General features: G+C 68.1%; 19 protein-coding genes and 1 pseudogene (1 of these 20 running past the window's edge). 14 read left to right on the forward strand and 6 right to left on the reverse strand.

The window, feature by feature from the left end:
* Nucleotides 1-392: 392 nt before the first annotated feature.
* From ACIBBH_RS37650 to ACIBBH_RS37660, 3 genes are all read right to left on the reverse strand, one after another.
* On the reverse strand, nt 393-929 hold the full coding sequence (locus ACIBBH_RS37650; protein ID WP_399412666.1) for a CAP domain-containing protein: 537 nt from the start codon (nt 927-929) through the stop codon (nt 393-395).
* Nucleotides 930-1,412: 483 nt separating this feature from the next.
* A complete protein-coding gene (locus ACIBBH_RS37655; protein ID WP_399412668.1) occupies nt 1,413-2,174 on the reverse strand; it encodes a DeoR/GlpR family DNA-binding transcription regulator in 762 nt (253 codons plus the stop codon).
* Between the two features lie 1,169 nt (nt 2,175-3,343).
* On the reverse strand, nt 3,344-6,679 hold the full coding sequence (locus ACIBBH_RS37660) for a right-handed parallel beta-helix repeat-containing protein (RefSeq protein WP_399412670.1): 3,336 nt from the start codon (nt 6,677-6,679) through the stop codon (nt 3,344-3,346).
* Nucleotides 6,680-7,115: 436 nt separating this feature from the next.
* Here ACIBBH_RS37660 and ACIBBH_RS37665 point away from each other — a divergent pair, with 436 nt between their 5' ends.
* The gene (locus ACIBBH_RS37665) at nt 7,116-8,177 is read left to right on the forward strand and encodes a S8 family serine peptidase (RefSeq protein WP_399412673.1); all 1,062 of its coding nucleotides are present in this window, start codon (nt 7,116-7,118) and stop codon (nt 8,175-8,177) included.
* 77 nt (nt 8,178-8,254) lie between these two features.
* Here ACIBBH_RS37665 and eccCa read toward each other — a convergent pair whose 3' ends face one another.
* Entirely contained in the window at nt 8,255-12,205 is a 3,951-nt protein-coding gene (gene eccCa, locus ACIBBH_RS37670; protein ID WP_399412711.1) for a type VII secretion protein EccCa, read from the reverse strand.
* Nucleotides 12,206-12,556: 351 nt separating this feature from the next.
* Here eccCa and eccD point away from each other — a divergent pair, with 351 nt between their 5' ends.
* From eccD to ACIBBH_RS37730, 12 genes are all read left to right on the forward strand, one after another.
* Entirely contained in the window at nt 12,557-13,954 is a 1,398-nt protein-coding gene (eccD, locus tag ACIBBH_RS37675) for a type VII secretion integral membrane protein EccD (protein ID WP_399412675.1), read from the forward strand.
* 17 nt (nt 13,955-13,971) lie between these two features.
* The gene (gene eccB, locus ACIBBH_RS37680; protein WP_399412677.1) at nt 13,972-15,492 is read left to right on the forward strand and encodes a type VII secretion protein EccB; all 1,521 of its coding nucleotides are present in this window, start codon (nt 13,972-13,974) and stop codon (nt 15,490-15,492) included.
* Nucleotides 15,493-15,826: 334 nt separating this feature from the next.
* Complete coding sequence (locus ACIBBH_RS37685; protein ID WP_399412679.1) at nt 15,827-16,171, forward strand: hypothetical protein; 345 nt, start codon at nt 15,827-15,829, stop codon at nt 16,169-16,171.
* Nucleotides 16,172-16,280: 109 nt separating this feature from the next.
* Nucleotides 16,281-16,601, forward strand: a complete 321-nt coding sequence (locus tag ACIBBH_RS37690; RefSeq protein ID WP_399412681.1) for a WXG100 family type VII secretion target — start codon at nt 16,281-16,283, stop codon at nt 16,599-16,601.
* 211 nt (nt 16,602-16,812) lie between these two features.
* Nucleotides 16,813-17,397 (forward strand): type VII secretion system-associated protein, encoded by a 585-nt coding sequence (locus ACIBBH_RS37695; protein ID WP_399412683.1) that lies wholly within the window; start codon nt 16,813-16,815, stop codon nt 17,395-17,397.
* Nucleotides 17,398-17,456: 59 nt separating this feature from the next.
* Nucleotides 17,457-20,834, forward strand: a complete 3,378-nt coding sequence (locus ACIBBH_RS37700) for an AAWKG family protein (protein ID WP_399412685.1) — start codon at nt 17,457-17,459, stop codon at nt 20,832-20,834.
* Between the two features lie 78 nt (nt 20,835-20,912).
* Nucleotides 20,913-21,413 (forward strand): YbaB/EbfC family nucleoid-associated protein, encoded by a 501-nt coding sequence (locus ACIBBH_RS37705; RefSeq protein ID WP_399412687.1) that lies wholly within the window; start codon nt 20,913-20,915, stop codon nt 21,411-21,413.
* A gap of 2 nt (nt 21,414-21,415) precedes the next feature.
* Nucleotides 21,416-21,769, forward strand: coding sequence for a hypothetical protein (locus tag ACIBBH_RS37710; protein ID WP_399412689.1), 354 nt, complete (start codon nt 21,416-21,418; stop codon nt 21,767-21,769).
* Between the two features lies 1 nt (nt 21,770).
* Nucleotides 21,771-49,301 carry a lonely Cys domain-containing protein gene (locus ACIBBH_RS37715; RefSeq protein WP_399412691.1) on the forward strand — a complete coding sequence of 9,177 codons (27,531 nt, stop codon included), beginning with the start codon at nt 21,771-21,773 and terminating at the stop codon, nt 49,299-49,301.
* Nucleotides 49,302-50,093: 792 nt separating this feature from the next.
* Nucleotides 50,094-51,167, forward strand: a complete 1,074-nt coding sequence (locus ACIBBH_RS37720; protein ID WP_399412693.1) for a type VII secretion system-associated protein — start codon at nt 50,094-50,096, stop codon at nt 51,165-51,167.
* Between the two features lie 161 nt (nt 51,168-51,328).
* Complete coding sequence (locus tag ACIBBH_RS37725) at nt 51,329-54,127, forward strand: hypothetical protein (RefSeq protein ID WP_399412695.1); 2,799 nt, start codon at nt 51,329-51,331, stop codon at nt 54,125-54,127.
* A gap of 230 nt (nt 54,128-54,357) precedes the next feature.
* Nucleotides 54,358-55,560: a hypothetical protein gene (locus ACIBBH_RS37730; protein WP_399412698.1), complete on the forward strand. Its 1,203-nt coding sequence runs from the start codon at nt 54,358-54,360 to the stop codon at nt 55,558-55,560.
* Nucleotides 55,561-55,912: 352 nt separating this feature from the next.
* On the opposite strand, the pseudogene ACIBBH_RS37735 reads toward ACIBBH_RS37730, so the two are convergent.
* Nucleotides 55,913-56,312, reverse strand: a pseudogene (locus ACIBBH_RS37735) (transposase); the annotation flags it as partial.
* Nucleotides 56,313-56,387: 75 nt separating this feature from the next.
* Between ACIBBH_RS37735 and ACIBBH_RS37740 the strand changes: the two are divergent.
* Nucleotides 56,388-56,684: a GNAT family N-acetyltransferase gene (locus ACIBBH_RS37740; protein ID WP_399412700.1), complete on the forward strand. Its 297-nt coding sequence runs from the start codon at nt 56,388-56,390 to the stop codon at nt 56,682-56,684.
* Nucleotides 56,685-56,745: 61 nt separating this feature from the next.
* On the opposite strand, the gene ACIBBH_RS37745 is transcribed toward ACIBBH_RS37740, so the two are convergent.
* Nucleotides 56,746-57,671, reverse strand: the 3' portion of a protein-coding gene (locus ACIBBH_RS37745; protein WP_399412702.1) for a sugar-binding transcriptional regulator. Its footprint extends 52 nt past the window's final position; only the last 926 of its 978 coding nucleotides appear in the window; its start codon lies beyond the right edge, outside the window; its stop codon occupies nt 56,746-56,748.

Raw genomic sequence — 57,671 nt, forward strand, 5'->3', positions numbered from 1 at the left:
ACCGCGACTGGTGAGGCTAGTGAGGCTGATGTGACGCCCCGCCTCCACCTCCACCCGCCCACCGGCCGTCAGCCGCTAAGCCCACCCCACGTGCCCCCCCCCCCCCCCCCCCCCCCCCCCCCCCCCCCCCCCCCGCGGGGCGCCCCCCCCCCCCCCGCCCCGGGGGGGGGGCCCGGGGGGGGCCCCCCCCCCCCCCCCCCCCCCCCGTCCGGGCCGGAGGGCGGTCAGATCATGGCTCCGTTGGCGCGGGTGACCTGGTGCCGAGCCCCTTGCTGGCGCTGTAGGCGCCCTAGCCGGGGAGGGCCAGGGAACTACTCGTCCAGTGGCCCGGTGGCCCTCAGGCCTCCCCGGGCACGCGATCCGCAACACGGCGGCGTACGGCGAGGGCAGCCTCACGCGTAGCCGAAGTTCTGCGTCCACACGGGTCCGTCCTGGGCGAGGTACACACCTACGCCGATGACCCGGACGTCCTCGTTCAGGATGTTGACCCGGTGACCCGGGCTGTTCATCCACCCGGCCATCACTATCAGGGGGTGGGGCTGGCCGGCGGCTATGTTCTCCGCGGCAGGGAGCGGAAATCCGTATGCCAGCATGCGGTCGGCCGGCGACAGCCCTTCGGGCGTGAAGTGGTCGAAGAACTGCCGCCGTGCCATGTCCTCGCTGTGGCTCCGCGCGGCATCCCGCAGGCGCTCATCGGTGACCAAGCAGACCAGTCCACGCTGGTCACGCTCGCGGTTGACCAGTGCTGCGACGGCGTCCTCGAGCAGTCGCTGCAGAGACTGGGCGCTCTTGGTGGTGGAATCTTCCGTCCTTGCCCGGGAGACTTCCGCACTCCGGGCGCCCGGCTTGCGGAATCGAAGGCTCCCCCCGGCAGTTGGGTCCCACTGCGGGTCCCAACCTTCTTCTTCGAGCCAGTTCTGGCCCAACATTCCTCGCCTCTCGCAGCAGCCGGTGCGATCACGCCCGCGGGCCCGTCAGCCGGCGCACGGCAGCGACCAGTAGGGCTCCCTTGGGTCTCGCACCATTGGAAAGCCGCCAGACTCAGCCGTTGCCGGGCGCAGAACGATGCCAGCGGCGCACAGGGCGAGGGTCGGTGCGGCTGCAGGAGCCTTCATTTGCATCACACTCACATTCCCGCAGTCCCGCCATCAGAAGGGCGAGACGACCGGCGTCAAGTTGTCGATCAGTTGCGCGGGCAGGACCATGGACGGCAGCCATGGAGACGCCTGTACCGGCACAGGCGGTACAGGCGTGCCCCGCCAGTCGCGCGCAATTTCGATGGTGGCCGCCTCCCGACTGGAATGGAGGTTCCCGATCGGCTCGGTGGGGGAGGGGTTGGTAGTGGGCTCAGGAGGTTCAGAACGAGCCCGCTCACGTACAGACAAGGTGGGAGCCCAGGGTGGCCAGCCGGGCTACACCCGGATGACCTGGGGTCCCAGGAGCGAGTAGCGATGCGCTTCGGTGGCCGGCAGCCTGGTGTCGGTGATGATGGCCTCGAGGTCGGGCACATCGGCGAACCGGCAGAAGCTCACCGCTCCGAACTTGGTGTGCACCCCGACGAACACCCTCCGCCGGGACACCCGCATCACTTGTGCCTTGACCTGGCTGACCGCGGGGTCGGGAGTGGTCAGGCCGTGCTTGCGGGCGATGCCGTTGCCGCCTATGAACGCCAGGTCGATGACGAAGCCCGACAGCATGCGGGTCGCCCAGTGGTCGACAGTGGCCAGCGTGCCCCCGCGCACCCGGCCGCCCAGCAGCAGTACGGTGATCCACTCGCGGGTGGCCAACATCCCGGCCGTCACCAGCGAGGCGGTGATCACCGTCAGCCTCCGGTCCTGGGGCAGCGCCTGAGCTATCAGTTGAGGGGTGAACCCCTCGTCGATGTACAGCGTCTCGGCGGCACCGACCAGTTTGACGGCCGCTTCGGCGATCCGTGACTTCTCCGGTACGTGCATGGTGGAGCGGAGGGCCAGATTGGTCTCGAAACCGGCACTCTCTACCGGGTGCGCCCCGCCGTGGGTGCGCCGCACCCGGCCATGTTCCTCGAGGACGCGCAGATCACGGCGCGCGGTCTCCTTGGACACCCCGAAGTCCGCGGCGAGCTTGCCGACATCGACCGCCCCGGTCCGCCGCGCCAGCTCGAGTATGGCCTGGCGTCTCCGTTCGCCATCCATGGCAGGTGCCTCCTCTTTCGTGATCCATGACCGAAGCCGCGCCCCTTCGCGCGTCGCGTGAAATTTCCATGAGCGCTGAACTGCGGTGACCGGCTCCGTTGGCAGGGGTCGTGACCGGGCGTGTCCGCCTTCGGCCCCTCGAACCCGTTGCGTGCTTGGCCGTCGCGCTTCCGAAGACCGCTGGGATGCCCGAATCGGGCGCTCTGTCGCCCCGCTTTCTGCCCGCGCGTCTCGGCACTTCCGGCTCTCGGACACCTCCAGACGATGCGCAGCTGGTGTGCGCCATCCGCGGGGCCGGTCGGCCAGTAGAGTGCGGCGTGGGACATCGTGGCCTTTCCGGGACAGCAGGACACGGTGGGCGGGGTGATCACACGGCAACGGCGAGGTAGCGCTCTCCGCGGGAGTGGTACGGCTGGCTGTTCGGTCAGGTTGACGCGTTGGGGACCGCCGGCTGGAGGCTTTCCCGCACCGGCCGCATCAACGGATCGCTGAGGCAGTGGTAGAAGTCCCTTCCTGGCGACGCCGCGGGGAGAGGGCGCGGCGGTATGCCAGGCGCCTTCACCGTCAGCGACTTCTCCCACGCCAGGTCCCGTTGAAGGTGGAACGTCGCATACTCGGAGCTCCGGTGGGGCGATAGGGCCCACGCCCATATGAGGTGGCCGGGGGAGGGGAATAGCGTCGAATTGCGGAGAGATTATTGCATGACGCGACCGGGCAGTTCAATGCAACGCCGTGAACAACTGGTAGCGGGCGGAGCGAATGCGCTCATCTGGGCAGCCGCGTCCTATACAGGTCGCTCAAGTGAGCATTTTGTTGCCATATCTTCGGTGACGGACCATGCAAATTGACGATTCGCTGGAATCGGATGAGGAACGCCTGCGGGCGCAAGCCGGTCAGCCGCCATGTCGGTACGCGACGGCCGGAGCACCAAATCCTGAGCGGGCGTAGAAATGGTAGGACCCCGCCAAGTCCGCCCTTCACATTCCAGCGCACGCCACCCTCGGTGGGGCATCCGGACCTGTGCGACATTTGGCTTGACGGCCTGCCTGTGCCCCAGGGCCTTGCGGCGGATGCAAGTTATCCTCCGGCGGCGGGGGGTGTGAAGGGGCAATGAGCCGGCTGCCAGACGCTGGAGAGCCGATAAACGCGCGGGCGGCGACGCCGCGCGGTCACGACGCGGGTGGGCTCGATACGGCGCGACCAGGGTCGTCCAGGTCCTGAGCGAGCAGGGACTTCAAATCGGCGACCGTGGGCGCCTTCAGACCCCCCAGCCGCCTGGCTTGACGCGTCATCATGTTCTCCAGCAGCTGGCGGGCGAGCCGTGCGTTGCCGAACGAGCGGTCCCGGGGGATCGCGTCGACACGGGCGCGCAGCGCGGCCAGAGTCTCTGGGGAGCACTCGTAGCCCATTTCCGCCGCCTGCCGTTCGATAATGGAGACCAGTTCTGGTGTGCTGTAGTCCTCGAAGTGCACGTACCGGGAGAAGCGGGAGGACAGCCCGGGGTTGGAGGCCAGGAAGCGCTCCATCTCCTCGGTGTAGCCGGCGACGATGACCACGACGTCGTCGCGGTGGTCCTCCATCAGCTTCAGGAGAGTGTCGACGGCCTCGCGTCCGAAGTCGTTGGAGGAGCCCTCGGGAGTGAGGGTGTAGGCCTCGTCGATGAACAGCACACCGCCCAAAGCGCTGGAAAAGACCTCCTTGGTGAGCTGGGCGGTGTGTCCGACGTACTGTCCCACCAGGTCGGCGCGGGCGACTTCCACCAGGTGCGCGCGAGGCAGCACTCCCAGGGAGTGCAGTAGTTCGGCGTACAGCCGGGCGACAGTGGTCTTCCCTGTTCCGGGTGAGCCGGTGAACACCAGGTGGTTGCTGATCTTGGGGGTGGGCAGCCCTGCCGCGGCGCGCTGCCGGGCATTGGCCAGCAGGTTGACCAGGTCGGTCACCTCGCGCTTGACCGCGGACAGACCGATCATGGCCTCCAGTCGGACCATCGGGGTGGCCTGGTCGTCGGTGTCCTGCTGCGTGCCATCCAAAGCCGCTGCCTCGGCCTCCCCCACGTCCTGCGGCAGAAGCAGTGACAAGTCCTTCTCGCTCGGGTCGGATATCATGGCGAGCCGGACCGCCTGCCGGTCCACCATCTCCTCGAACACCCCCCGGGCGGCACGGCCGTTGCCGAAGGTCGCGTCGCGGGTCATCTGCTCGAAGTGCAGCGCCAGTGCCTCGGCGGTCATCGGCCCCAGCTCGTAGCCGTGGCCGACGCACATGTTCTCGGTAATGGTCACCAGCTCCTCCACCGAGTAGTTGTCGAACTCGATGGTGCGGGTGAACCGTGACGCCAAACCCGGGTTGGCGGTCAAAAATGACTCCATTTGCTGGGAGTATCCGGCCGCGACCACCACGACGTCGTCGCGGTGGTCCTCCATCAGCTTCAGTAGGGTGTCCACCGCCTCGCGTCCGAAGTCGTTGGACGAGGCACCCTCCGGGGTGAGGGTGTAGGCCTCGTCGATGAACAGCACACCGCCCAAAGCGCTGTTGAACGCCTCGGTGGTCTTGATGGCCGTACCGCCGATGACCTGGGCGACCAGATCGGCGCGGGCGACCTCCACGAGGTGGCCGGTGCGCAGGACGCCCAGGGACGCCAGGATGCTGCCGTACAGACGGGCGACTGTGGTCTTGCCGGTGCCCGGAGGGCCGGCGAAGACCAGGTGCCGGCTCATCGGGGGGACGGGCATCCCGAGCCGGCGGCGGCGTTCGGCGAGCTGATTGAGGTTGACAAGGGTGCGGACCTGGTGCTTGACGTTCTCCAGGCCGACGAGCGTTTCCAGTTCGGCCAGTGGGCCTTCCCGGCCCCCCTCGCCACCGGACGCCCCGCCCGGTCCGCCGGCGCCGGTGTCCGCCACGTCCTCGCCCCAGTGGTCGGCGGCCCCGTTGTCCGCGCTGGCCAGTGCTTCCACCGACAGCCGGTCGCTGCTGCGGCTCTGCTTCAGGCCCGCTCCGCGGTTGTCGCGCACCACGCACCGGTTGACCGACACCGTCTCCGCGCTGTCGACGCGTACGCCGTCGCCCGTGCTACCAGTAATCTCACAGCCCATCAGATCGGCCCGTCCGCCGTGGGATATGAGTACCCCGTGGGCCTTGGCCCCCTCGATGCGGATGCGTTCCAAGGCGATCTCGCCCGTGGTGTGGACGCTCACGCCCGCTTCGCCGCTACCCTCAATACGGCAGTCGCGCAGCGTACCCCGGCCGCGTTCGCCCACCGTGACACCCGATCCGGCGGGGGAGATCATCACGGTGTCGGTGATCTCGGGTTTCGCGTCATCGCTCAGGTACAGCGCCGAGCCGCCCGCCGAATCGATCTCGCAGTGCTCCAGGCGGCCGCGTCCGTCGTCGGTGACCTCGATGCCGTGCCCGCCCGAGCCCACAACTCTGGCCCGGCGCAGCAGCGGATCGGCGGCCGACCGCACGCAGATGCCCACACCTGCAGCGTCGACCACCTGAAGACGGTCGAACTCCGCGGCGGAGCTGTCCGTCAGCAGCACCGCCCCGCCTTCGTGGGTGCAGTCCCGCACGACCGTGTCGGTCAGCGTCGGCGTACTGTGCTCGGCGATCCGGATGGCCGGTTCCGCCGCGGCGATGAACTCGCACGCCTCCACGGTGCCCCGAGAGCGGTCGAGGACGACCAGACCGTTGCCCTTGGTGCGCCGGCTGACACAGCGGCGCAGCAGCGGGTCGGCGCCTGCGGAGACGACGATCGCGCTCTGCGTGATCGACTCGAAGGTGGTCTCCTCGATCTCCGGCCGGGAGACGCTGGTGACCAGCAGACCCACTGAGGTGTCGTGGACGGCGGTGCCGAGGATCCGGGTGGAACTGTGGCCCTCCAGGGCGATACCGGGCTTGTCGGTACCGGAGATGTCGCAACCCTGGACCGTGCCCCTGGCATCGCCGTTGGCCAGCACGCCGTTGCCCCGGGCGCCGCGCATCCGGCAGCCGCGGATCGTGGGGTCACCCCCCTCAGCGATGACCACCGCGGAGGTGCCGAAGTTCTCGAACCGGCAGTCCTCGATGACACTTCCGGCCGGCGAGGTGTCGACGATGCCAGCGCCACCGGGATTGCTGATCCGGCAGTTGCGGGCGGCCAGCGAGCCGGTGCCGCGCACCAGCAGCGCGCTCCAGCCCGCGCCGGTGACGGTGCAGCCGTCCAGGGCGGCCTGCCCGGCCGGTACGTCCACCACCGCCGCTTCCTTGTCATGTCCGCGCAGGGTGAGGCCGCTGAGCATGACCGCGTCCGCCATGAGGCTGATCGCGCTGCCACGGCGCGGGCAGATCTCCACGGCCCCGTCCTCGCCCTCGGCGACGATGGTCACCCGGGTCCTGATGACCAGGTTCTCCGCGTAGCGCCCCGGCCCGACCCGGATCACCGCGCCGGTACGCGCCTGGGCCAGTGCGTCGACGATCGTCTGGAAACCGCCCGACCGTTCCGTGCCGACTGTGAGCAACTGCCGTGACACGCGCTTCGAACCTCCTGGGATGGGTGTTGCCTCCCTGCCCCTGCGCGATGAGGCGCAGGCATGCAGGGCACGAACCTGTGTGCTGCCCGGTGGGCCGTGCGGCCCGCCAGGCCAAAGACGGGCAGACCACCATGCCGCCCATGCGGCGACAGGGGGACAAGCTGGCCTGACTGCGCATCAGGAAGAAAACCGCCGTGACCGGATCGTCGGACGCCCGGCAGCCGGTCCGGCCGCGCCGCCGCGGGCGGGCTGTGCTCATCATGCGCGCCATACGACGTCCCGCGACACAGCTGCTCGTGCCCCTCATGGCCGCGGCGGCACTCGCCCTGCGGGTCACCGCGTCGCCCGTCGCCGTGCCGGCAGCGCCATCGCCATCCCCGGGCGATGGCCTCACCCTGCTGCCACCGCTGTCGGTCCGGCTCGGCCAGGCCAAACCATGCGCCACGGCATCCGGCCGGACAGCGGCCGGAAGACCTGGGCGCAGTCGACGCTCGCGCTGCCCAGGATTCATCAGCTGTCCAAAGGCGCCGGCGTGAAGATGGTGGTGGTCGACGCCGGCGTCGCCCTCCAAGCCCCCGCCTTGCCTGGCCGGGTGAGCGCCGCTGGCGCGGCGGGCAGCGACGGCGTCGGGCACGGCACCTTCGCGGCGGGCCTGCTTGCCGCGGTCCGGACCCAGGGCAGTGATGGGGTGGGCATGGCCGCCCAGGCGCGGGTTACCGCCTTCAAGAGCACCGACGACCGGAGTGCGCCCAGCCCGCAGCAGGCCGCCGGTGGCATCCGGGAGGCAGCCGACCGCCGCGCGGATGTCATCTACGTCGGCTACGCGCTGCGGACCGGAGCGGCGGAGCTGACCCAGGCCGCCACCTGTGCCGCGCGGGGTGGCGCGCGCGTCGTGGCCCCCGTCGCCCCGGACGCCGTTCCCCCGGGGGAGCCCGGCCCCGAAGCGCAGCGGCCGACCGGTCCGTACTGGCCCGCCGCCGCGCCCGGAGTGCTGTCCGTGGTGGACTTCGCGCCCAGCGGGCCGGGGCAGAAGGACGCTCCGCCCGCCCACGCACTTCACCTGTCCGCACCGGGCGGCGCGATGGTCGGCATCGGGCCTCGCGGCTGGGGCCACTACATCGGCTCCGGCGCCTCGCTGACAGCGGGCTGCACCGCCGGGGCCGCGGCGCTGGTCAGAGCGCATCACCCCCACGGGACCGCCAAGGAAGTCTCTTGGCACCTGCTCGAGGCCGCCTACCCCGCGGACACTCCCCGGCTCGACCGGTATGCCGCCATGACCATGACCCTGCCGCACGGCACGGCCGCCCGGGCGGCCGCCCCGCCAGCACACATGCCGGCGCTGGCTGAGCCCGCCCCCGGCGTGCGTGCTTGGGCAGTCGCCGGTGGCAGCCTTGCGCTGGTGCTGCCGGCGGCCGCGGCCGCGGTGATCCCGCGCGGCCGGGCACGGGTCCGGCCGCCGCCTGGCCGGCCGCCGGATGCCGCTGCCCCCGGCCAGTAGGCGCACCGCGGACCCAGCCCGTGCCCGGCTCCGGAGCCGGTTGGCCCCGGAGCCGGGCACACCTAGCTGACGTTTCGTCACCGCTCGTCGTCCTCCAGCAGCGGGGTCTGCACTTGTACGGCCCTGCGCCGGGCGATGCGCAGCGCCCGGCCGGGGATGAGCTCGCGTCCCTTGACGTTGCCGAACAGATAGCCCTCGCTGGGCGGGCACGACATGAGCAGGGCAGGGCTGTTGACTTCCTGCAGCTTGCGCAGCAGCGCCTCGTTCAGTCCGCGCCCGGCGCCGGCGGCCGCACGGGCCACCACCAGGTGCAGGCCGACCTCGTGGCCGAGCGCCAGGTAGTCCAGCAGCGGGGCGAACGGTTGCACCATCGGGTTGCCGCCGACCATGTCATAGTCGTCGACCAGGATGAACAGCCTCGGCCCGGTCCACCAGTCGCACAGTTTCATCCGCGCCGGAGCGATGTCCTCCCCGGGTACCCGCTGCCGGACTGCCTTGGCGGCACCGTCGAGGAGCTCCTTGAGGACGTCCAGGGACACGGCGTGCCCGAGCCGGTATTCCTCGGGGACGGCCTCCACCAGCTGCCGCCGGTAGTCCACAGTCATGATGCGGGCCTCGGCCGGTGAGAACCGGCCGGTGATGCCCTTGGCGATCACCCGCAGCATGTTGGTCTTGCCGCACTCGTTGTCCCCCACCACGACCAGGTGCGGGTTCTCGGAGAAGTCGTGCCAGACCGGGGAGAGTTCGTTCTCCTCCAGGCCGACGCAGATCCGCAGACCGCCCTCCGGCTGGGGCGCGGGCAGTTCGTCGAGCAGCAGCCGGGTCGGCAGCATCCGTACCGGCGGCGCGGGCGGCCCCGACCAGCTCTCGCTGATCGCCGAGACCAGACCGGTGACGCCGTCAGCAAGGTCGTCGGCGTCCTCCACCCCGTCGATACGCGGCAGCGCCGCCAGGTAGTGCAGCTTGTCCGCGGTCAGACCCCGGCCGGGGCTGCGCGGCACCGAGGCCGCCTTGCGGGAGTCGATGTGGGAGTCCATCGGGTCGCCCATCCGCAGTTCCAGCCGGGTGCCGGCCTGGTCGCGTACGGCAGCCGACAGCTCCACCCACCGGGCGGTAGTGACGATCAGGTGGACGCCGTAGTTGAGCCCGCGCGCGGCCAGTGCGTTGAAGGTGGGGATGTGCTGGTCGAAGTCCTGGCGCACCGTGGACCAGCCGTCGATGACCAAGAAGACGTCCCCGTGCGGCTCGTCCGAGAACTCCCCGGCGGCGCGGCGCTTGCGGTAGGTCGGCATGGAGTCGATGCCGTGCTCGACGAAGAACCGCTCCCGCCTGCTGAGCAGGGAATTGACCTCGGCGATCGTGCGTCCCACCCGCTCGGTGTCCACCCGTGTCGCCACACCGCTCATGTGCGGCAGGCCGCTCAGGCCCACCAGGGTGCCACCGCCGAAGTCCAGGCAGTAGAACTGGACTTCACGCGGGGTGTGCGTCAAAGCCAGTGCGGTGATCAGCGTCCTGACCAGCGTGCTCTTGCCGCTCTGCGGACCGCCTGCAACCGCCACGTGTCCGCCGGCCGACGACAGATCCACCGTCATCAAGTCGCGACGCTGCTCGAAAGGCCGGTCGATGATGCCCACCGGCACGGTGAGCCTGCCCCGCAGCGCCCACCCGGCGGTGGTGAGCCCGTAGCGCGCATCGGGCGCGAGCGGGGGCAGGATCTGGTCGAGCGTGGAGGGCTGATCCAGCGGGGGCAGCCACACCTGGTGGGCCGGCGGGCCCGAGGCACGCAGCCGGTCCAGGGCCACCGACAACAATGTGTCGCCGCCCTCTTCCTCGGCGCCGTCGGTCTCCGGCTCATCCTGATTCCCTGACACCTCCGTCTCCGCGGAGGTGCGCGGCACCACCCAGTCGGAGGTCCACGGCACCACCTGGCTGGCCACCTGGGCCTGGACCACCGTGCTGCGGCGCTGCCGGTAGGGCCCGGAGACGTACGCGGCGCGGAACCGGGTCAGCGCGTCCACGCCGCTTTTGAGGAAGCCGCTGCCGGGCTGCGCCGGCAGCTCATAGGCGTCCTGCACGCCCAGCACACCACGGCTCTCCATGGCCGAGAACGTGCGCAGGCCGATGCGGTAGGACAGATGGCTCTCCAGGCTGTGCATCCGGCCCTCGTCCAGGCGCTGCGAGGCCAGCAGCAGGTGCACCCCCAGACTGCGGCCGAGGCGGCCGATCATCACGAACAGCTCCATGAAATCGCGGTGCGCAGCCAGCAGCTCGCTGAACTCGTCCACCACCACGAACAGGCTCGGCAGAGGCTGCAGCGGCGCACCGGAGGCGCGGGCCTTCTCGTACTCCAAGGCTGAGGTGTAGTTCCCAGCGGCCCGGAGCAACTCCTGACGCCTGATCAGTTCGCCCTGCAGGGCGTCCTGCATCCGGGCAACCAACGCCACCTCGTCAGCCAGGTTGGTGATGACCGCGGAGGTGTGCGGCAGTTCGTCCAGCCCCAGGAACGTGGCACCGCCCTTGAAGTCCACCAGGACGAAGTTGAGCGTTTCGGAGGAGTTGGTCAGCGCCAGCGCGAGCACCAGCGTCCGCAACAGCTCGCTCTTACCGGATCCGGTCGCACCGATGAGCATGCCGTGCGGCCCGGTACCCCCCTGCGCGGACTCCTTGATATCCAGCTCGACAGGCCTGCCGTCGACGCTGACCGCGATCGGCACCCGCAGCCGCGCACTGCCCGTGTAGCGCTGCCACAGCGTCGGCGGATCGTGCCGGTACAGGTCGGGGATGTTCAGCAGCGTGGTCAGCTCCACATCACTGGAGAACGGTTCGGACACCTCCCCGCCCATGCCCATCCGATACGGCGCCAGCAGCCGGGCCAGGGCCTGTGCGCCCACCGGCCCGAACCGGTCGGGTACGCCAAGCCGCGTCGTCTGCTCCTTGCGTTCGCGGTCGGTGCGCACGAGCGCGACGCTGTCCTCCTCGACCTGAAGGCGCAGCGTGGTGCGTCCGGGCTTCCAGGTCAGCTCGCCGGTAAGGTCCAGCACCACGGCGTTGCGGAAGCCGAGTCCGTCGAAGCGGTGGCCCGCGGGCACGGGGCAGCCGTCGACCACGACTACCGTGAAGGGCTCCTCCAGGCCCGGTGGCACGTCCGGATCCGCCGCGGGGCGCTCCTGGAACTCCGCCCCCAGCAGGTTCTCCAGCTCGTTGAACGCCGAAGCGATCATCCGTGCCGGCCCGGCGCCGTCGTGCTCGTACCGGTGCAGCAGGTGCGGCAGCCACTTGACCCACTCCCACTGCGCCCGGTGCTCATCGGAGACGCACAGGGCGATCCACACATCGTCGGGGGAGTGGAAGACCGCAAGCTGAGCGAGCAGGGCGCGCACCACACCGCGGATATGGTCCTGATCACCGCGGAAGAGCACTTTGGACCAAGCGCGCAGATAGATGGCGATGGGCTGGTCGGACACGGTGGTGTAGGCACGGGTGAAGCTGCGCAGGGCGTGCGCGGACAGCGGTTCCAGGTCCTCCACCGGTTTCGTCGACAGCGGGGTCAGCTTCACCGCGACGCGCTGATCACCGACACCGATCCGCACCTCCGCGAAGTCCTCGTCCGATGCCCGGCGCTCCCACAGCCGCGTGCTGCGGGCGAACGACGACAGCGCCTCCGGCTCCGGATGCCGCCAGGCCAGAGCCCGCTGCTGATCGGCGATGGACGCCCGTACCTTGCGCCTGGTCTGGCCCAGGTAGCGCAGATAGTCACGGCGCTCGCCCTTCAGACGCTGTTTGCGCTCGGAATTCCGGCGCATCACCTGACCCACCATCATCGCAGCTGAGCCAACCAGCATCAGCCCCAGCGCGATGTACATGAACCCGCCGCCACCCTGCATACCTCCCATACCGGGCCGCATGAACATCAGCATCATGGAGACCGACATCAGCGCCATCGGCAGGTACGTCCACACCGCGGAACTGTCGGGGACGACTTCCGGAAGCGTCGGCGGCTCCTGCAGGGTAATTTCTCCCGACGGCATTTCCGGACCCCGGCGGCGTGCCGGCCTGCGGAACAAGATCACGCTCAATGAATGGCCTCCTCGAATGATTTACACGCCGATTCTGTTCGTCCGGTCACGCTGAAATGGATACAAGTCGATGCTGATGCCGAAATGACAACGACTAATCGCCGGGTGGCGAACCCGGAATTTCTCCGCCGCGATAGAAGTGATTTCCTTCTGGCCGTTGCAAAAAGGACCGCCGGGACGCCAGACTCATCGGCACGTGCCACGCCCCCGACCCGACCTTCGGCCGGTGTCCGATTCGCGTGCGCGTTCACCGTTCCCAACACCGCGAATCTCCGCGGCCCGTCAGGAAGCGCGAACAGACCTATGACCGACGCTCAGGTGGCAAACCTGTGCCGCCTCACCGTACGTGCCCCCGCCAGGACCATTGACCTGGCCGTACCCGCCGACGTCCCCGTCGCCGACCTGTTGCCCACAGTGATCAGCTACGGAGGTGACAACCTGGAAGAATCAGGGCTGGAACACGGAGGTTGGGTGCTCCAACGCGTCGGCGAACCACCGCTCGACGCAGAGCGTACCTTGGACTCCCTCGGCCTGCGCGACGGCGAGGCCCTCTGCCTTCGGCCGCGGACAGAAGCCTTGCCCGAAGTGCACCTTGACGACCTCGTGGACGGCATCTCCACCACCTTGCTGCAGAGCCCGCACGGGTGGAGCCCGGACGCCAGCAGGCGCCTGCTGCACGCCCTGGCCGTGGGCACCCTCGCCGTCGGCCTGGTTGTCCTGGCCGCGCCGGGAGTGGCCGGCTGGCTCAGGGCGCTGGCAGCAGCCATCGCCGGGTTGCTGCTCATCGGCGGGGCAGGCGCGGCCACTCGGGCCGTCGGCGACTCCGGAGCGGGCGCCGTACTCGGCTTCATGGCGACCTTCTACTTCGCGCTGGCCGGATGGCTTCTGCCCGGAGGGACGCTGACCGGAGCCGAGGGCAATGCCGTACTCGGCGCCCGGCTGCTGGCCGCCTCCGCCGCCGCCGGCGGTGCGGCGGTACTCGCTCTGGCCGCGGTGGGGATGTACCCCGCCCTCTTCCTCGGCGCGGCCGTCGTGGCGGTATCCGGCGCGCTCGGCGCCGTGCTGTTGCTGGTGGACCGCACCCCCGAAGAGGCGGCCAGCGTCATCGCCGTGGTCGTCGTACTGTTCGGCGGCTTCGTCCCCTCGCTGTCCTTCCGGCTCTCCGGGATGCGGATGCCGCCCCTGCCCACCAACGCCCAGCAGCTTCAGGAGGGCATCGACCCCTACCCCAACGCCGAGGTCGAGTCCCGCTCCATTCTGGCCGACAGCTGGATGACCGCCTTCCACAGCGCCATCGGCCTAATCTGCCTGCCCTGCATGGCCGCACTCATGGCCCGCCCCCACCTCGCCGGATTCTTCACCGTGGTGGCGCTGTCCCTCCTGCTGCTGCTGCACAGCCGGGGACTGGGCAACCGCTGGCAGCGCATCGCGCTCACCGCTGCAGGAGCCTGGGGCGCCGCCCTCCTGCTGCTGGTGGCCGCGCGTGCCGTGGACCCCGGACACCGGCTGACCCTCACCGCCGGGCTGCTCGGCCTGACCACCGCCATCACCATCGCCTCCTGGACCGTACCCGGACGGCGCCTGGTGCCCTACTGGGGGCGCGCGGCGGAACTGTTGCACTCCCTCGCGGCGATGAGCCTGCTGCCGCTCATGCTGTGGTCCGTCGGCGTCTACGGCCTCGTGCGCGGCATCAACGGCTGAGCCGGGAGGACCAGACCATGCAGAACAAGCGAGACCAGGTACAGGCCCACCTGTTCGTCATGGGCAGGCTCGCCTCGGCCATGCTGCGCAGCGACCCCGACGCCCCCGAAAGCCCCTCCGGCAGGACCAACCGCGGCGCGGCGGCAGGAGTGATCATCGCCGTGCTGGTGTGCGCCGGCGCATTCGTCTTCGGACTCATCAAACCCGGAGGAAATGACTCCTGGCGCACCGCGGGCAACCTGGTCGTCAACAAAGACACCGGCGCGCGCTACCTCTACCTGGACGGCAGGCTGCGCCCCGTACGCAACTACACCTCGGCCCGGCTGATCGCGGGAGAGAACGTCAAAACCACCACGGTTTCCACCTCCTCGTTGGCCGGGACACCGCATGGTGCGCCCGTCGGTATCCCGGGTGCTCCCGAGGAGTTGCCGAGCACCGCGGACCTGGACGACGCGCCATGGCTGGTGTGTTCGGGCACCCGGCCCAAGGCGGGCGGTGACATGGCGGTGACCACCACTCTGGGAATCGGCCTGGACAACAGCGGGGACGGTACCCAGGGGCGCAAGCTAGGCGGTGATGAGGGACTGCTGATCGCGGCCCCCGACGGCACCACCTACCTGCTATGGCAAGGCAGCAGGCTGCGCCTGGACAGCGTGGCCCAGGCCGCTAAGGCCCTGGGGTACGGGGCCCTCACGCCGCGTCCGGCCTCGACGGCGTTCGTCGACGCCTTCCCGCAGGGCCCCGACCTCGCACCCCCCGACATCGCGGGCCGGGGCGAGCAGGGACCGGTCCTGGGCGGCCGGCCCACGCGGGTGGGGCAGATCTTCCGCGTGGACGTCCCCGGCTCCGCCGCCCGGTACCACCTGCTCACCAAGAACGGGCTCGTCCCGCTCACGGCGACCGAGGCAGCTCTCGTCCTCGGCGACCCCAAGACCCGCCAGGCATACGGGGGAGCAGGCCCCTCCCCGCAGACCCTCGGAGCCGACGCGCTGACCGGACACCTTGCTCCGCCCTCCGCGACCGGGGCGGGCGCTGGAAGACAGCTGCCCCTCACACCACCGAAGGCGGTCGACGTCGAAGCCGGGTCCGTCGTGTGCGCCAACATCGACTCCACCGGTGGCAGTTCGCGTGTGGCTACTGCTGTATTGCCCGCCGGTGTCCTGCCGGAGGCCGTGCAGGCTCCGGGTCCGGAGATCGAACCGGCCTGTCTGAAGGTCGACGCCATCGCGGTGCGGCCTGGCAGGGGCGTGCTGGTGCGGGCGCTGAGCGCCGGCGGCAGCGCGCTGGGCGACACCACGTTCCTGGTGACGGACCAGGGCGTGAAGTACCGACTGCTGTCCCAAGAGGCCATTAAGACACTGGGGTTCGATGGTGTGAAGGCGCGGACCCTGCCGACGCAGCTGCTGTCGATGCTGCCGACGGGACCGGACCTCACCGCCGAGTCCGCGTCCTCCGGTGAGCGGCTGGTGACACTGCGGTGCGAGACCGCTGGTCGGGCAAACAGGACCAAGCGCCCTCCGGGCGTGTCTGCCGAGTAAATTTTTTCGTTTCCACCGTATGACTCTCGGTGACGTCGTCGTTCTGGAGCGCGGTGACGGGAGTGCGCAATGTCCAGAATATGCTTGACGGCAATGGATCGTTGCTCGCTTGAGCATTGAATTCTCTGCGCTATTTATCATGTGAGCAAAATTCGGCAGTTATGGAGTCGCGGACTCCGCTCTCGTTGATTGCCAAGCGGCTTGGTGCGTCCCTAAAATCGGCGATCACCCGTGGCTTGAGGACTCTCGCTCCGGGCCGCAGTACCCCCTGTCTGGCAGCGGGCTGCGTCACGCTTCCCGCGTGCCTGCGAATTCTGCGAAAGGAAGTCTGCCGATGGCCATGCAGCAGTCTGAAGAAGGTGCAACACGGAACGGGATCAAGGCCCTCGAACAGGCCTACACCGGCGTCCAACACTGTAAGCAGGACGTCCAGTCCACCCGGCACAACCTCGCCTCCGGCTACCAGGGTGCGGACGGCGGCAGTTACGGCAAGCTGCTGGACCAGTGGGACGGGCACGTGGACACCATTCTGGTGAACCTGAACCGGATGATCGAGGAGCTCAATCAGACGCTCCGGGAGCACGGTGAGGCCCAGGGCTCCTCCAACGAGTCGATCGACGCCGCCTTCTCGCGGTCCGCCAGCGTGTTCGACCAGCTCAGCTCCGGAGCCGCCGCCTGACCGCACCGCCCCCGCCGCAGACCCGTCCCCGCGCCACGCTCCACCGGACGCCGCCCCGCCCGCAGGCAGCGCCCGCACCGCACCGTACTCGCAGCGAATCGAGGACTCCATGGATTTCAGCGATGGCTTTATCTACGTCGACTACAAGCACGCCGATAACGCGGCGAATGACATGGTCTCCCAGTCAGGGGCGATCATGAGCATCATCGAGAACATGGAGATGGAGCTCACCCAGCTCAAGAGCACCTGGGTCGGTGACGACCGCGACGTCTACACCAAGGTGCAGGCGAACTGGAATCAGGCCATCGAGAACATCAAGACGCTGCTCGCCAGCCATTCCGCACTGCTCACCGATATCTCCGGCAACTACCGGTTCACCGAGAACAACCTGGCGCAGAGGTGGGGGGACATCAAGATCGGAAGCCGCTGACCGTAGGCAGAAGGCGCTGCCTCCCGCTCGGCACCCCCATGCACGATGACCCGGGTGCCCCAGGAGGGAACGGCAGCGTGACACGGACCGGACGCCGTCGGTCCTCGCCGTGCCGGGCGAGGACCGACGGTGCCGGCCCACGTTACTGATCCCGCACGGGGTTTTCGTTTCTGGGGCGCGTCAAGCGCAGTACGCGTTGGAGGGCAACGAGATGGCCAATAAAACCGTTCTCAGCACCGAATGGCTGAAGCAGTTCATCGATGTCGACTTCGACGATTTCCGTACCGTGCTACGCAAGATGCTGCACGACGACCCCAGCGGTCGCTCGCTCGAGTTCATCGCGGACGGAGATATCACCGTCACCACGCTGGTGGCCCAAAAGCCGCTTGGCCTGGGCTACATGGCCAGCACGCCCGCGTCCACGGGAGGTGGCCAGGGCGATACCAGTGATGCGAAGAGTGACAAGAAGCCGGTGATCTACACCGGCGGGACGAAAATTCCTCAGGTGGGTGGCGACAAACTGAACAAGAGCATCCAGAATTCGGCGTCTGAGATTTACCAGCTGTTCAGGAACCACGACAAGCTCTTCGAGGACGTTGAGCATGCCTTGCGGGAAACCATCCAGAAGATGAAGGAGACGCAGGCCAAAAGTCTGGACAAGATTTCGATCGATACCTTCATGGATATATTCGAAGACGTCGACAGTGACCTGACTTCCGCCAATAATGCTGGCACTGGCGGCAGCGGCACGGGAGATGACGGCGGCAACGGGTCGGATTCTCATGCAGAGTCATAGAGGAGATTGACCCGAGAGACATCCCCCTTTATTCCTTACCACCGCTCCGGAGCATTTTGATGGCTGAAAACGATGCCGCCGGCGTCAACAATGACGATAACTGGAAAAACGCGGTCGCAATGCTCACCGGTTATCTTCTGCCGGACCAGGCGAATGTCCTCGGGAGCCTTGTGGGGAACGAGGGGATCCCTCTGATGCATGTGCGGCTCGAGAGGATCCAGAATTCCAAGTACTACCCGGGATTCGCCAGTATGGGTGGTTGGCGGAAGAGCAACACGGACTTTGTCTTTCCTTATTTTCGGTATGACACGGATGGTACACGTAACCCCGCCGAGAAGCAGGACTGGGTCAGTCACTACATCGCAAACATCACTTTTACCAGGTTCGCGTCGGATGCGATTCCCAGCGGTGAGGATTCGTATGCGCAAGAGAAACACACCTCCAAGTACCTGAGCGACCGGGGGATGTTTAACAAGGGGCACGACGACGCGCTATACATCAGTTATGACACCACGGCTCTGGAGCAGTATGTCAATGGTTCGTATTGGGCTTTGCATAAGCTCGTCTTCGATCCCTACAGCACTCAGGGTTATGAGGACCGAGGCATTTCGGTGCCCGACGACGGTTATGTCGACCTTCGCTCCTTCACGGAGGTAGCCAAGGCGTTCGATCGCGCCGTGAAGTTCTTGGTCGACGCTGCGGACACCATGCGAACCTGGGACTCGAAGGACATCGGGAAGGGTAGTGAATCCTGGGACGGCACCGGGGCGAATATATTCAAAGAATTCGTCCATAAACTGGCCAAAAATTACGAGGAGTACGCCGACCAAGTCTCCGGCGGTGAGGAGCTGTATGTGCCGACTCCTTCTATCGACGGCGACATAGTCGGCTCCGCACCCGCCCGCGCCATCATCGAACTCCAAAACGTGCTCTACACGGAGGCCGTAAACCTTCACAACGCATGGGCCTCCTGGAGGGTGGAGAGCAATCCGTTTCGCTGGCTGTACGACATGCTCTGGGACGGATTTAACACTTCGCTTGACATCCAGCACCTTCAGGTCGATTACCAGGCCGAAGGCGGAACCACGTACGTCTATGCAACACCCGGCTTCCAGAACACCATCAAGATCTATGGCAAAGATTACGGCCCGCCCAATGAAGCGAGCACATGGAAGCTAATCGGCGAGGACGCCGTACGTAAATGGCAGGACTCCATAAGCAGCAAACTCGGCACGCCGGCTGCACAATCCATCGCGGCTATCTCGAAGGCGATGAAGAATGCGGCAGATGCGTTTGATCAAATGAACTTGAAGGCTGACAACGAGTCGCTCACAACCATTGCGGAGAATGAGGCAGCCAAGAAGGAAAAGAAGGACGCGAAGGATGCACAGAATAAGCTGAACAATGAGAACAAAGACTTGCTGAACGATCAGAGGAGGGCTCAGGAAGCGGCTGATGCGGATCGTAGGCGGGCTCAGGAACAGGCTGATGCGGATCGTAGACGCGCGCAGGAGGAGGCCGACAAGGACCGGGCCCAGGCTGAGGCGGATCGGAAGAAGGCTGAGGCGCAGAACGAGGCGGACCGCGCGCGGGCCGAGGCGGATCGGAAGCAGCAGCAGGCCGACCAGAAGAAGGCGGAGGCCGAGGCCAGGGCGAACCAGGACAAGGCTGCGGCGGATGCCGAGGCGGATCGGAAGAAGGCTGAGGCGCAGAACGAGGCGGACCGCGCGCGGGCTGAAGCGGATCGGAAGCAGCAGCAGGCCGACCAGAAGAAGGCGGAGGCCGAGGCCAAGGCGAACCAGGACAAGGCTGCGGCGGATGCCGAGGCGGATCGGAAGAAGGCTGAGGCGCAGAACGAGGCGGACCGCGCGCAGGCCAAGAACGATGCGGCCGGCCAGGCTGCTGCGGGCGCCAGGCTCGCCGAGCAGCAACGAGCCGAGGCCAAGAAGGACCGCGCAGAGCAGAAGGCGCAGGAGAAGAAGGCTGCGGCGGATGCCGAGGCTGCGCGGAAGAAGGCTGAGGCGCAGAACGAGGCGGACCGCGCGCGGGCCGAGGCGGATCGGAAGCAGCAGCAGGCCGACCAGAAGAAGGCGGAGGCCGAGGCCAGGGCGAACCAGGACAAGGCTGCGGCGGATGCCGAGGCGGATCGGAAGAAGGCTGAGGCGCAGAACGAGGCGGACCGCGCGCGGGCCGAGGCGGATCGGAAGCAGCAGCAGGCCGACCAGAAGAAGGCGGAGGCCGAGGCCAGGGCGAACCAGGACAAGGCTGCGGCGCATGCCGAGGCTGCCCGGAAGAAGGCTGAGGCCGAGGCAAAGGCAGAGCAGAATAGGGCTCAGGCACAGGTCGATCAGGCCCGGCAGGAAGCTTCGCAGAGCAACTCGCATGCGTCGGCCGATGCGGAGCAGGCCAAGGCCGACGCGAAGGCCGATCTCCAGCATCAACTCGACGATGCCCGGTCGCACCGTGACTCGGCCGAGCAGGCCGCTGACCGCAAGGAGGCTGAGGCCAAGCGGGAGTTCGAGCACCGGAAGGCAGAGGCCGAAGCCCAGCGGGACCAGGCAGAGCAACAGGCCGCCAGTGACCGGGCGGAGGCCAGGCGCGACATCGAGAACCAGGTCGCTTCCGGTCAGCTCAGCCCCCAAGAGGGGCAACAGGAACTCCACCACCGGCTCGACCAGATCAACGCAACTGAGCACGACGCCAAGGCCCACGCTGACGCTGCGGAAGCCGACGCGAAGAAGGACTACGACCACCAGAGGGCGCAAGCCCAGGCCGACCGGGATCACGCCCGCGCCGACGCGGAGCAGGCGCGCCGAGACGCCCGGGCGACATTCGACCGGCGGATGGGTGACATCCAGGCCGACCAGGACCGCGCCCATGGTGGAGGCAAGAACATCGAAGACCTGATCCGCCAGCGCATCGCTGACCTTCCGCGGCCTCCTGATGTCTCGTTGCCGCACGCCGCCGCCAACTCGCCGTACGCGGCCAGCTTCAGTGACAACCTTTACAACCAGGACGACATGGCGGCCGCGTTGGGGCGGGGCGGGACCGGTGACGCCTCCGACATCGGCGGACCGTCCAGTTCACATGGAGGGTCACCCGGGATGTTCCCGCCACAGATGCGGGGGATGGGCGGTGGTGAGTCCGGTGCCGCTTCGGGCGAGCGGACCCGAAACGTCCTGGAGACCGGTGTCACCCGGCCGGGCCGAGGGATCAACCCGAAGCCGACCGTGGAGGAAGAAGAACACCAGATCGTGCCAGGGGGCGTGCAGACCGCCAGCAGCAACGCCCCCTTCATGCCCCCGATGGGCGGCGGTATGCCCGGAGGAGGGGAGCAGAAGACCCAAAGCGACCGGGTGCGCAATGCCTGGCTGGCAGAGGACGACGACGTCTGGGGAGCCGAAGAGGGCGGAGCGCCCCAGGCGTTGGGCCGGTAAGCGCACAGGGCCACGCGCCCATCCAGAAGTTGCGGCCCATTGGACGGACCGGAACCAAGAGTCTGTGAGGAGATGGCGTTGGACGGATCGCTCGAAGACCGGGTGGCGCAGGCGATGGCTCACCTCAAGGCGACCGAGGAAGCCGTGGCCAAGGTGGAAGGGGAGCTGAGCCAGGCATCGGAAACGGCCCGCTCGGCGGACAGGTCGGTTCAGGTGACGGTCGGCGCGAAGGGCGAGCTCGCCGGTCTGGAGTTCCTCGGCGGCATGTACAAGAACATGACTGCCGCGCAGTTGTCCGCCGCGGTGCTCGAGGCCACGAACAAGGCCCGCGCCGAAATGGCGCGTCGGGTGGTCGGCATGCTGGATCCGATCGCCAGGAAGGTACCCGGCGGGGGCATGTCGGAGCGCAGGAATGTCGACTGGGACAAGATCTTCGGGTCGATGCTCAGTGACCCCTCCGACGCCCCGAAGCCCACAGCCATGAGTCGGCTCCGTGACGAAATCCACGATGACGACGAAGAATCGGGTACCGCGTCCGCCGAACACGGGGCGGTTGCCAGGAAGCGGGCGGGGGCCTAGCGATGCCAGATGCATATTCCGCTGACGTCGATCAGCTCACGCACAACTCCAAGGACCTCCTCGCGCTCTTGTCTTTCGCCCAAGAGCTCCCCGGTCAGTACCTGGACCTTAGGGCGCCCTACGTGGGCTGGGCGGGGACAGAGGGGGGGAACAATGATTTCGCTAACTCTGTGGGGCCGCAGGAGAAAATGGACACCGATCGGATGCTTGCCGCCGTGAAGGGCCTCGCTCAGGCGGTCACTGCGGCTCACGCCGCCCTCGTTGAGCAGATCTCCGACATCCAGAAGCCGCAGTTCGACGCCTTGGACAATATTAATCAGCAGGCCTCCGTGAATCCTGGGAACGTAAGGCGATAACGTGCTCCACATTCCGGATGGCATGCGCGAGTTCATGGAGGTGATGGTAGGTACCGATATTAGTGACGGTAACGAGGACAAAGGCTTCGCCAGTAAGGGCGCCGAAGATGGACTGGCGAACCTCCTCAACCATTTCCAAGAGTTGATGAACGGGGCGGTAGCTGTAGTCGGCGCCGCACTCCCGCCGGAGATCGGCAATCAGTTCATCAGCACAGTCCAACAGATCGCTGACTCCGCCAGCGAGTTGGCCGCACAAGCCCGTGCAAAGGGACGAGGGCAGATCAAGAAGGCTCTTTCCTTGCTCGAGGCCAAGGTCGAAGCCATCATCGAGTACACGACGATGATGACGATTATCGCTGTCATCCTGTCCATGTCCGCTTTCACCGGCGGGTTCCTGGCATCAGAGATCGCGTTGGAAGAAGCCCGCACTGCCCTGGCCATGATTCTCATCATGGAGCGGTTGGCTCACGCCGGGGGCACTCCCCTCTCCGCGGTCATCGAAATGATCGAGGAATTCCTCACCTCGGTGGCCGCACAACTGTTGTCGAAAGCCTCTGCGTCGGATCCCGATGCGCGGCATATTCCTTTCGATTGGAAGGATGCGGGGAGAGCTGCGTTCATCGGGCTTGTCGCCGGATTCTTGGGTCATAGTGCTGGCGACCTGGTCTGGAAGGGTGCTCGCAATTTCTTCAAGGACCGGCCGGAGGGGTACAAGCATGCGTTCGGCGTTCTTAACTCAGGTTTTAATGAAGGCTTTGCTGAAGGTGGCGCGGAATTCCTCGTCGGTGGCATGCTTGATGGCAAGTGGAAGTTTGATCCCAAGAACCTCTATCAGGCTGGAATCAGCGGTGCGATAACCCACAGTTTTGAAGACGTAGCCGGCGGCTTCGGTAAATTCCTGAACATACACATTTTCGGCGGCACCAACCTCCTCGTCCACAACACCGGTCCTCTTGGCGGCGGCAGTGGGGGAGGTGCCCGGCACGACAGCCCGCCTCCCCCGGTCACCACGAACCCCGATCCTGGGCAGGGCGTTGGTTTCAACAACAACGTCACCCCGCCGGCGCCCCTGCCCCATCAGGTCTCCACGACCACGCCGCCGCCGCTGCCTGTGCACGAGACCCCACCGCCCTCCACGCCGCTCCCGGCTCGTGCGCCGGAGCCCGTGCCCGCTCCTGCGCCCGAGTCCCCGCCTGACCTGGTGGCCCAGCCGCCGTACGACATCAGTGACAGCGAAGGCATCGCTCCCGCAGCGGAGTTCGCATCCGGTCACGGTGCCGCACCGGACCTCTTTCCCGAGAGCGACACCGCATCGTTCGTCAGCGATGTCTCGATCCTCAGTGATCCGGGACCGGTCGATGACTTCAGTGATGTCTCCAGTCTCAGCGATGTGGGACCGGTCGATGATCTCAGTGACGTGTCCGACTACACCGATCTCGGGTCGGTCGTCACGGACTTCAGCGTTCCCAGCGGCATCTCATTTGTATCGGACATCCCGGATCTCGGTGACGACGGTGTACGCACACCGCTCCTGGAGAAAGAGAGTTTCGACCTCTACGACGACCTCGCACCGACTGTGGGAAGCGACGGCCTGGACGGTTCGGCCACACCGACTCCTGGCGTCGGCCTGTCCCAGAGCCCAGCCCCGGGCCTCGGTCCGGGGACGGGAGCCGTCACGGCTTCCGTTTCGGAATTCACTGGCCCTGAGACCACCGACACCGAAGAGGGGCCTGCCGCCGTCCATCCGCTGGCCGACGCCGTCCACTCCTCACTCACCCCGCCGGTATCTGAATCCCCCGCACCCGTCCGCACTGACGGCCTTCCCCTCACGCATGACAGCGGCCTGCCGGACGACCCCGTCACCGCGGGAGGGACATCCACGCAGGCCCCGGCCTCTTCCCACCTCGGCAGCTCCACCACAGGTATCAGACCTGCGGTTCAGCAGGATTCGGGCACCGACGAATCGAGGTTGTCCCCCCATCAGTCGATCATCGACGATGCCGGCGAGGAGTCCGTTCACCGGCTGCCGGACAGCTCATCGACTGCGGATCGGGCTGCACCGACAGGCCGACCGGTTCCGAGTGCTACCGCGCCCTCCACAAGCGAGTCCACGTCTCCCTACCCGGACGAGACCGCCGCGCACCCGGATACAGAATGGGCAGCCGAGAACGAGACCGCGGACCAGACGCTGACCCATCCCATCACGGGGGAGGGCGACGGGACCACGGTCCAGCCAGGTGCCAGGCAGGCCGACCAGGCCGTGGCCCCTGCCCCGTCCGCCGACGGCGTCCACGTACCCGGGCAGCCGGTCCCGCACCAGCAGACGGTGGATCAGGACGAATTCCGTCCGGCAACCGAGAGCTCCGATCTCACCGACGTCTCCGGGACCGTGGGCTCGGTCGTGGCACAGCTGGTCCTCGATGGCCCCTCCCTTCCGGCCGGTCAGCCCTCGTCCCGGGGACCCGAGCCGGTCGCGGGTCAGCCGTCGGCGCAGGGCACCGGCGTGCAGGGTACGACGCAGACCGAGCCAGCCGACCGGCAGGCGGATTCCACAGCGGCTCGGCAGCCGGACGCCACGGACACCACCTCGGCTTCGACGCCGCATGCCAACCAAGGCGAGAAAAACGAGACCCAGGAAACCCCGGAAACCCTGGAAGTCCCGGAAACCGCGGAGAGCCCCCAGCACCCGGCACCGCTGCCAACGCTGTCTGCGGACGTGCCGGCCGACAGTCGGTCGGCACAGCAACCCTCCAGCGCACCGCTCCCGCCGCCCGCTCCCCACAACGGCCAGAAGCCCGGCATCACTTCGCGCGCGGTGACTTCCCACGAGGCCGGCGCCGACTTGGTCCCGGACGCACCGGCCGCTCCGGACGTACCTGCGGACCCTCTTCAGAACCTCCAGGACATAACCGACTCCGTTCCGCTCGTACCGGGCCAGGTGCCGGCTTCCGTCGGGGGCGCGGCTGGCGAGCCCGACTCCCGGAGTGCTGAGCAGGCGACGGACGACCAGGGCAGGTCGTATGCCAGGGTGTATCCGGAGCCTCATGGGGAGGGAGATGGCGAGGGCTCGACCGGCGCCCACCCACCCGCGGGCAATCCACCCACTGAAACTGAGTCGTCGCCGTATGGGGGACATGTCGCGGCGCCGTCCGTTCTGCCCTCGCCCGACCAGACGAAGCTGGATGTCGGCCAGCAGTTCAGCGAAGTCATGCGGAGCCTCGGCCATACTGTCGTCCTGTCGGGCGCCGCCCGGCGCAAGGTGCAGTTCCAGAGCCCCGTTGCCCTCCATACGGTGGATTTCCAGCTGGCGAGTGAGCGGGGGCCGACCGTTGACAGTATCAACCAGGCTGTTGCCCAGCGGCTCCCGGGAGCGCCATCCAATGCGCTGAGCATTTCGGCGGACGGCAGCACCCTGACGGGTGTGATCCAAGGTGTGGAGATCACCGTCGCTACCGCTGCCGCCTCCTATGCCGAGACCACCGTCATTGATGGCTTCACGGTGCCTTCGGACGTCCTCTCGCTGGCCGACATCGCCTACGAGATGGCACTGCATACAGACCCCAGGCAGCGTGAGGAGGACCTGTACGACCTGCTCTGTGGCACGGCCGATCCCCTCTTGAGGAACCACCTGTCGGTCGATGAGATCGAGACTTTGCGCGGAGAGGCGTACCGGCGCGCGGCCCCGCCCGGTGCCGCACCGACGCTGACTGCCCGGCTCTTCGACGTGGTGGAGGGCCTGGCCGGTCATGGCCAAGCACGTGCGGCACTGCAGGCGAGGTGGCAGGAGCTCGGCGCCGCACCGTTCGACCTCAGGTGGCTCAACCGGGGGCTGGAGCAACTGCGCAACGATGTGAATGCCGCCCGAGGGGAGTCGTCCGAAAAGATTCCGGAGCTGGCGCGGCGGCTGCCAGGGATGTCGTCGGCTGACCGGGCGTGGCAGCTGTCGCTGCTGACACCTGCCGAACGTGAACGGCTGGCGACCAACCGGGCGTTGGTGGATACGTTGCGAGGCGCTCTGCCCGCCTCGGAGTTCGCTGCCACGGCGGCTCAGCTCATGGTACAGATTCCGGACGGGGTGGAGCAGCCTTGGTCGGCGCGTCAGGAGGTGCAGGGGCAGATCGCACGCATGCTGCGGGATCCCGACGTGGCGGTGAAGCTACTGAAGGGTGGCTCGCGCGTCATCGTCGTGCCCCGGAGCCAGGCGTTGACGTCGCTGGACCCGTTCCGGCACCTGGCAGGGCACGACAATCTGGATCGTCTGCGCGGCCTGATGGAAAAAGGCCGAGTGGCGGCGGCCGAGGAGAATCTGCTGGGCGAGGTCAACAGCATTCCCGGGGCGCGCCCGGCACATCCGGACGGATACTCCTCGACCACCCATGAGTTTGCGCACGCGATCCATGACCATGCGCTGAGTCCCGCAGAGCGAAGACTCATCCGGGAGGCGTACGAGGCGAAGCTGGCCCAGGGGGATGCCGGAGTGTGGCCGGACGGCCCGTTGTACGGCACCGATACGCAGGGGGATCCCACAACCAACTACTCGTCGTCGAACCACTACGAGTTCTTCGCCCAGCTCACCAACGTCTACCTGGGCACGAACGCCGGGACGGACCCGCGTACCGGTAACCCGCGGAACAACGGGGGAGTGGAATGGGTGCGGCAGCACGAGCCGACACTGCTGCCACTCCTGCAGCGGTTGTATGGCGACGATCCGGCCGCCCTTCATTCCCGGGCGTCCAACCCGGTCGCGTCCGCCCGGGAGGAGAACGAGCTCTACGAAGGGTTCCGAGCCCTTTGGGACCAAGCCGAGGGCACATATGTGCCGCAGCCCCACGACTTCGTCTCCGCTCCCTCTCACCCCATGCCTGCGCCCGCCTTCGCAGTCGGTGCGGCGACGGACGCCCTCCCCGAGCCGCATGCTCGCCCCGCCGAGGAGTCGCGCTTGCTGCCTGTTCGGCAGGGCCGGGCCGCGTACAGCGGCTCCGGCAACCAGGGGGGAACTGCCGGCAGCGAGTGGAATCACCCGCCGGTACCCTCCGTCGAGGTCGCGAGCACCACAGGCAGTCGGGTCGGCGACCTCCTGGTGAACAGTTGGGAACCGACCGGCCGATCCTCCCAAGGCCCCAAGGCATCCACCCAGACGGCATTCGTCCGGCGGAGCCCGGACACGCCCGGCCAAGCGGTCGACTCCTGGACCGGTCTCCCGGAAAACCTGAGGAACGGGTTCACGCTGGGAGTCCACAGTGCGGAAGCCGCACGTCCCGCCGCCTCCCAACCCGTGCCGCCCACCGAGTCACCGGGGAGCGGTGAGCACGAGCCGTCGCGCACGACCAGCGGCCCCGTGGACCCCGAGGCGGTCCTCACCGCAGCTTTCCAACCACAGCCCAAGGTCCCGTGGTACGAGCAGCTCGCGGACACGGCGACAACCACCCTCGCCACGGTGCTCGGGGTAAGGACCACCAATCCGCGTCGGCGGCTGGCGAGGGCGGTCACCGTCCTTGACGCCGCCCGCTCCAGCGATCGTGACCTGCGGCAGCAACCGTTCGACCTGGACAAGCTCGCTCACCGGGTGCTCCATCTCTCCCCCGGGCAGCGGGTGACCCCCTCCCAACGCTGGGAACTGCTCGACATGGTCGCCGAGGCCGCGGCCGCAGGACGCGCGGGCAGCGTGCCGGCACTCATGGCCTACCACCTCCAGCATCGCCTGGGTGTGCTGTCGGACCCCGTGGCGCTCCACGCCGCCGCACACGGCGTCCAAGGAGTCAACTGGAGCCGCCGCCCGATCAAAAGCCTCAAGGCGGACAAGGTCATTACCTACGGGACGGCCACGCACCACAGGAGAGTCAGCGATGCTCCGTGGGGTCCGGGTCCGGTGTGGGCGGTGATCGGCAACGGCAGCCCTGAGTACATCCTGATACCGATGCACGACGGGTCCACGTACCCGGCGGGCAAGGAGGAGCTGGCCGAGCTGATGGCGCACGCGCCCAGTCGGGAGAAAGGCATGCCCATCGTGCTCCTGGTGGGCGAGGCCGGAGCCGGGCATCTGGAGCTTCCCCGGCTCATCGCCGACCGGGCCAGCGCCATCGACGGGACCGACGTGGACGTCTGGGCCACTGACAGGGAGCTGGAACGGCCAGTTCTGGGACTTGGCCACGTAGCCGGTGACCACTCGATTACCGCGCTGGATCATTACCACACCCATCGCTATTCACTCATCCCGCGGTGGATCGTCAGCAAGCGGGGGTATGTGCTGCGCGCTTGGAACCCGTCCGTTGCCGTCATACGCGCGACGAACGGCCGGAAGATCCCGGACAGCATGGTGCGCACCTACACCCTGCTGGAAGACAACCAGTCGGTCGGGCGGGCCAACTTCTCGGACAGGGACCGTCAGAGCAAATTCCACGGCAGCTTCGAACGTCGCTTCGGCCGGACGCGCTACGTGCAATGGGACAAGAAAGGGCGCGGCCGTGAGCCGAGGGATATTCCGCTGCCGATGAACGACGTTGGTGACAACTACCTGATCTCAGCACACGGAGACAAAGAAGGCACCGTCCACCTGAGCTTGACCGACGGTAGCTCTGTCCGTGTGAGCTATCCGGAGTACGCCCGCTACGTCAAGCGCCGACCCAGCTTCAACAAGTTCACCGAAGCCTCGGTCACCCTCTTGAGCTGCCACGCCGCTTGGGAATTCGGGGACGATGCCCTGGTAACACCCTCCGGGGCCCAGCAGTTCACCGACGCGCTGGCGGAGCCGACCGCCAAGAGGCGAATCCAGACCACAAAGGCGTCTTGGGGACCCGAAGACCTCAAAAGCCGCCCAGAAGTCGGCTTCTTCCTCGAAGATGACCCGGACGGTTCTACATACGACATCGACGTTTTCGGTCCTGCTCCGAGCGAGACAGAGCTGGCCGAACTGGCGGACCGTGTGGGTTTGAGTCCTCAGGCCGATCAGCGGACCACGCGGGTGCTGCGGTGGATCCGCGCGATGCAGTACTTCAAGTTCCCGGCCGCCGTTGACCCCAGTCGGCGAGAAGAGCTGCAGGCGGAGCTCAAGGGGTGGGCCGCCCTGGAGAACCTGCGGCTGGAAGACCCGGACGTACCCCTGACAGGCCCCGTGACGCTGCGCATGCTGGGGGAGTGGCTGGCTGACGACCCGTCGGCGCCGCCGCCATCTGGCCCCCGGGTGACCGCCGACTTCGTCAACTCGCTGGTGCAGGCGGGCAAGCAACTTTCCGGTTTGCAGGGCATCACCTTCGCCGAATTCATCCAGTCTGTAAGGGCTGAGCAGACAGAGTCGGCCGGCCCAGCCGGGAGCATGCCCGTCACGGGCGCCATGCCTGGGGACGCGATGCCCTACCCGGATCCGGCAAGCAATTTGGGGGATTCGGACACCGAGTCCGCTACGGCTCTCGCCATGCTCCCTGGGAGGGACTCCGATGGCTGGGAGCCGGTGCGGTCCATGGCCGGCGTAGGGCCGAAGGGCGGCGTAGGGCCGAAGGGCGGCGGCACGGCCGACTCGCAGGACACGCACACCACCGCAAGCGCTGACATCCCGGATACAGCTGTAAACGGCTCCACGTCGCAGATTCCGCAGATCTTTGTGACGGAACCTGACTCCTCCGAAATGAAGCCGCTGCCGGAACCGCATGCTGCCGACGAGGGACAGCCGTCTGTGCTGCCGTCCGCCGTGCGGCGCTCCGGCCGGTGGCGGCTGCCTCGGCATCTGGAGACGCTGAAGTCCTCGGGCTCGGCGACCATGCATGACCTGAAGGGGATTGAGTGGGTTGACGAGCAGATCCGTGCCCTGACCTCTGGGGGTTCTCCCGAGGAGATCGTGGAGGCGCTGCGGGGGAATCCGGAGAGTTTCCTTCGCCACGGCCGTCCCTTCCAGGTCAACGGCGGTGACGGCTGGTACGACGTCACGGTCGCGATCGGTCGTCACGCGGACGAGCGGCGGCCGCGGATTGATCTGCTGGGTGACCCCGAGGGCGCGGCATCGCAGACGTCGGTGACGCGTTCGGCAACCAAGGGGACTTCTGCAGTGTCGTCCGAGCAGCGCGGCTTTGCGATCAATCACGCGGGCCAGGTGCTCGTCCCGACACCTAACCCGGGCATTTTGGCGGGCGTCGCATATTCGGTCAACGTAGGTGTGCGTCAACGGGTTCTGACGGCGAGCAGTGAACAGAGCGGCACGCAGATCAAACAGGTGATCGGCGACAGGGGGACTGTTGATGTCCCCCGTAAGCTCGCTATCACCCTGCGGGTGAGCAAAAGCGGCGTGCGGGCCTCGCGGACCTTGAGCGGTGACAGTAGCGCCGTGCAACGGGTTCCGGTGCACGAGCTTGTGCCGGATGGGGCCACTGCGCCTGGTAAGTATGAGTACGAGCGCGTGGATGAGGAGTTGGGGCGCCGTATCGCCCATGCCCAGTCGTTTACGCCTCTCGGTGCCGATCTGGGGCCGCCGTATCGAGGCGGTGGCCTGTTCGAAGCCATCCGGAAACAGGTCCATCCCTCACTGGTCGCCCCTGAGGCACCGGGTCGGTCGGTGCTTTTCGATGCGGTGACCGAAGCCAACTTCGTCCGGGAGCTGCCCGGGATGCTGGCGGGCTGGGTGCCCTCGGAAACCATGGCCAGCGCTCATGGCCAGTCGATCGGTGGATACCGCCAGCGCGCGACGATCACCGCTCTGGCTCCGATGCCCCGTACCGGCAGTGCCGCCGGAGTACGGGCCGCGGATGTGACCGGGCAGGAGAGCGAGGGCGGCCGACGAGGTGAGAAGCCTGCGCCGGTGACAGTGGCCGACGTCTGGGACGCCGGTAACAGCCGTGCCTCGAAGGCGGAACGGCGGCACGGCGGGTCCGTGGCGCTGGGACCCGGCGCCGGGTTCGGGGCCATGAAGGGCGGGCCACGGGGGCGTGTGTTCCTTACGCCCGCCGTGGAATCCGGGTGGAAGAACGCGACCTCGGTGTCCACCTCGTTCTCGACGCAGACCGGGACGGAGATCGAGGGCCACCACGTGCACTACCAGGCTCGGGTACGGGTTGAGGTGCAGGGCACTGGCCCGAAGGCGGCCGGGGTGGACAGCAGTCGTCAGGCGCCGTCTCACACGACGGTGACGGTCAGGTTCTCGTTGTGGGAGGAGGAGGCTGCCGAGCTGGGGCTGCTGCCGGAGGGCGCACGGCCGGGTCCGATGTTCACGAAGGACCCTGGTGTTGAGCGGATGATGTCGCCCTGGGACGTGAAGGCTCGGGAGACCAAGATGGTGGGGCTGGACACGGCGCCGTTGCTGTCCTCACTGACGGAGTTGTTCGGATCGGATTCCCGGCTGGCCGGGTTCCTGCCGTCTTTCGCCGAGGGCAAGAGGAAGCCGACGTGGCGGACCTCCTTGTCTGACGAGGCCACGCAGCAGGCGAACTACCGGGAATTGACGACCAAGTTGTCGCCGGGGAATCTGCAGACCCGTAAGAGGAAGCTGCTGACCGCGGGTGTCAAGGTCTCGCTGCGGCAGAAGCATTTCTTCACCAAGGAGACGGTGACGATCCGGGTCAAGGCAAGGCCGGCACCCGGGAATCTTGATTACCGGGGTGACATCAATGGCTGGGCGCTGCTCCATGGCTCCGGGGCGGAGGCCGGTGCCCAGGACGGGGTAGGCAGCAGCCAGGGTGGTGGCCTGCGGGGGCGGTTCAGCGCGAAGCCGATTCCCGGCAAGTTCTACGTCATCGGAACCGCGAGTGGTGGTGGTTCCAGTGTCCGCGAGGCGCAGGGCGGGCCGAGCGCCGGCAACGTGACCGGTATTCTGCATCAGGGGGACTCCTCGACCAGTGCCTTCGCCGGGGACCTGGTGTGGGACGTTGAGATCACCTCCGTCAAGCGGACCCGGAACTGGATGCGTGCGGGGCTCCCCAGTCTCCGCCCGGGCCGGCATACGCCCACGGTTTCCCCGATCGCCGGCACCGACGCAGAACCGGACGCCGAGGTCACCACGATCGCGAGCACTGATCGGCGCTTGGGCAAGGGCGTTGCTCCGCTGACCGTGCCGGACGCACCGGTGATGTTCATGGCGCCGGCTTCCCTCACGCTGACGCCGGAGCAGCACGCTCGGCTGGAGCCGGTCGGCGAGCCGGTGCCGATCGACGTCCCTGCTGTTACGGGGATCACCTCGCTGTATGACGAGGACTGGGCGGCACCACCGGAGGAGCAGCGCAAGGTCACCGACTGCCTTCTGCCGAAGTTGATGGTCGACGAGGTGGCGGTGGACTTGGCGCTCGAGCTGCTCAAGAACGCTGCGGGCCAGGGCGACGCCGCGTTGGCCACCCCTGGCCTGGGCCCCCGAAAGCGGGTGGAGGACGCGTTCGACGAGGACGAGGTCGAGGGTGGTTTCGAGGTCGCCACCAGGGGCGTGTTGCTGGCGGACCACCTGCGGTTCGACCGTCGCTGGAACGGGCTCGATGGCCGCGTGGGTGCCAGATTCCACGTGGTGAACCCCACGGTCGTCCTTGTCACGCCGGGCCCGGCGGTGGATAGGGTTTTCACCGGAGGGCATCAGGCGGCGAGCACCCGCGGTGGCGGCGTGTCAGTGTCGACGTCCTTGATGCTCGCGGGTGCCGGTGATGCCGCTGCGTATTTGTGGCTGCTCGGCGGGCCGAGCATTGGGCGCGACCGGAGTTGGGTCAAGGGGTCCTCTCTGGCGCTCTCGGGAACGGTGGAGCGCACGTCGGTCTCCGCGCTGAAGGACCGGATGGTGCTGGTCCAGTGTGACCTTGACGTGCTGGTGGTGGCGGAGGTCTCCGTCGGCGGTAAGACACCGGGTATCGCGGCTGGCGGTAGGCACATACCGGGAGGGGGTCATCTCTGGCTGAGTGTGGAGCAGGTGCGGGCGCTGGGTCTCGGCCGGGAGCTGGACGCCCAGCTGTCCCTCTCCACCGTGTCGACGGCCGCACCCTCCCTGCCCCCGGGCGTGCCCCGGATCGAGGAACTGCCGGACACGGCGGAGGACACGGACCAGGCCACGGACTCGGCCGCGGGCCAGGTCACAGAGGTGGTCGCGGACACGGACACAGGCGCGGTCGTGCGGGGCCAGGTATCCGCGCTCGCGCCCGTACCGGCTGTTTCGGACCTGGCCGCCGGACTGAGCCTGGAGGTCACGGGTCCGCCGGGGCTCGGATCGATTGAGCACGCACCTGGTTTCGCGCGGTTGCTGGGCGCGCTGCGGTCGCGGCTGCGGGAGCTGCACGATGAGAAGCGGGCTGCGGAGGTGTTGCCGGAGCAGTTGGTCATGGACCGCTACCACAACAACCAGCGGCTCATGACATTGCTCGGTCCGGTGGCCAGCAAGGGGCTGATCGGCAGTGCGATGGACGGCGGCTCCCCGGTCGTGCTCTATGACGGCAACGGCAAACCCGTGTATGTGGTGCGCTTCGTCGTGACGGACGACGGTGCGGGTACCTTGGACGGCCGTCCCTCTGAGCGGCGCCACATGAGGTACGCCACCAGTACGTCGTACACCCGTCAGAAGTCCAAGGGCTCCGCTGTCGCCCACTCGACCGGTGTGGCGTTCCTGCCGGTCTACAGCTTCACCGCTGATAAGAAGGGTTCGCTGGCTCCAGCGCCCGCGTCAACGGCTGAATCAGCGGACTCGGTGTCGCATGTGCGTGCCTGGGAGCACAAGTTCAAGGTGGAGGTCGCCGCGCCGGCCGATGCCCTCGCTGTGAAGACGCGTTTCCCGGTGGCAGCGCGGCTGGACCTGTACCGTCCGGGCGAGCCGGTGGACGGTGCTCCGTTCGCCACGGTGCCGCTTGAGCCTCGCCAGGGCAAGCCGGACGACCGGTTCTTCGTGATCCGGATGCTGGAGTCGGATCTGCGGGCCCTGGCGCGTCTGGGCCCGGGACGTGGTCAGCCGCCCGCCGGCTGGCGTTCCATGGCGCAGGCGCAGCCGTCGCCGCAGTGGCGTGCGCAGGGCACGCCACTGCCGCCGGAGGCACAGGTCAACAACTTCCAGGGGACGCCGGCGGTGCTGGCGGCGCTGCAGCGGCTGGCGGAGGATCTGGGCGCGTCGCCGAAATTCCACACCACAGAGCAGTCGGCGCGGGTACGCGAGCAGGGGCTGTCCCACGAGTGGCTGGTCTCCGCGCTGCCGATGCTGGCCGCGGTGGGCGGGCAGTTGCCGAACGAGTTCGTCTCGGAGCTGCTGGGTGGTCAGGATCTGGACATCGAGGTCAGTGCCCGGTTCGCCGGTGGGCAGGTCCTGGGCGTCGGTGACCGGATGGACTTCCAGTCGACCGCTGGGAACACTGCGGGGGCTCCCCGGCTGACCCAGACCTCGGCGTCCACCTCCGTCGCTTCCAGCGAGGCGGGAGGCACGCCGGCAGCAGGTGGCGGCTGGCTGCGGTACCGGCAGCAAGACCTCGGCGATCTGCCGGTCACCGGCGAGTGGAAGATCGGTCACGGAGCCGGGGCGGACTCCTCGACGGCTTCGGCGTACTCGCCGGCCGGCAAGATGCGCGATGCGTCGGTCCTGGTGAGCTTCGATGTGGATCTGCGGCTGGAGGCAAGCCTGCGCGACCGCATCAGGTACGCGCTGGGAGCCCAGAAACCGGCCGTGGGCACGGCGGAGGTGCCGCTGGCCAAGCCGGTGGTGGTCCGTATGGGTCTGCGGTCGGCCCGCCGTCTGGCGATGGCGGGCCTGATCAGCGACCCGCAGTCCCGTCTGGGGCTGCCCGTGCCGCCGGACAAGCCCGTGGACCGTGGGTGGTATCAGCGGATTCTGGCGCAGGAGATTGTGGGCGGTGGCAATCAGGTCGGGGAGGCGTCGTACTCTCCCGACGAGTTCGCGCGCCGGAGTGCCGATCTGCGCAAGGTGAGCCAGGCGGCGGTCTACCGGGAGTGGAGTGGGCCCGAGGGGGCCCGGGTCAGCACGGTGCGGAAGATTCCGTTCGAGGACCGGCCCCGGCACACTATGGCCGGGCATGGTGTCACCGCCCATATCAAGGTGCCGTTGGCCGGCGGTGAGGTACGCAGGATCAGCGGTCCCGAGGTCACGGACTGGGCTCTGTCGCGGCAGAGTCTGGCACGGCTGGCTCCTGGCACGGTCATCGTGATGCTGTTCTGCGGCGACGGGCTGAACGACGAGATGGCCGCAAGCCGTGTTGCTGCCGCCACGGGCCTGACGGTCATCCATCCCCTCTATGAAGCCAGCCTGGAGGGTGGGCAGATCCACCTGCGGACCGGCCCCAACGGTGAACCAGGCCGCTGGGTCATCACCTACCCCGATGGCAGGACCGAGATCTACGACCCGGAGACCGGGCCTTCAGCCGACACCACACCCGACGACAGCACGCCCTACCCCGACCCGGCGGGGGACCTCCTTGATTCCGGGACTGGGCCGGCGGGTGTACTCACCCGGGTGTTCGGGGATGAAATCGTCAACGCCCTGCAGTACGGGCGGCTGTCGAACGCCGTGGCTGTGCTCGAGGCGGTCCGATCCAGCGAGCGTATTTTGGGTCGGGGGCCGTTGAACGTGGACGCCCTTGCCCGCCGGGTGCTCCACATTCCCGCTGCCCGGGGCGTCACCCCCGCCGAGCGCCATGCACTGTTCCACGTGGTCGCCGACGCCGTGGACGCGGGGCGCGCGGGCAGCATGGCGGCTCTGGGGGCGTTCTACCTCCAGAGTAAGGGTGCACTGGTGGGCACCTGCCGGTTCAAATCCGAAGGGCGTGGTGTCAAGGGGGTCGACTGGATTGGAGGGAACATCAGGTTCCGCGCGGACAAAGTCCGTGTTACCGATGGTTACCGGGATGAATGGTCATCCCCGGATATCAGCGCTCCTGTCCCATGGGGCCAAGGGCCTGTCTACATGGTGCGCGCGCGGACCCACGAGTACTTTCGCGGCGGATCAGACGGACCCGTCGCTGTGTACGTCACCGTACGGATTGGGGAGGCCGAATTCACGGTGGGCGTGGAAGAGGCGACCGAGCTGATCGTGCACGATCCCGCCCGGCCGCGGGGTGCGCCCATCGTGCTCCTGGAGCGCACGCACTATTCCGAACACCGGTCCCCGCATTGGCCCGCGTTGATCGCCGTCCGGGCCAGTGCGGTTGACAGGGCCGCGGTGGAGGTCTGGTCCACCGACCTGCGTCTGCTAGATCCTCCGGAGGAACGAAGCAGGCTCCTTCGTTCGTTCCAGAGGTCGCACACGATCACCATGCGGGGCTTCGGCGGCCGCAACGACGGGATCATCAGGCAACCCCCTCTCATGGGGCGTTGGGTGGTCACCAAGCTGGCAAGTGCGCCGCCCGCCTCCGGCCCGTCCGGCCAGAGCACCAGCGGTCCGGAGGACCGGATCTCCGTGTCGAGCACGGTCGGCGAAATCACCGAGCGTGGGTTCACCTTCACCCGGACGATCGAAGACGCGCCCCCGGCCTACAGGGGACACGGCGAGATCGCGGAGGACCCGCTCCCGCCCTACACGCCCGCTCCGGAAGAGGATGACAATCCGCCGGCCTACCCCGACCCCCAGGACAACCTCGGGGAAACCGAGTCGACGGCACCGGCCGGGTCCACGCCTGCGGCGGGTACCACTCCGGAGGAGGTGGAGCTGCGCCGGACGGTGCGCGATGGGCTTGCCTCGCTGTCCGGGGTGACGGTGGTCGTGGACGACGCCGCGAACTTCGGTCACCAGGCCGCGGCCACCATGTTGATGGATTCGCTGCAGGAGCTGGGCTACGCGGGACGCATCACCGTCATTGCTCCGGAGAGTGTGCGCGACCGGCTCCGGTTGCTGGTGCCGGATGCGATGAACGAGAGGATCGACTGGCGGACGGGCACGTTCGGTATGGATGCGCCGCCGTCCGGTTCCCGTGGCAGTAGTGATGGCGTGCGCGACAGGGACTCGCTGGTTCTGGTGGCCGCGAATGACCGCCTTGACTCCGACCCGGATACGGCCAAGCACTTCCTGGACTTTGTCGGGGCGGATCGAGCGGTTGTACTGAAGCCGTACGCCTGGGGAGAGTCCCGTCGTCTGCTGTACACCCGGTCCGGGCCGGACTCTCCGGTCACGGTCGACGATCTGGAGAACGACGGGACGGACACCCCGCCGATCCCCAGTAGTGCTCTGTACCGGTTCCACGTCCCGACGTTGGCCAATCCTGAGCTGGACGCCCTGATCACCGCGCAGGTCGGTGGCGCGCGCGGCGAGGGGCTGCGGGCTTTGGTGGGCGCGGTCCGCGGGGGCCGGACGGATCTGATGCCGGTCTACGGTCTGCATAATGTGGCGGCGCCCGGCCGCGCCTCCGCCGTGGGCACGCTGGCCGGCGGGGTGCATTTGGCCGGGCTCGGAAGGCCTTCGGTGGTGATGGTCTTCGGCGATGCCACGGTGCCGTTCGCTCCGCGCCACACCGCGGACTGGCTGGTCCACGCCGACCTGGGAGATCCGGACCTGCCCGAGCGGATCGCAGGACTCGGCCCGGACCAGGTACTGGTTGTGAACGGCGGGCGGTTGCCGCAGGACGTGTTCCGGCAGGTGTATCAGCTCGGTACCCTGCCAGCCGTGCTGGAGGGCGCCAACACCAGTAACCTGGTGCAACTCCTCGGCCGACCCTACTTTTCCGTACTGACGAACCATACGCCGTACGACCGACTCGACCCCGACGCCGCCGACCGGCTCGAGGGCGTCACCGACGCCATCGTCGCTGAGAGCGAGTGGGGCGCCCGGCTGGAGGACGCTCCGGGGTGGGAGGAACTCCAGAGGGCCGAGACCGCTCAGTCGGTGCTGCACTCGCTCCCCGCTCAGGACGGCGGCCGGCTCCTGACGCAGGACGAGATGCAGCGGCTCACCGACGTCCTGCCGACGGAACGGATCACGGACATCCTCGGGGACGACGACACCGTCCGGCGGATGGTGGACTACGACCCGAGCGACCTGCGGCAGTTCAAGCGGCAGATGCGGGAACCCGCCGAAGTCGTCATCAATGCTTCCCAGGTGGCGTTGCTGCACGATGCGGTCCACGCCTTCCGCGCCGGACAGGAGGCGGTCGTACGGGACGCGACGGCCGGGTACTCGGTGGCTCCGCGGCCGGAGCAGACGCAGCGCGTCGCAGCCGCGATCACGGAGTCGCTGACCGAAGGGACGGCGCTCCACACCTACTTCCAAGGGCTCGCCGCACAAGCCCGGGACCCTCGTAACGACCAGGTGCTCCAGGCCCTGCATCTCGTCTTCACCGGTGCCCATGCCGATCCAGGCACGCCTGCGGACACGGCCGACACCACCCCCGAGGCGCCGCGCGGTGTTGTCGGGACCGGGACTGTGCGAACCCTCGGCTCGGCTGGTGCGCCGGAACTGGCCCGCCGGGACGGCCCGCTGAATGAGACGGAGACCGAGGCTGTTCTCGTCGATGTCCATTCCCGGTTGAACAGCGGGCGGTTCAGCGAGGCAGGCTACGGGAGCGAGGACAGCGGGGACACGTCGGAACGGTCGGCCACATCCGGGGACACAACTGATGGCGAGGACCTGTTCGCCGTACCGCCGCACCGGGGTGGCGCAGGGCCGGAGGCCCCGGGCGGCATCCCCGCGGCCCAGCCGCCCCATCCCCGGCCCGAAGACTGGAACGCGCCGTCGAGCCCGGCGCAGTCGCAGGCGGGCGGGGTCGCCCCCGCCGGCACCGGGCCGCGGTTCGGCGCGTTCTACGGGGAGCAGCACCGTAAACGCTGGGACGAGCTGAGCACCCTTTATGAGCACGCCCTCGGCCAGGCGCTGGCAGCCCACCCGGCGGTGGTCGACACGGCACGCCGCGCCGTCGGGCAGCTGTACGACTACCTGACCGTGCACTTCGGCGAGCAGAATGCGCGGCAGGCGTTCTTCAAGCCCGGACAGGACGCGAGTACCGAGGCGATGACAGGACTGCTGGATGCCGGATCGGGCTCCCGGCCCGGGGCGGGGTTGCACCCCTTGATGGCTGCGTTCGTCCTTGCCGCGTACGCCAACACCAACAACAAGGTCCCTTACACCCTGAATCAGCTGTGGAGCAAACGGCGCGAGCTGCTGCCGAACACCGTGGAGGGGCTGTCGGCCAACCCCCGCAGTGTGCGCAAACACGACCGGGACGGCGAGTGGTACCGCGAGATGCACGACCGGCGCGGCTTCCGCACCGCCCGTGGCCCGGCCGCCCGCGCGGAGTGGCTGCTCCGGGTCTACCGGGCTGTGGACCCCCACGGCGATGTCCTGGTCTTCCGGGAAGCGCTGATGGGCTTCCTGCTGCCCACCGACCAGCACTCGCTGGTGGAGCTCCTGGAGGCGTCGCACAGGGCGGGCGTCCGCGGTGAGATGGACCCCGACCCGTCGGCGATCGACGCCTCCCTGCTGTACGGCTGGGCAGACGCCTACCTCGATCCGCACCGCCGTATCAACGAGGACATGCTCCTAGAACTGCGGGATGATCTGACACAGCCCCACCGGCGGATGTACGACGAGTTCTACGTGCGCGGGTCAGTGGACGGCCCCATGGCCGATGTGATCGCGGAGTTCACCGGGCTCAAGAACGAGGATGCTGGGATCGACGGTGTCGGCGACCACAGCGACATGCCGGGTGTTTCCGTCGAAGCCTGGCGGGAGAGGCGCGAGGCGCTGGGAAAGTGGCTGTGGCGGCACGGCACTCAGGACTTCCTGCGGAACGTGCACAGCGAGCACGTCGCCGCGCTGTATCTCGCCGACGGCCCGGACGCCCGGCTGCTGGGCGCTACTGACGACACCGGCGAACGAGCGACGGCGGAGCGGCTGCAGGAAGAAGCGAGCGCCATGGTCCGATCGGCCGCCGAAACCGTCAACCCGCTCGCTTGGTTGCCCCGCATCTTCCAGCGCGACCCCCGGTTCGGCAGCCTCGCCCGGGTGATGGCGCGCGGTAGCAGGTCGGGTATCCCGTCAAACACGGGCGTTGAGCAGTTCGCGCGAGAGGCAGATGAGCTCGCCGACCGCCTGCGGGAGGAGTTTCAGACGCATGCGGAGATGGCAGCCGAAATGGTGGAGCTCGCCGACCGCCTGCGGGAGGAACTCCAAGGGCGAGGGGAGGAGAGCCCCATGGTCCGATCGGCCGCCGAAACCGTCGCCCCCCTTGGGCCGTCGACCCGCGACTTGCAGGCCGGCAGCCTTGCCCGGATGACGGAGCGCGGTAGGAGGTCGGCTGCCCCATCGGAGACGCGCGTTGAGCAGCTTGTGCGCCGGGCGCAGGAGCTCGTCGGCCGCCTGGGGGAGGAGCTCCAGGCGCACGCAGAGATGGCAGCCGAGGCGGTGGAGCTGCTGCCGCCGATGAACGGCACGGTCTACTGGGGCACCTGGGAGTACGGACCGCTGGATGCACGGGATGCCGTGACGGCCCCGGGGCGTGACTTCGCCCTGCCGCGCCTTCACCGCGCGATGGCGAGCCGCCAGGCTGCACTCTCCGAGTCCCTCGGCCTGCGGTCACGGAGCCAGAACGGGTACCCGGTGGTGTGGAAGGTCGAGAAGTCCACCGCCCGGGACATTGCGCCGTTCGCCCGAGTGCCGCGCGAGGGCCCCGTGTTCTATCCGTCTCGGACGTATGTCCGGAGCACAGGCCGGAGGGTCGTCCTCGACACGGCAACCGGCCAGCCGTATGTCGAGGTCACCCTCACTGAGGCGCGGGCGCCACTCCCACGCACGGCACGGGACCGGGCGATCACCACTTACCGGCCACGGAACCGGGGCGTGGGGGCCCGTTCGGGCGTCAGCCGGACGTTCGCGGACCATGCGGCGCGGTTCAGCGCTTACTACGCCGACGCGCGGTGGGACCAGTTGACCGAGGTGTACGAACGGGCCCTGGGCCGGGCGCTTGCGGAGGATCCGGCCGTCATCGACGCGGCCCGCGCGGCTGTGAAGGCGCGATATGGGCAGCTTCGCGCGCTGCACGGTCGCGCCGCGGGCGGGCGGAGACTCCTCGCACCGGGGACCCGCCCTATGACCGACTCCGAGGTTGCTGCCTTCGCGGGGCGCCTGCTGGACGAGCACTCTGGCGTCGGCCTGCAGGAACTGATGACCGCGCTCGCGGCCTCCCAGGGACTGCTGGCAGTAAGGCTCACCCAGCGCTCTTACGAATACCAAAGAATCCGTGCGGACCGCGGCTTCCGCACAACGGGACGTGGGTCTGCGCGGCTCACCGCTCTCTTCGCGGCATACCGGGAGTGGGGGACCCCTGGAGGAGACGAACTGCTTTTCCGGCAGGCCGTGCTCGCCTGGGCGCTACCCGAGGGCACCTACTCGCTTTACGAAGTCATCCGGGCCTCGCACTGGGCCCATATGGATGTCCAGGACGTCGCCGAGCGCGTGGCCATGGCCGACGACGCCGCGCGGCTGTACGAGTGGGCCGACGCCGCCTTCGGGCCGCGGAGCCGGAATCTGCCTCGCGAGCTGCTGAACCGCCTGGACCTCCCGCACCACGTGCTGTACCACGCGCGGCAGAACTGGCTCGGTCCCCAGATCACCGGCGACGGTCAGGTTCCGGAGGGGATCTGGAGCGCCGTCATCGCCGGGGCTGCGGAAGCCGCGAACGGCGCTGGTACGTCGAGCGCGTCACGGGGTGACGAACTGGCTCCCCGCGGAAGCTGGGCGGCGCGGCAGGAGGCAGTGCGTGCCTGGGTGCGCCGCCACGGCAGTTCACCCGAGTTCGTTCCAGAGGCGGGACACGTCACTGCCCTATACCTGCTCTCCGGTCCGGATGCACTGCTGTGGGACCTCGGCCCGGTGACGGGCAGTGCCGGGCCGAAGGAACCGCTTGCCGAGAAGGCCCGCTTGATCGTCGGACAGGAGCTGGACTCGGGCCGGTTCGCGTTCCCGCTGTCGCTGATGCGCGATGAGCAGTTCCGCGCTCTCGCGGAGCAGGCGAGGAGCGTTGCGGCGTCGGACACCGGCCGGGCGGATGAACTGAGTCGGCTGCGGGAGCAACTCCAGGAGCGAGCCGGCGCCCTGGCGGAGTCGCTGAGTAGGGAGATTCCGGAGCACCTCGGGATGGCTACGGATGCGCTGAGACGGCTGCCTCCGGTGAACAGGCCAGTGTGGTGGGTCTCATCGGTTCCTGCCGCGGCATCCGAGCAGAGCGCAAGCCGGCCACTGGACGGCTTGGACGCGGTCAGCACACCGGAGCTCCACGAGGCGACCCTGAACCAGCAAGTGGCACAGGCATCGCTCGCCAAGCTCTCCGGCACGGGCGGGCAGCGCCGCCTGTTCGAGGTCGTCAACTCCTCCGGCCGGGACGTGTCAGTGTTCGCCCCGGCTCCTGACCAAGCGCAGGTGCGATACCCATCACCTGCGGACTTCCGCGTGCTCTCACGCCGTGTGCTCCACGACGCCGATGGGCTGCCGTACGAGCACATACGGCTGGAGGAGGCAACCCCGGCACAGGCACCGGAGACCGGGGCACACCTCCCTGCACAGACCCAGGCGGTGACGGTCGACCCATCCGGCGAGCCGTCCAAGGCCGGCGGGCCGGACTGGTCCCCCGGAGTGGTGCTGAATCAGGTCACCGACAAGCGAGGACGCGTGGTGGGGCTCGCGTCGTTCAACGCGCAGGACTGGGAGCGGCGCAAGGACAGCTACCAGCACCTGCCGGAGGTGACGGAGTACACCGACTGGCAGCAGGACGCTCAGGGCCTGCGGAGTGTGCAGCGCCCGATGCCGGATGCGGGAGAGCCGGGGATGTTCTTCTTCGCTTCGCACGGTGACGCGGACGCCCTGCAGCTGGCCAGGGACGGCGGAGGGGTGCAGCGGGTTCGCCGTGGGAAGGTGGTGGAGCGGCTCGCGCCGGAGCTGAAGGCGAAGGGGTTCACCAGCATCACCTTGGCGGCGTGCGGGGAGGACCTGACACCGGCCGAGCACGCGGAACTGAAGGCGGCCGTGGAGAGCACGGGCCTGACGGTGCGTGTGGCCGAGCGTGGGTTCGCGGCTCCGCCTGGCGAGGGCGGTAAGCCGGTCCGTGTGCACCTGCGCGAGGACGCCAAGGGTCGTGCCACGGGGTGGCGGGTGTACCGCCCCGCCTCCGCGGCCGTGCAGCCGGAACCGGAGGCAGCGGCGCACGTGCCGGCGGGCACCACCGCCGGAGCGCCAACGGTCCAGCCGGGGGACGAACACTGGAACGCGCCGCCTTCGCCTCACGGGGGTGGAGCCTCGCCTGCCGGGAACAATGTCCCGCGGTTCGGTGCCTTCTACACCGATGACCGGTGGAAGGAGCTGAGCAGAGAGTACGAGCGTGCCCTCGGGCGGGCGCTGGCCGACGACCCGAAGGTGATCGCGGAGGCGCGGCGGGCGGTCCGGTCCCTGTACGACCTGCTGAGCTCGCACTACAGGCAAAAGTATGTGGCGGAGACGTTCCTCCCCCGTGCGATGGACCCACGGCGTGCGATGGACCGTCTGCTGGATCCTGAGGGCGGTGCCGACCTGCCGGAGCTGATGGATGCCTTCATGCGCGCCGCTGCGGGTAGCGGGAGGACCACGCTGGGCCGCCTGTGGAGTGAGGAACCCCAGCTGAACTCGCTGCGCCTGCCACTCGCGCCCCGGCCTGTGCGGCCGTATGACCAAGATGCGCTGGAGGAGACGCATGACCGACTCGGTTACCCGGTCGGAGCGGGCACGGCCGAGGACGCCGAGTGGCTGCTCGGGGTCTACCAGTCGCTGAACGTGCCCGGTGGCGAGGTGCTCGGGTTCCGGGAAGCGCTGCTGGGGTGGATGTTGCCCCGGGGTGACGATCACACGCTGGTGGAGGTCTGGCTGGCCTCGCGTCGGGCCGGAGTGCGCGACAAGACGGAGCCCGACACGGACGTCGAGGCCTCTCGCCTCTACGCATGGGTGGACGCCGCCATCAACCCGGTGAAGCGGGCCTACAAGAACAGCGCTCTGCGGGAGGTCCTGCGGCTGCCTCATGAGCGGATGTACCTCGCGCGAGCGGACTGGTTCACCCCGGATGTCACCGGAGACGACCGGGCCCAGGAGATCAAGGGTCTGCTCCAACCAGGAGGCGCCCTTGTCGGCACGGACATGAGCGGTCCGGCGGTGGCGGCACGGCGGCAGCGCCGCGAGGCCCTCAGAGAGTGGTTGCGGCGCCATCGCACCCTCGAGCTGTTGTGGAACGCTCAGCAGGGGCATGCGGCGGCGCTGCAACTGGCCAGTGGTTCTGACGTGCGGCTGCTCAGCGAACAGTTCACTGCCGGCCCCAACGGGCCAGGCCCGCTCGAGCAGAGGCAGAGGGCACTGTGGGACGAGGCGTGGTCCCTGGCGGCGCAGGCGTTCGAGGGTGGCGAACCGATGGCGTCCCTGCCGTTGCTGTTCCTGCGGGACGAGCGGTTTCGGGAACTGGCAGAACGCGCCCATCGGGCTTGGGAGTTCCGCGGAGATTCCACAGACCAGGACGCGTGGACGGAGGCCCGCTTGCGCCTCGCGGAGCGGGCCGTCGAGCTGGCGGACGGTCTGTGGGGTGAGCTGCGGGCGCACGCGGAGATGGCGGCTGAGGCGGTGGCGGTGCTTCCGCCGGTCAGCGGACCGGTGTACTGGGCGTCGTGGGAGTCCGGGCCGCTGGACGGTGATGAGCAGCGGCGGACGTTGACCGTGCCGAGGCTGCACCAGGCGACGACAAGCCGGAAAACGGCGCTTGCCTCCCTGCTCGGACCTGTCACCGAGGGGCGTGAGGGCCATCCGGTCCTGCTGGAGGTGGTGGACTCCACGGGCCGGGACGTCCTCCCGCTGGCCCGCAAGCCCGCCGAGCGCACCGTGCTGTACCCCTGGGAGACGACCCTACGGGAGATTCGCCGTGAGATCCGCCTCGATCAGTCGACCGGCAGGCGGTACGTGCACATCACCCTCGAGGAGGTCCCGCAGCCGCTTGGAAAGAAGTGGGACCGCGAGATCATCACGCGGAATGTGCGCAACCGGAACGGCCACTGGTTCGGTGTGTCCTCCTTCGACACGCGGGACTGGCTGATACGTACACCGTTCCACGCTGGCCTGCACGAAAGCCACACTTACCGCGTCGGTATCCTGAGCCGCAGCACGCTCGGAGAAATTCGACCCCTTTCCTGGTCGCCCCAGAACGTGGTCATCTTCCATTCACACAGCACCGGTCGGTCCTTTGAGGTCATGTCGCGATACGGCCATAAGCGAGTGGACGGTACTCAGGTCGGCCGTCTTATACGGCAGATGACGGAGAGTAAGGGCCGCTTCGCAGACTTTCGGCTGCTGACGGCTGCGTGTAATGCGGGCGCGGGAGAACTCTCTCAGCAGGCGGCCACGTGGGGCAGGCGCGCCACTATCGCTCCCCCGGTCATCATGGGCATCTGGAGCAAGACGGGCGAACTCGGCCTGCAGCATGACCCTGACCAGCCAGAGCCGGAGTGGCGGGAGTTCGAGCCGCAAGATCCGAGCGCTCTCGTCGCTGAGATGGTCCGTGCGGCCGTCGCGGACCCGGCCCTGCAGGCCGGCCGGTTCAGCAGTTCGTACGCGGACCCCCATTGGGAGCTGCTGGCGGTGGCCTACGAGAGGCATCTGGGGAGGACACTGGCTGCGGATCCGGCCGTGTCAGACACCGCCCGGCAGGCCGTCGGGAACCTCTACCGCCACTACACCCGGCGCTACGACCGTTACCAGGCTGCACATCTGTTCTTTCCGGCCGAGGCTCCGGACGTCGTTGCCCGGAACATGCGCCGCCTTCTGGATCCTCACTCCGGGGCTGGGCTGGACGAACACATGAAGGCCCTGTGGACCGCCGTCACCTCTGAGCATCCTCCGGAGATCCGCAAGCAGACGCTCGACAAGGACAGCGACTGGTACCGGGACACCCGCGGCAGTCGCGGCTTCCCGCTGGTCACGGGCGAGGCCGAGGAGGTGGCACACCTGCTGCGTAAGTACCGTAGCGATACTTATGCGTCCAAGGACGAGATGCTGCGTCTCCGCGAGGCCCTCCTCGCCTGGTACCTCCCCATGCACACCCGCTCGCTGTTCGAAATCATCGACGCCTCCCACAAGGCCGGAGTCCGTGAAAGCGACGTAGAGCTGCAGGGTGACGCGGCACATGTGTACAGCTCAATCGATGTGCTTTTGGCACCGCGGGAGAACCGGGAGCCTGGCGCCTTCATCGAGACGCTCTACCTTCCGCACCACGCGCTGTATCACCAGACCGCCGGGCTGCTCACCGAAGAAGCCACCGGGGCTGCCGTCGAAGACATCTGGCAGCGGCTGAACGGGGCGCCAGCCCCCCGCCCCGGGCCGGACTCGCGGCGTGCGGCTCTGGAACGCTGGCGGCAGCGCCACCCCGGCGGTTCTGTTCCGGACATCCTCCGGCGTGGGGACATCCTGCCGCTGTATCTGCTCTCCGGCCCGGACGCGGCGCTACTCAGCGGGCGGTTCACCGACCCGCTCGACGCAGACAAGACGGCGCTCCTCCAGGAGGAGGCGCGCTCGGTGGTCCGGCGTGCGGTGGAAACGCGGAAATTCGGTTTCCCGCTGCTGCTTCTGCGTGACTGGGACTTCGATCAGGCCGCCGCCAGGATCAGATCCATCCCGGAGGGTGAGCGGCATGGTGCCGAGTGGGAAGACGCGCTCCGGATCCTGCTGGAGCGGACCGACCGGCTCGCCCTTGTGCTCCGGGCGGAGATTTTCCGACATCTGGGGATGGCGGCTGACGCTCTGATGGCGCTGCCGCCGATGAACGCGCCGGTGTGGTGGCTCACCTGGACCACGGGGGATCTGTCCAACGGACTGCCGGAGCTGGATGCGGTCAGCGTGCCGGAGTTCCACGAGGCGAGCAGCAGCATGGATAAGGTGCTGTCCGGCGTGCGCAGTCAGGAGGCCGCATCCGGCGGTCGATACCCGATCCTGTTCGAGGTGCCCAAGTCCACCGCCCGGGATATCGCCCCCATCTCCGGGAATCCAGTCCGGCAGCAGGTGCTGTATCCGGCGGAAACGGTCTTGCGCAAGCGGCGCTGGGAGGTCCGGTACGACGAGGAGAGCCGGCAGCGCTACCTGTACGTCCAGTTGGAGGAGACCGAGCCCGTACCCCAAATCCGGCGACGCATCGAGGCCTTGTCGCCGACAGCCGCTGCCCCGGACAGCCCGGCCGCGCTCGTGACCGCTGGCGGGCGGCCGGCACCGGCGATGCCGAAACCGAGCCATCCCGGCACTTGGTGGAACACACAGACCGTGCTGTATGAGATCGCGCACGACGGCCGGTGGTTCGGCTGGGCGTCATTCACCCCGGGCGACTGGGTCCGACGCCGGGCCGCCTACACTCAGTTGCCGACGGTGAAGCACTATGTGGAGTGGCGGCTGGACGCGGCAGGGTCCCGCATCGCGACGATCAAGGCCATGCCCTTCACGGGTGCCGCGATCTGGGCTTCGCACAGCACTCCTGGGGGAAGCGGCTTCCTTATGGCGGACCCCGGGGGCGGGAAGCGGCGCGGTGACGCGCAGGAGGTCGGCCAGTACCTCGCCATGCTGGACCTGTCCGGTGTCACCGACGTGACGATCCTGGCGTGCACAGGCAAAGCCAGCAAGGCGAGGGCGCAGGCGGTGGCCGCCCTCATCGGCCGGACGGTGTGGTACCCGGACGAGGCAGTGGCGGTCACCTTCGCCGCCGATGGCAGAACGCCCCTTGTACATCTGCGGGAACAGGCCGACGGCGGACCCACCCCGTGGCGGAGGGTGGAAATGGGCCCACCTCGGCAGGGACCGAGAGTGCCGGTCCCCGCGATATCCTTCGACTACCCGTCGGAAGACGACTGGAACGTGCCGCGAGAGCCGTCAGTTGACCGGACACACCATGCGAGTGAGGACGTCAGCACGCACTCCGCGCTGGTCATCCATCCGGAGGTGGCGGAGTCGCGTTTCGGTATGCCGCGGCGCACTTACGACCGCTTCCGCGCCATAGCGCGCCAGCATGGACTCCGCATCCAGGTGCGCCCGACAAACAGCGAGGCTCCCCGGTGGTTGGAGAAGGGCGCGCTGCCCAAGCCGAAGGACATCAAGGCCAAGACCATCAGCGAGCTGGACGTGTACCTGGGAGCCGATGCCCGGTCCGTGGGCCTGGTGGGCTACTTTGAGCCCCGGTTGCCCGATCTGAATACTGTTGGCGACGTCAACTTGTGGGAACGGATCGAGGCGCGCTTCCGGCAGCGCGCCGAGGAATTCAGGGTTCTGGCCCCGGTGATGCGCCAACTCGCCGAAGAAGGCAGGTTTTTCGTTGCCGACGGCCTGGTGTACGGACTTAACAGCGAGGGTGAAAGAAGGCCCATCACGGGAGACCACGACATTTTTGAGATGACTACCCCGGGCGGATCTCGACTGACACCCAACCGGTATACAAATGTCATCGAGACCATGATGGCCTCAGATATAGGCGTGATGCACGGCGCCCATATGTACTGGGAGCCGGGGTCACCGTTCAGTCAGCAGATATTCAGCCGTATCGTGGACAGTCACAAGGCGGGTGGCGAACCACTGCTGGAATTCTTCCCGGATGATGATTCCGCCGTCCAGGCGTGGGCCGATTCACGACAGCCAGCCGGATCCGCCGAAAGCCGGGTGAACGATCAGCAGTCGTCGCCGCCGGCAGACCGACCGGAGGGCGCCGACGGCGAGGGGGGCCGCAGGGGCGCTAACGACCCCCGATGGCGGTGGCAGGACCGGGGCCACCGGGCCGTACACCACCCGGCAGGCGTCATCGGATTGCCCGCGATCCCTGAAGAGGAGGGAATCGGGACGGCTGCCGGCGGCTCGACTCCGCACCCCCAGCACACTGAGGCTCGTCATAGTGGTGCCCAGGAAATCTTCTTCTCCGCCAACGACATTCTCGGGTTTGGGGATGAGGAGCCTGTCCAGGAGGGTGGCGAGCGTCACCCTCGGTCCGTTTTCACCAACTACGATTCCGACTCGGACGATGATTCGGTAGCTACGGTGACCGAACTCGACACCGTCCTTCCTCCGCACAAGGATCTGGAAGGCCTGCGAGCTCTCATCGGGCGGGTGATGAGGGATGGAACCGACAGGAAGTTCACCATCGTGGTAAAAGTCGATTGCGGTGCTCCTTTTATGAGTAGAGAGTTCTTTCTCGACGGTGAGGTGGGGCATGCGTGGATCCGAGTTGTGTCCCCGCTCAATGAATCGATTGAGTTCGGCTTCTATCCGGCCGAACCTTTCGATGACCTGAGAAGTATCCCGGGTCGGGTCTGGTGCCCGGATCCCCACACCAAATGCACGGAGACAAAGTCAGCCCAGATCGATCTCGGTGCCATGATCGATGGTTATCGCAAGGCGAAAGAGAGGGCAGATTCCAAGTACAACGTCGCTCTTTACAATTGTTCGAGCTTCGCGTCGGAGGTCTGGGCAGCCATGACCGGAGTTCCGCTGCGCAGCGGCCTTCTGTTCTCCAACCCGGCCTCGATGGCCGAATCCATCGGAAGTGAACGAGAATTGCGCGAAGCCTTCGGGGAGTCGATCACACCGGACATAGAAGAGTTGATCATCGGCTCGGGCGGCATGTCACCGGCCTTCTAGCGGGCGTTGCGCCGCACCCTCGTGAGGCATGGCGAGCTCGGAGGCGTCCAGCGCGTGCTGTCACAAGGGGTGGCCGCCCCCGGCCGGTGTCCCGATGCCCCTACGCGCGCAGCGGCGGGCTCGTGTATCCCGCCATGGTCCCGCAGTGGCATTGCGAGTCCGACTGCACAGGCCCACGGCTGCACATCAGCCCGACAACGGCCGCGAGACGGGTCAGAAGCCGACAGGCTTATCGAGCCCACCGATGTGGCGGCGCAGGGTACGGGCGGGAACGCCCCGATGCCGACAACCGTTCCCGGACCGGCCTCCGGGAAGTTCACGCCTGGGTGTCGGTGTTACCCGTAGGACGCTTGTACCGCTAGTATCTCCGAAGTGGGGCGTCGACGTTGGTCCCGGCCGAGTGCGGTCGAGGTATACAGCGGTGCGCAACGGGCTGGCCACGGACGGCACTCCGATGGCTGAGTAACCCTGCACGATGTCGACGGCCGGGTCATGGCGTCAGTTCCCGCTGCCTTCTGCGACATGTGTCGTGCCATGGCACCGCGTTCACCTGCGCGCAGTGCCGACGTGGCTGCCTGGATGCACCGAGCCGCTGGTGTCTTAACCGCGGTGGTGCAGACAGGAAAGCTCGGTCGGCTCTGCGCGCCCGAACGTAGTGCACAACGGCGCAATCATCGGTCGTCGGTTTATCCAGGGATAAGGGGACACCTTTCGGGTTCCGATGGACCCGAAGGGCTTGCGGCGCGGGGAATCACGCACATCAGCCAGTCCCATTCACCGGCAAGGACAGCAATGACGGACGAACCCACCCCCACGAGCACGGCACCGGACGAGTATCGCCCCGAGGAGCCGGTGAGCCAGTCACACATCCAGGGCATCCCAGCGGCACCCGTCGGTGCGCGGAGAGACGAGCGCGGGGCGGCCGGCGGCGACGGCGTCCGGACCGACGCCGCGACCACCGGACCGGACGCCGGTCCGCCGCCCATTCCGGACGAGATCCGTGAGGCGGGCAGGCTCGCCCCGGACCACTGGCTGGGGATGGTTGACCCCACATGGTCGGGGGAGGGTCCTCCCCCGGAGTGGGCGGTGGTCGGCCAGTGGCGCTCCGGACTGGACGGGGAGATCGAGGAGTGGCGGGACAATCCCGAGTACCGGCCCTCACCCAGCGCGCTCGGCTGGCCTGAACCGGAAGACGAGGTGGACAGGGCCATTCAGCTCGCCGCCACCGGTTACGGCCCCGGGGAGGGCGTCGGCGAGGCCCTTGTCGACCGTGAGGTGGCGGTCTTCGCCAAGCCGGGCGGCGGGCTGCTCTCCGCCGCGGCTCCGGACGGCAAGGCTGTGGTACCGCTGTTCACCTCACCGGTGTTCCTGCACACCGCCGGCCGTCTCGCCTTTGAACTGGTGAACGCCAACGACCTCATCGACCAGGTCCCGGAGGGGCATCTGCTCTACCTCAATCCCTCCGCTGCGGTCAGCATGACCCTGGAACTCGGCGCCCTGCGTTCAGCAATCGAGTCCGCCGGCAGCTCCGTACCCAGTGCACCCAGTGCACCCAGTGCACCCAGCGTGCCCACGGTAAGCCGCGACGTCGAGCCGGAGGCGCAGGCCACACCCAGCACCGAGGGGACCGAACCCACCACCGAGGGGACCGACGAGTCTGAGAGGACCGACAAGTCTGAAGGCACCGAGGAGACCGACGAGTCTGAGGACACCGAGGGGACCGACGAGTCCGAAGGCACCGACGGAAGTCAACAAGCCGAGGGCGCTGACGGTACCGATGGCGCCGGAGACACCGTCGGTACCGGTAGCACGGACGTTCTCTCGGTCCTTGCGGGAAGCGACCAGCCCCGGAGGACGGACGGGTGAGCCGGTGGACCTCTGTCTTCTCACGCAGGGGTGGTAGGCACGGATCGGCGCGCGGCCGGGGAGCACCGGCCGGCGGCGGCGTCCGGCCGGTACCCGTCGAGGACATCGATGGAGTCCTTCTCCTGAGGTCCTCCGAGGACGAGTTCCCGAGCGTCGCGGACGTGGCGGAGGTGGCCCGCGCCATCCACGAGGAGGACGGTGCCGTCACGGTGATAGTCGGCGCGGCGCACCAGGCAGGACACCACACCCCGGACTACTGGGCGCGCCTGGGCGATCTCCTGGACTCGCTTCGCGCCAAGGGGATTTCGTGCGTGCGGCTGGTCATGTCCGGTGCCGGCGACGACCAACCGGACCGGCCTGGGCTGGCCCGCCGGATCGCTGACACATGGGAGATGGAGGTCATCGCCCCGGACGCTGCCGTGCTCATCGCCCCCGGGGGGTCGCTGTTCGTGCGAGGGAATCCGCGTACGGCGCGCGGGTGGTGGCGGTTCGCACCCGGCACATCGCCTCGGCCGCTGGGCCCCCGCGCGCCCGTGCCCGTATGGCAGGAGGCGCTGGGCCGCGTGCCCGCCCGCACGGCCGGCGGCTGTGTGGTGGACCAGATACCGGCGGGCATTCACCTGCGCCTGGCCGAGGCGCCCCAGCCCGGGGGAGACGACCTGCGCTTCGCGATGCCCGTTCATCCCGAACGGCCCGTCCTGCTCGTGGGGACTCCTCAGGCCGAGGACGTCCCCGGCGAGGAAGTGGCCGCGGTGCTCGCGGCGCTCCCGGCCGCGCAGCGCCTCCGCGTCCAACTCGCGCCCGGCGGGCGGCGCGACCTGCTGCCACTGGCCCAATCGGTCGCTGACATGCTCGACAGCGACGTGGAAGTGCTCAGCGGCATACCGATGCTGTTCGGGAACACCCTGGGCGAAGCGACCGCCCGGCCCACCCTGGTGGGCTCTGGCGGAGAGCCGACCTGGCAGCCCTACGTCACGGCTGTGGCCTGCAGGCCGGCCGGCGGGGACGGGGCGGCGCCGGATCCCCACCTGGTGGACAGCTACCCGCTCGCCCCGGGCCGTACCGGCACCGGAGACGGAACCCTGCCGCTCACCGGACCGTGGTACGCCGTGGCGACCAGGGCCGGTGTGGCGGTGGCAGCACAGGGCGGACCTGCCCCCTCCCGCACCGCGGTGCCGGTGGACCCGGACACGCTGCTCGTCGAACTCGGTACACCGGGAGCTGTGCTGGACGAGTCGGTGCTTCCCGCGCTCTCCCGGCTCCTGGACAGCCTCGGCCCCCGGCGCTGTGCGCGCACCACCCTGCTGGTGCGCGGCACGCTCTCCACCGGAGAGGCTGAACTTCGCCGACTTGCCTCCAGGCAAGGAGTATCGGGCGTGCGGTACCTCACCGACGTTACGGAGACGGTGAGTTCCCGGTCAGGACCGTGTACCGCGTCACCGCGCGCGAACCCGGATGCCGAACGGCCGGTGTCCGCGGCCGCCGACCAGCCGGCGGGCGGCCGTACACCCGTGTCGGTGTCGACTCAGTCCTCCGGCGCCGGAGCTGTACCTGGCCACCAGGAGCACGGGGACGAGGGTCACGCACATTCCCGGCCCGCTCCGGTACCGCCCGGGCAACGACGGCACGGATCCGAGCGGCACGGCTCCGCAGCCATCGCCCCGGCCGGCACAGGCGGGGGCAGCGACAGGCCGGCGACCTTCACCGATACGGCCGCGTCAGCCGAGGGTGCCGGTGCCCTGGGCTCGCGCAGCACCGTGGAGGCAGGCGGGCAGTCACCCGTGTCGGGGCCGCGGGAGCCCGTCCGCACCCCGGCCGCTTCGGCGGGGGACAGGGGCGTACCGCGGGCGGATGCCCCCGAGACCAGCGGCCGGATACTCGCCGGTGTACTGCCAGTGGGACCCGGCCGGCCGCCATCCTCTGGTGAGAACTCCTCTCCCTTCCGGTCCGCTCCCACCGCGGCTGATGACCAGCCAACTGCACGAGGCTTCACCGCTGGATCCGATGAAGGCGCGGATCGCGATGACACGGACGGCGGTGGCCGCGGTGCAAGCGTCAGTAGCGGAAAGGGAACCGAAGCGGCACCCCAGCCCCCCTCCGACGGTTCCCAGCCTCCCGTGCGGACTCCGGCCGCGACAGGCGCCGTCCCACCGTCCCCCCCACCGACCGCGTCCCGCGTCCTCGTGCCGCTCGTACCCGGCCACGTCAGCACCGACGCCGAGCGTGCGGCCTTCCGCGAACTTGCCTCGCAGGTCTGGGAAGTTCACGGTGCCGCCGTCTCGCGGATCCTCACACGGATGCCGGCGCTGCGCGGACAGGAGACCGAAGCGGCGAGGGCCGACCTGGTCGCCCTCCTGGCCTACCTCACTGCCGAGGAAGGCCCGTTGCTCCCTCACGCACTCGACCGCGAGCTGCGCTTCGGTGATGGGCGTCTGCTCCCGTACGCGGCGTGTATCGCCTCGGCCCTGCGGCGGTTGCCGTCCTACCGGGGAGTGGTCCTTCGCGGCGGAGCCACGGCTCAAGCCGCTGGACCCGAGCCTGAGGCCGGGGCCCTGCTGCTTGTCCCCGGGCCGGTCAGCTCGCTGGCCCTGTCGTCGGCGCGTCCGAGCGGTGCGCCTGTGCGGTACGCGATCTGGTCGGTCACGGGACGCAAGGTACGGCAGTTGCTGGACCGCCCGGGCGGAGCGAAGCACGCGCCGGAGGAGGTCGTCTTCGCGCCAGGATCCGCGTTCCGGGTGCTCGGTTCGCGGACCGTGCAGGGTTCGCCGGTGCTCCTGCTGCGGGAGCTTTCCGGAGAAGCCGCCTTGCCCGCGTCCGCCACGGACGGTGTGGAGGAACTGAGCCAGTTGGACCGGGTGGCTCTTGGCCGGCTCGAGGCAGCGCTTGGCCAGCAGTTCCCCACCGAGCGGGGAGGGGACTGGCCGCAGCGGTGCGCCGGCCCGGTGGGACCGGACGGCTGACCGGCGGCTTGCGATCCCCCCGACTGTCCGCCGGAGATGCGCGCGGACAGCCAACGGCACACAAGAACGAAGGAGAACGGCCATGCCTGGACATATTTTGTCCTACGGCAGCACGTTACGAGCTCCCCGCGGCAGACGGACCACCGACCTGCCAGCCGCTTCGAATCCGCGCCCATCCGCCGGACTGTCGCACTGTCACTTGGGTCTGAGGCAACCACAGGAGAGCACACATGACTGCTGAGGAGACATCCGGCAGCACCGCCGACCAAGAGGCCGGGGTGCGTCGGGCTATCACGTTGCCGGCCACCTCCGGCGATCCGGCCGCCGCGTGGGCCGGTCTGCACCAGCGGTCCTCGGGGCAGGCCACCGCAGCCGTGGCAGCTGAGCCTTCGGTGACTGCCACGCACGCCGATCCGGCATCGGTCGCGCCGTTCCAGAGCGCGGTGCGGCCCTTGCGGCGCGGAATTCTTGCCGGGCGTCAGACTTCCGAGGCCCGGCAGCTGTCGCAGGCGGTCCCGGCCGCTGCCGCGCCGGACACCGAGGCCGCCGCGGCTGCGGAGACGCGCGGCGAGGCCGCCCTGGCCGAACCGGCGGCTGCCACGGCTGCACAATCGGAACCCGCCCGACGCGGAACGGACCCAGACACCCCTCCGGGCCGTCCCAACAAGCCGATGCTGGCAGCCGCTGCATTGGCCGGCGTTGTGCTGCTCGGCGTACCCATCCTGCTGATCGGCGGGGACGGAAAGGACCACAAGAGGCAGCAGAACGTTGCCAGCTCCACGGACGACACGCTGCTGGGAGACGCAGCGCAGGAACAGCCTCCCTCGGGCAAGTACGCACCGGCCGCCCCCGATGAAAAGCATGACTCGCCGGAGAAGTCAGCCCGCCCCTTCCACGACAACGGCTCACACGAGAAAGCGGCCAAGGCGCCGGAGCAGAACACCCGGGGCAACGAGGGCGCGCAGCAGGACAACAAGCGGCAAGCCTCGCCGGCATCCCAGACCAGCAAGCAGGCGAAACCGTCCGCCAAGGCCACCGCCTCCGGGTACTGGGACACCAAAGAGCGGAGCGTAACCAACGCACAGACCGGTCTGTGCCTGACCACCGTGAAGGACCGCCAGGTCGGCCAGGGATCGTGCGGTAGCGGCAGCGTCTGGACACGTTACGTGATGCCCAACGGTACGTTGCTGCTCAAGCTTAAGAACGCCGACCAGTGCCTCGACAACAACGGCGGCACAGTGTACGTATCCTCATGCAGCGTGCACGACTCGGGCCAGGTCTGGCGTACCCCCTCCGCGGGCTCCTGCAACATCGTCCTGCAAGCCAACGGCGGGACCGTGGTGACCGGGTGGAACGACAAAACGGTGTCCATGCGCGCCAGAGGCAATGTCGACGACGCGGACAAGCAGAAATGGGGACTCTCCCTCTGCTGAAACCGGCCGGGCCCCACAGCCTGTAGCGGCTGTGGCCGACGCGTAGACGGAGCGCGTCGGCCGCAGCCCGTCGGCACTGCCCAACGCTGGCCGGCCGGGGGAGTTCGATGCTCAAGAGAACGCGTTCGGTCATAGATGGCGCGCTGCGAGGGCCGGTCCTGGGCGACCGGGAGGGCGTGAGGCTCGTTCTGCATGCCAACTTCGCGGAATTACCACTCTCGTACGAAAGGGCAATGTCGGCCAGTGGGTCACCGTCCTGGGCGACCATCGGAATGGGACAGCACCCGCCGCGATGACTATGAGCGTGCCGCGGACGAGCGCTGTTAGCCTCGTCGCGTCCGCGCCAAGGAGGGCGGGACTGAGGGTGTCCACCGCGCCGTGTTCGCCCCCTTTTAGCCCTGACGTGGGCGGTGTCCAGGACGACGCGGGTGACATCGATCAGGCCGGCGTCGTCGAGCCGGTGCAGCACCGCTTCGTGCAGCCGTCCCCAGACACCGGCTCTCGGCCAGATCAGGAACCGACGGTGAGCCGTCGACTTCAATATCCCGAAGCACGGTGGTAGTTGGCGCCAGTCGCAGTCGCTGACCAGGACATTCGCTGACCAGGACGTAGATGATGGCCGCGAACAGCGTCTCATCAGGCGTGTCCCGCCCTCCGCCGCCCTGCGGCCGCACCTTCGACGGTGGGATCAGCGGCTTCGCGATCTCCCACAGCCCGTCAGGAACAATCCCACTCCACGTACCCCGCCCCATGACCGGACCAACGAGCGATCACACATAGGACACGGTCTTGGAAGGCTTGTCAGCGGACGCGGCCGGTGCGCGTACGTGGCGCGCCGGCCGCTGCTCGAGCGAGGCCCGCACGTTGAGGAGGAAAGGACTGACGCCGCCAGCATCATCCGTATCGCCGTGCGGCTCGACGGACAGGCCGTGGGCACCGCTCCTCATGGCGCGCACGGCGTGGCGGGCGTCTACACGGTGAGCACCGCGGAAACCCAGCGCTGTCAGGGCATCGGGGCAGTGCTCACGGCGGCCGCCTTGCAGGCGGGCCGCGAACGGGACTACGTGTGGGCAGGCTTCAGGCCAGCGATCTTGGTGCTCCGGTCTCTCGGCGCATGGGATTAACCGCCGCCGGATATGAGCTGTTCCGGCTCCCGGCGTCTTGACCAGTGCCCGGAAGGTCCCGTCAGACCGGGGAGCTGAGAATACGTCGGGCCACTGAACCATCCGTGACAAGGCCGGTCAGAAGTCCGGACCTGAGGATGGTGCAGATGGCTTCGGTCTTTCCCACATCCCCGGCAACGCCGATCACGTCCGGAACCCTGCGAAGGTCCTCGACTCCAATGGAGATCACGCGGTCGTTCAGCTCGGTGGGCAAGACGTTGCCGTGGGTGTCGAAGAGGTGGCCACACATCTCAGCGCAGACGCCAAGATCTCGGTATCTCTCGCGTTCCCGCTCCGTCAGGACGTCATAGACCGTGGAGAGACCGGGAGCCCACGCACCGATTTCGACAACGGCCTTGCTGACCTGCGGGAATTGCGCAAGTGTCGCAGCGATTCCGGGTTGTCTACCCAGTATCGCGGCTGTGAGTTCGTTGGGCACGAGAAGAGGTACATGAAGCGGGTACGCGGCCCCGCCACCGGCAGCCGCCGCACGGAGCACGGCGGAGACCGATTCGTCGCAGTCCCAGTGGTCAGGGTGAGAACCCGTCAGCTGGACCACCTGGCACGGGGCCAGCTTGGTGATGGCCTTGCCGAGGGCTTCCACTGAACGCCCCCACGCCAGCCCGAGGACATCCCCCTCGTCGATGAGATCAGAGATCAACCGTGCGGCTGCCGCCCCCAGCCAGCGAACCAACTCGTCGGGCGGCATCTTGCGCACATCCTGGCAATGGTCGATCACCGTCACATAAGAGAGCCCGAAACGCTCTTTGAGAGCCAGAGAAAGTTCGACGTCTATCTTGACCGGGACGGTAATGTCGATCTGCACGATACCCTGGGATACGGCATCCGCGAGTATGCGAGCCACCTTGAATCGGCTCATCAAGAACTCGTCAGCGATTTCACTCTTCGACCGGTTCTCAAGATAGAAGCGCCTGGCAATGGACGCAG

Source organism: Streptomyces sp. NPDC051636, assembly GCF_044453765.1.
Lineage (GTDB): Bacteria > Actinomycetota > Actinomycetes > Streptomycetales > Streptomycetaceae > Streptomyces.

Bases quoted from the DNA above. Each gene is read 5' to 3' on its own strand.
- ACIBBH_RS37650 (WP_399412666.1), bottom strand. From the start codon at position 929: ATGTTGGGCCAGAACTGGCTCGAAGAAGAAGGTTGGGACCCGCAGTGG.
- ACIBBH_RS37655 (WP_399412668.1), bottom strand. From the start codon at position 2,174: ATGGATGGCGAACGGAGACGCCAGGCCATACTCGAGCTGGCGCGGCGG.
- ACIBBH_RS37665 (WP_399412673.1), top strand. From the start codon at position 7,116: ATGCGCCACGGCATCCGGCCGGACAGCGGCCGGAAGACCTGGGCGCAG.
- eccCa (WP_399412711.1), bottom strand. From the start codon at position 12,205: ATGCCGTCGGGAGAAATTACCCTGCAGGAGCCGCCGACGCTTCCGGAA.
- eccD (WP_399412675.1), top strand. From the start codon at position 12,557: ATGACCGACGCTCAGGTGGCAAACCTGTGCCGCCTCACCGTACGTGCC.
- eccB (WP_399412677.1), top strand. From the start codon at position 13,972: ATGCAGAACAAGCGAGACCAGGTACAGGCCCACCTGTTCGTCATGGGC.
- ACIBBH_RS37685 (WP_399412679.1), top strand. From the start codon at position 15,827: ATGGCCATGCAGCAGTCTGAAGAAGGTGCAACACGGAACGGGATCAAG.
- ACIBBH_RS37690 (WP_399412681.1), top strand. From the start codon at position 16,281: ATGGATTTCAGCGATGGCTTTATCTACGTCGACTACAAGCACGCCGAT.
- ACIBBH_RS37695 (WP_399412683.1), top strand. From the start codon at position 16,813: ATGGCCAATAAAACCGTTCTCAGCACCGAATGGCTGAAGCAGTTCATC.
- ACIBBH_RS37700 (WP_399412685.1), top strand. From the start codon at position 17,457: ATGGCTGAAAACGATGCCGCCGGCGTCAACAATGACGATAACTGGAAA.
- ACIBBH_RS37710 (WP_399412689.1), top strand. From the start codon at position 21,416: ATGCCAGATGCATATTCCGCTGACGTCGATCAGCTCACGCACAACTCC.
- ACIBBH_RS37720 (WP_399412693.1), top strand. From the start codon at position 50,094: ATGACGGACGAACCCACCCCCACGAGCACGGCACCGGACGAGTATCGC.
- ACIBBH_RS37730 (WP_399412698.1), top strand. From the start codon at position 54,358: ATGACTGCTGAGGAGACATCCGGCAGCACCGCCGACCAAGAGGCCGGG.